Source organism: Rhizobium sp. SSA_523 (genome assembly GCF_030435705.1).
Classification (GTDB): domain Bacteria; phylum Pseudomonadota; class Alphaproteobacteria; order Rhizobiales; family Rhizobiaceae; genus Neorhizobium.
In genome coordinates this window covers 1524574-1580092 of the sequence record NZ_CP129382.1, presented here as the reverse complement: position 1 = coordinate 1580092, position 55519 = coordinate 1524574, and the positions used below count along the sequence as shown (strand labels likewise).

52 protein-coding genes and 1 pseudogene (2 of these 53 running past the window's edge) are annotated in these 55519 nt (G+C 62.7%); 19 read left to right on the top strand and 34 right to left on the bottom strand.

The window, feature by feature from the left end; translation table 11 throughout:
• Positions 1 to 33, bottom strand: partial view of a MaoC family dehydratase gene (locus tag QTJ18_RS15975; RefSeq protein ID WP_252751168.1) — the 5' portion only. 441 nt of this gene lie to the left of the window's left edge; 33 of the gene's 474 nt are visible here — the first part of the coding sequence; the start codon lies at positions 31 to 33; the stop codon falls past the left edge of the window.
• Between the two features lie 262 nt (positions 34 to 295).
• Here QTJ18_RS15975 and QTJ18_RS15970 point away from each other — a divergent pair, with 262 nt between their 5' ends.
• Positions 296 to 1390 (top strand): hypothetical protein, encoded by a 1095-nt coding sequence (locus tag QTJ18_RS15970; RefSeq protein WP_252751167.1) that lies wholly within the window; start codon positions 296 to 298, stop codon positions 1388 to 1390.
• Between the two features lie 42 nt (positions 1391 to 1432).
• Here QTJ18_RS15970 and ychF read toward each other — a convergent pair whose 3' ends face one another.
• Entirely contained in the window at positions 1433 to 2536 is a 1104-nt protein-coding gene (gene ychF / locus QTJ18_RS15965; RefSeq protein ID WP_252751166.1) for a redox-regulated ATPase YchF, read from the bottom strand.
• Positions 2537 to 2772: 236 nt separating this feature from the next.
• Here ychF and clpS point away from each other — a divergent pair, with 236 nt between their 5' ends.
• Positions 2773 to 3081 carry an ATP-dependent Clp protease adapter ClpS gene (gene clpS / locus QTJ18_RS15960; protein WP_252751165.1) on the top strand — a complete coding sequence of 103 codons (309 nt, stop codon included), beginning with the start codon at positions 2773 to 2775 and terminating at the stop codon, positions 3079 to 3081.
• A gap of 20 nt (positions 3082 to 3101) precedes the next feature.
• On the opposite strand, the pseudogene QTJ18_RS15955 reads toward clpS, so the two are convergent.
• The 5 genes and pseudogenes from QTJ18_RS15955 to QTJ18_RS15935 form a co-directional block, all read right to left on the bottom strand.
• Positions 3102 to 3221, bottom strand: a pseudogene (locus tag QTJ18_RS15955) (GNAT family N-acetyltransferase); the annotation flags it as partial.
• 35 nt (positions 3222 to 3256) lie between these two features.
• Positions 3257 to 4003, bottom strand: coding sequence for an aminoacyl-tRNA hydrolase (gene pth, locus QTJ18_RS15950; RefSeq protein WP_252751164.1), 747 nt, complete (start codon positions 4001 to 4003; stop codon positions 3257 to 3259).
• A gap of 200 nt (positions 4004 to 4203) precedes the next feature.
• The gene (locus QTJ18_RS15945) at positions 4204 to 4929 is read right to left on the bottom strand and encodes a substrate-binding periplasmic protein (protein ID WP_252751163.1); all 726 of its coding nucleotides are present in this window, start codon (positions 4927 to 4929) and stop codon (positions 4204 to 4206) included.
• A gap of 464 nt (positions 4930 to 5393) precedes the next feature.
• Positions 5394 to 7760, bottom strand: coding sequence for an EAL domain-containing protein (locus QTJ18_RS15940; RefSeq protein WP_252751162.1), 2367 nt, complete (start codon positions 7758 to 7760; stop codon positions 5394 to 5396).
• A gap of 317 nt (positions 7761 to 8077) precedes the next feature.
• Entirely contained in the window at positions 8078 to 8680 is a 603-nt protein-coding gene (locus QTJ18_RS15935) for a 50S ribosomal protein L25/general stress protein Ctc (protein ID WP_252751161.1), read from the bottom strand.
• Positions 8681 to 8941: 261 nt separating this feature from the next.
• Here QTJ18_RS15935 and QTJ18_RS15930 point away from each other — a divergent pair, with 261 nt between their 5' ends.
• Entirely contained in the window at positions 8942 to 11089 is a 2148-nt protein-coding gene (locus QTJ18_RS15930; RefSeq protein ID WP_252751160.1) for a putative bifunctional diguanylate cyclase/phosphodiesterase, read from the top strand.
• A gap of 217 nt (positions 11090 to 11306) precedes the next feature.
• On the opposite strand, the gene QTJ18_RS15925 is transcribed toward QTJ18_RS15930, so the two are convergent.
• The 7 genes from QTJ18_RS15925 to lgt all read right to left on the bottom strand — a co-directional run bounded on the left by QTJ18_RS15925 (position 11307) and on the right by lgt (position 20049).
• Entirely contained in the window at positions 11307 to 13559 is a 2253-nt protein-coding gene (locus QTJ18_RS15925) for a methyl-accepting chemotaxis protein (protein WP_252751159.1), read from the bottom strand.
• Between the two features lie 183 nt (positions 13560 to 13742).
• On the bottom strand, positions 13743 to 14675 hold the full coding sequence (locus tag QTJ18_RS15920) for a ribose-phosphate pyrophosphokinase (protein WP_252751158.1): 933 nt from the start codon (positions 14673 to 14675) through the stop codon (positions 13743 to 13745).
• Between the two features lie 166 nt (positions 14676 to 14841).
• Positions 14842 to 15681, bottom strand: coding sequence for a hypothetical protein (locus QTJ18_RS15915; protein WP_252751157.1), 840 nt, complete (start codon positions 15679 to 15681; stop codon positions 14842 to 14844).
• Between the two features lie 73 nt (positions 15682 to 15754).
• Positions 15755 to 16906: a M24 family metallopeptidase gene (locus tag QTJ18_RS15910; protein ID WP_252751156.1), complete on the bottom strand. Its 1152-nt coding sequence runs from the start codon at positions 16904 to 16906 to the stop codon at positions 15755 to 15757.
• Position 16907: 1 nt separating this feature from the next.
• On the bottom strand, positions 16908 to 17699 hold the full coding sequence (pgeF, locus tag QTJ18_RS15905; protein ID WP_252751155.1) for a peptidoglycan editing factor PgeF: 792 nt from the start codon (positions 17697 to 17699) through the stop codon (positions 16908 to 16910).
• Between the two features lie 382 nt (positions 17700 to 18081).
• Complete coding sequence (locus QTJ18_RS15900) at positions 18082 to 19185, bottom strand: class I SAM-dependent methyltransferase (RefSeq protein WP_252751154.1); 1104 nt, start codon at positions 19183 to 19185, stop codon at positions 18082 to 18084.
• Positions 19186 to 19206: 21 nt separating this feature from the next.
• Entirely contained in the window at positions 19207 to 20049 is an 843-nt protein-coding gene (lgt, locus tag QTJ18_RS15895; RefSeq protein ID WP_252751153.1) for a prolipoprotein diacylglyceryl transferase, read from the bottom strand.
• Between the two features lie 501 nt (positions 20050 to 20550).
• Between lgt and QTJ18_RS15890 the strand changes: the two genes are divergently transcribed.
• The 4 genes from QTJ18_RS15890 (at position 20551) to QTJ18_RS15875 (ending at position 22974) form a co-directional block, all read left to right on the top strand.
• Positions 20551 to 20808 (top strand): accessory factor UbiK family protein, encoded by a 258-nt coding sequence (locus QTJ18_RS15890; RefSeq protein WP_252751152.1) that lies wholly within the window; start codon positions 20551 to 20553, stop codon positions 20806 to 20808.
• 468 nt (positions 20809 to 21276) lie between these two features.
• Positions 21277 to 21777 carry a type III secretion system chaperone family protein gene (locus tag QTJ18_RS15885; RefSeq protein ID WP_252751151.1) on the top strand — a complete coding sequence of 167 codons (501 nt, stop codon included), beginning with the start codon at positions 21277 to 21279 and terminating at the stop codon, positions 21775 to 21777.
• On the top strand, positions 21777 to 22595 hold the full coding sequence (gene proC, locus QTJ18_RS15880) for a pyrroline-5-carboxylate reductase (protein WP_252751150.1): 819 nt from the start codon (positions 21777 to 21779) through the stop codon (positions 22593 to 22595). The genes QTJ18_RS15885 and proC overlap by 1 nt, the downstream gene beginning before the upstream one ends.
• Before the next feature lie 40 nt (positions 22596 to 22635).
• Positions 22636 to 22974, top strand: coding sequence for a tRNA-binding protein (locus tag QTJ18_RS15875; RefSeq protein ID WP_252751149.1), 339 nt, complete (start codon positions 22636 to 22638; stop codon positions 22972 to 22974).
• A gap of 43 nt (positions 22975 to 23017) precedes the next feature.
• Here QTJ18_RS15875 and QTJ18_RS15870 read toward each other — a convergent pair whose 3' ends face one another.
• The 3 genes from QTJ18_RS15870 to QTJ18_RS15860 all read right to left on the bottom strand — a co-directional run bounded on the left by QTJ18_RS15870 (position 23018) and on the right by QTJ18_RS15860 (position 25763).
• Entirely contained in the window at positions 23018 to 24472 is a 1455-nt protein-coding gene (locus QTJ18_RS15870; RefSeq protein WP_252751148.1) for an ATP-binding protein, read from the bottom strand.
• 117 nt (positions 24473 to 24589) lie between these two features.
• Positions 24590 to 25294: a response regulator gene (locus QTJ18_RS15865; RefSeq protein ID WP_252751147.1), complete on the bottom strand. Its 705-nt coding sequence runs from the start codon at positions 25292 to 25294 to the stop codon at positions 24590 to 24592.
• Between the two features lies 1 nt (position 25295).
• Positions 25296 to 25763 carry a MarR family winged helix-turn-helix transcriptional regulator gene (locus tag QTJ18_RS15860; protein WP_252751146.1) on the bottom strand — a complete coding sequence of 156 codons (468 nt, stop codon included), beginning with the start codon at positions 25761 to 25763 and terminating at the stop codon, positions 25296 to 25298.
• A 298-nt stretch (positions 25764 to 26061) separates the two neighbouring features.
• On the opposite strand from QTJ18_RS15860, the gene QTJ18_RS15855 reads away from it, so the two are divergent.
• Together QTJ18_RS15855 and QTJ18_RS15850 are read left to right on the top strand one after the other, a co-directional pair.
• Entirely contained in the window at positions 26062 to 26253 is a 192-nt protein-coding gene (locus QTJ18_RS15855) for a hypothetical protein (protein WP_252751145.1), read from the top strand.
• Positions 26254 to 26338: 85 nt separating this feature from the next.
• Positions 26339 to 26986, top strand: coding sequence for an MBL fold metallo-hydrolase (locus QTJ18_RS15850; protein ID WP_252751144.1), 648 nt, complete (start codon positions 26339 to 26341; stop codon positions 26984 to 26986).
• 392 nt (positions 26987 to 27378) lie between these two features.
• Here QTJ18_RS15850 and QTJ18_RS15845 read toward each other — a convergent pair whose 3' ends face one another.
• The 3 genes from QTJ18_RS15845 to QTJ18_RS15835 all read right to left on the bottom strand — a co-directional run bounded on the left by QTJ18_RS15845 (position 27379) and on the right by QTJ18_RS15835 (position 29396).
• Positions 27379 to 27594: a cold-shock protein gene (locus QTJ18_RS15845; protein WP_003494703.1), complete on the bottom strand. Its 216-nt coding sequence runs from the start codon at positions 27592 to 27594 to the stop codon at positions 27379 to 27381.
• Positions 27595 to 28051: 457 nt separating this feature from the next.
• The gene (locus QTJ18_RS15840) at positions 28052 to 28945 is read right to left on the bottom strand and encodes a DMT family transporter (protein ID WP_252751143.1); all 894 of its coding nucleotides are present in this window, start codon (positions 28943 to 28945) and stop codon (positions 28052 to 28054) included.
• 100 nt (positions 28946 to 29045) lie between these two features.
• Positions 29046 to 29396, bottom strand: coding sequence for a hypothetical protein (locus QTJ18_RS15835; protein ID WP_252751142.1), 351 nt, complete (start codon positions 29394 to 29396; stop codon positions 29046 to 29048).
• Between the two features lie 304 nt (positions 29397 to 29700).
• On the opposite strand from QTJ18_RS15835, the gene QTJ18_RS15830 reads away from it, so the two are divergent.
• The 3 genes from QTJ18_RS15830 to QTJ18_RS15820 all read left to right on the top strand — a co-directional run bounded on the left by QTJ18_RS15830 (position 29701) and on the right by QTJ18_RS15820 (position 31665).
• Positions 29701 to 30903: a pyridoxal phosphate-dependent aminotransferase gene (locus tag QTJ18_RS15830; protein ID WP_252751141.1), complete on the top strand. Its 1203-nt coding sequence runs from the start codon at positions 29701 to 29703 to the stop codon at positions 30901 to 30903.
• A gap of 100 nt (positions 30904 to 31003) precedes the next feature.
• Entirely contained in the window at positions 31004 to 31276 is a 273-nt protein-coding gene (locus tag QTJ18_RS15825) for a type II toxin-antitoxin system Phd/YefM family antitoxin (protein WP_252751140.1), read from the top strand.
• A gap of 26 nt (positions 31277 to 31302) precedes the next feature.
• Complete coding sequence (locus tag QTJ18_RS15820; protein ID WP_252751139.1) at positions 31303 to 31665, top strand: type II toxin-antitoxin system VapC family toxin; 363 nt, start codon at positions 31303 to 31305, stop codon at positions 31663 to 31665.
• Between the two features lie 32 nt (positions 31666 to 31697).
• Here the strand turns inward: QTJ18_RS15820 and QTJ18_RS15815 are convergent, their stop codons facing one another.
• Together QTJ18_RS15815 and QTJ18_RS15810 are read right to left on the bottom strand one after the other, a co-directional pair.
• On the bottom strand, positions 31698 to 32921 hold the full coding sequence (locus QTJ18_RS15815) for a PQQ-dependent sugar dehydrogenase (RefSeq protein ID WP_252751138.1): 1224 nt from the start codon (positions 32919 to 32921) through the stop codon (positions 31698 to 31700).
• 189 nt (positions 32922 to 33110) lie between these two features.
• Positions 33111 to 34286 carry a calcium:cation antiporter gene (locus QTJ18_RS15810; RefSeq protein WP_252751137.1) on the bottom strand — a complete coding sequence of 392 codons (1176 nt, stop codon included), beginning with the start codon at positions 34284 to 34286 and terminating at the stop codon, positions 33111 to 33113.
• 273 nt (positions 34287 to 34559) lie between these two features.
• Between QTJ18_RS15810 and QTJ18_RS15805 the strand changes: the two genes are divergently transcribed.
• On the top strand, positions 34560 to 34814 hold the full coding sequence (locus QTJ18_RS15805) for a DUF2188 domain-containing protein (protein ID WP_252751136.1): 255 nt from the start codon (positions 34560 to 34562) through the stop codon (positions 34812 to 34814).
• A 115-nt stretch (positions 34815 to 34929) separates the two neighbouring features.
• Here the strand turns inward: QTJ18_RS15805 and QTJ18_RS15800 are convergent, their stop codons facing one another.
• From QTJ18_RS15800 to trxB, 4 genes are all read right to left on the bottom strand, one after another.
• On the bottom strand, positions 34930 to 36051 hold the full coding sequence (locus tag QTJ18_RS15800) for an alkene reductase (RefSeq protein WP_252751135.1): 1122 nt from the start codon (positions 36049 to 36051) through the stop codon (positions 34930 to 34932).
• A 52-nt stretch (positions 36052 to 36103) separates the two neighbouring features.
• Positions 36104 to 36400 (bottom strand): ArsR/SmtB family transcription factor, encoded by a 297-nt coding sequence (locus QTJ18_RS15795; protein ID WP_252751134.1) that lies wholly within the window; start codon positions 36398 to 36400, stop codon positions 36104 to 36106.
• A gap of 455 nt (positions 36401 to 36855) precedes the next feature.
• Positions 36856 to 37758 carry a LysR family transcriptional regulator VtlR gene (locus tag QTJ18_RS15790; protein WP_252751133.1) on the bottom strand — a complete coding sequence of 301 codons (903 nt, stop codon included), beginning with the start codon at positions 37756 to 37758 and terminating at the stop codon, positions 36856 to 36858.
• 2 nt (positions 37759 to 37760) lie between these two features.
• Positions 37761 to 38738: a thioredoxin-disulfide reductase gene (gene trxB, locus QTJ18_RS15785; RefSeq protein ID WP_252751132.1), complete on the bottom strand. Its 978-nt coding sequence runs from the start codon at positions 38736 to 38738 to the stop codon at positions 37761 to 37763.
• Positions 38739 to 39034: 296 nt separating this feature from the next.
• On the opposite strand from trxB, the gene QTJ18_RS15780 reads away from it, so the two are divergent.
• Positions 39035 to 39502 (top strand): Lrp/AsnC family transcriptional regulator, encoded by a 468-nt coding sequence (locus QTJ18_RS15780; RefSeq protein ID WP_252751131.1) that lies wholly within the window; start codon positions 39035 to 39037, stop codon positions 39500 to 39502.
• Positions 39503 to 39591: 89 nt separating this feature from the next.
• Here QTJ18_RS15780 and QTJ18_RS15775 read toward each other — a convergent pair whose 3' ends face one another.
• From QTJ18_RS15775 to greA, 3 genes are read right to left on the bottom strand one after another with little or no spacing between them, the layout of a single operon-like run.
• Positions 39592 to 40452 (bottom strand): glycosyltransferase family 25 protein, encoded by an 861-nt coding sequence (locus QTJ18_RS15775; protein WP_252751130.1) that lies wholly within the window; start codon positions 40450 to 40452, stop codon positions 39592 to 39594.
• A complete protein-coding gene (locus tag QTJ18_RS15770; protein ID WP_252751129.1) occupies positions 40449 to 41516 on the bottom strand; it encodes a glycosyltransferase family 4 protein in 1068 nt (355 codons plus the stop codon). The genes QTJ18_RS15775 and QTJ18_RS15770 overlap by 4 nt, the downstream gene beginning before the upstream one ends.
• Before the next feature lie 24 nt (positions 41517 to 41540).
• Entirely contained in the window at positions 41541 to 42017 is a 477-nt protein-coding gene (gene greA, locus QTJ18_RS15765) for a transcription elongation factor GreA (protein ID WP_252751128.1), read from the bottom strand.
• Positions 42018 to 42247: 230 nt separating this feature from the next.
• Here greA and QTJ18_RS15760 point away from each other — a divergent pair, with 230 nt between their 5' ends.
• On the top strand, positions 42248 to 43483 hold the full coding sequence (locus QTJ18_RS15760; protein WP_252751127.1) for a putative DNA modification/repair radical SAM protein: 1236 nt from the start codon (positions 42248 to 42250) through the stop codon (positions 43481 to 43483).
• Positions 43483 to 44958 (top strand): UdgX family uracil-DNA binding protein, encoded by a 1476-nt coding sequence (locus QTJ18_RS15755; protein WP_252751126.1) that lies wholly within the window; start codon positions 43483 to 43485, stop codon positions 44956 to 44958. Before QTJ18_RS15760 ends, QTJ18_RS15755 begins: the two co-directional genes overlap by 1 nt.
• A 59-nt stretch (positions 44959 to 45017) precedes the next feature.
• On the opposite strand, the gene QTJ18_RS15750 is transcribed toward QTJ18_RS15755, so the two are convergent.
• The 3 genes from QTJ18_RS15750 to carB all read right to left on the bottom strand — a co-directional run bounded on the left by QTJ18_RS15750 (position 45018) and on the right by carB (position 50614).
• Positions 45018 to 45989: a hypothetical protein gene (locus tag QTJ18_RS15750; protein WP_252751125.1), complete on the bottom strand. Its 972-nt coding sequence runs from the start codon at positions 45987 to 45989 to the stop codon at positions 45018 to 45020.
• Complete coding sequence (locus QTJ18_RS15745; protein WP_252751124.1) at positions 45989 to 46900, bottom strand: hypothetical protein; 912 nt, start codon at positions 46898 to 46900, stop codon at positions 45989 to 45991. Before QTJ18_RS15745 ends, QTJ18_RS15750 begins: the two co-directional genes overlap by 1 nt.
• Positions 46901 to 47119: 219 nt before the next feature.
• Positions 47120 to 50614 (bottom strand): carbamoyl-phosphate synthase large subunit, encoded by a 3495-nt coding sequence (carB, locus tag QTJ18_RS15740; RefSeq protein WP_252751123.1) that lies wholly within the window; start codon positions 50612 to 50614, stop codon positions 47120 to 47122.
• Between the two features lie 361 nt (positions 50615 to 50975).
• On the opposite strand from carB, the gene ypfJ reads away from it, so the two are divergent.
• Positions 50976 to 51890: a KPN_02809 family neutral zinc metallopeptidase gene (ypfJ, locus tag QTJ18_RS15735; RefSeq protein ID WP_252751122.1), complete on the top strand. Its 915-nt coding sequence runs from the start codon at positions 50976 to 50978 to the stop codon at positions 51888 to 51890.
• 25 nt (positions 51891 to 51915) lie between these two features.
• Here ypfJ and QTJ18_RS15730 read toward each other — a convergent pair whose 3' ends face one another.
• Positions 51916 to 52827: a LytTR family DNA-binding domain-containing protein gene (locus tag QTJ18_RS15730; protein WP_252751121.1), complete on the bottom strand. Its 912-nt coding sequence runs from the start codon at positions 52825 to 52827 to the stop codon at positions 51916 to 51918.
• 92 nt (positions 52828 to 52919) lie between these two features.
• On the opposite strand from QTJ18_RS15730, the gene QTJ18_RS15725 reads away from it, so the two are divergent.
• Together QTJ18_RS15725 and QTJ18_RS15720 are read left to right on the top strand one after the other, a co-directional pair.
• Positions 52920 to 53429: a DUF2306 domain-containing protein gene (locus tag QTJ18_RS15725; RefSeq protein WP_252751120.1), complete on the top strand. Its 510-nt coding sequence runs from the start codon at positions 52920 to 52922 to the stop codon at positions 53427 to 53429.
• A 333-nt stretch (positions 53430 to 53762) separates the two neighbouring features.
• Positions 53763 to 55142 carry an MATE family efflux transporter gene (locus QTJ18_RS15720; RefSeq protein WP_252751119.1) on the top strand — a complete coding sequence of 460 codons (1380 nt, stop codon included), beginning with the start codon at positions 53763 to 53765 and terminating at the stop codon, positions 55140 to 55142.
• Between the two features lie 130 nt (positions 55143 to 55272).
• On the opposite strand, the gene carA is transcribed toward QTJ18_RS15720, so the two are convergent.
• Positions 55273 to 55519: the 3' portion of a glutamine-hydrolyzing carbamoyl-phosphate synthase small subunit gene (gene carA, locus QTJ18_RS15715; protein WP_252751118.1), read on the bottom strand. The gene runs 959 nt beyond the window's last position; the window shows 247 of its 1206 coding nt (coding positions 960–1206); its start codon lies off the right edge, out of view; the stop codon is at positions 55273 to 55275.

Genomic DNA, 55519 nt, shown 5'->3' with positions numbered 1-55519 from the left:
GTCTTCGAAATGGAGTTTGTCGTCTGCCTGCATTCGATCCTATTCCTTCCCCGCGGCCTGCCGTTTCCGTCTTATAGCAAAGATCGGCAATGGGAAGCCACGGCTTCCTGACACTGACGGGATTTCCGCAGCGCCTGTCCCTGAAGGGATCCGGCTGGCGGGCGCCGAAGGCGAAACAGACCGTCTCACGACCCTGGCCGGACAGGCGCGAATTCAAGTTGTGTGCATGCGCGGCTGCCCATAGTCTCGCGCCAGTCCCCGGCGGCTGGCCGGGATGGGTAGAAGAGGGACAAAGATGGCGGGTTTGCGCAGCGCATTGGACGGAGCCGTGGCCAAGGGCCTTGTCGAGGAGGGCAAGCTCGCTGCCCTGGAGGCGCATCTGCGTGCGGCACTTCCCGTTCTGTCTCAAATGCCGGGCGCCGAACCCGACGCGCCGTCGCCGGCTCCGATCGTCGAAACCGAGCGGCCGCGTTTTATCCGCGGCTTTCATGATGTGCTGATCACGCTCGGTCTGACGGTGCTGCTGGTCGGCGTCGGCGGGCTGGGGGCGATCATCGGCTTGCTGCCGGTCATCATCCTTCTGGCGGAGATCCTGGTGCGCCGGCAGCGGCTGGCCCTGCCGGCCGTGGCGCTGACCCTCGCCATGGCGATCTGGACCGCCTTCCTGTGCCGGATGATCGTCGATGCCCTCGGCGTGCCGACCGGCGGTTACCTCTCTTTCGCACTCGAATTCCTGAGTTTCCCGCTGATCATGCTGGCTTTCTACTGGCGCTATCGGATCCCGGTGGCGCTTGCCTGCGTCATCCTGTCCTTCTTCGCGGTCGTGTTCGTCCTTCTGATCGCTTTGCTGGAGGCCGGGCTGAGATCGCCGGATATCCTGATCGATCATCCGCATGCCGTCCTGCTTCTGGGGATCGGTGCGGCGCTCGGCCTCTTTGCCGTGGCCATGACCTATGATCTCTCCGACCCGGCGCGGGTGAGCCGGCGTTCCGACGTCGCCTTCTGGCTGCACCTCGCGGCGGCGCCGGCGCTGCTCTATGCGGGGCTTGCCGCCCTGTTCCTGGCGCGCTTCGGCACGCTGGGGACGCTTGACAGCCAGATGAGCGATGTCTCCACGCCGGCCGTCATCCTGCTCGTGGCCCTGCTGATGCTGATCGGCGTCGTCATCGACCGGCGCGCTTTCGTCACGTCCGGCCTGCTGACGCTGATCGTCACCGTGACGACGCTGCTGCGCAATAGCCGGATCGAGATGGACAATATCATCTTCCTGGCGCTGATCACCGTTGGCGTCATCGTGCTGACGGTCGGTATCGGCTGGCAGCCTCTGCGGCGCGTGATCGTTGGCAGTTTTCCGCAGGGCCTCAAAGCAAAACTGCCGCCCCTCCAGTGAGGGACGGCAGCCTGAAGACAGTGCAAGGATGCGTGCGGCCGCTCAGGTGTTGAAGCGGAAGTGGATCACATCGCCATCCTGGACGACATATTCCTTGCCTTCGTCGCGACCCTTGCCGGCTTCCTTTGCGCCTACCTCGCCCTTATAGGCAATGTAGTCGTCAAAGGAGATGGTGAAGGCGCGGATGAAGCCCCGTTCGAAATCGGTGTGAATGACGCCAGCGGCCTGCGGCGCCTTGGTGCCGCGCCGGATCGTCCAGGCACGCGTTTCCTTCGGTCCCACCGTGAAATAGGTGATCAGGTCCAGGAGATGGTAGCCGGCACGGATGAGGCGGTCGAGGCCGGCCTCTTCCAGACCGAGGGCGGAAAGGAATTCCTGAGCCTCGTCCTCGGGAAGCTGGGCCACTTCCGCTTCGATCGCCGCGGAAATGATAACGCATTCCGCACCCTGCGCCTCGGCCATGGCGGCGACGGCTTTGGTATGCGCATTGCCGCTCAGCGCATCGCTTTCCGCCACGTTGCAGACATAGAGGACCGGATGGGAGGTCAGCAGGTTCAGACCCTTCAGGATTTCGACCTCTTCTCCCGACAGCGACTTGAGCAGCAGGCGCGCCGGCTTGCCGTCGTTGAGGAGCTTCACCACGGATTCCATGATCGGCAGCTGGGCCAGCGAATCCTTGTCCTTGCCGGTCGCGCGCTTGCGGGTCTGCTCGACGCGGCGCTCCAGGCTTTCCAGATCGGCGAGCATCAGCTCGGTCTCGATCGTCTCGGCATCGCCGACCGGATTGATACGTCCCTCGACATGGGTGATGTCGTCATCCTCGAAGCAGCGCAGCACATGCACCACGGCATCCACTTCGCGGATATTGGCGAGGAATTTGTTGCCCAGGCCTTCGCCCTTGGACGCGCCGCGCACGAGACCGGCAATATCGACGAAGGAAATGCGCGTCGGGATGATTTCCTTGGAGCCGGCAATGGCCGCCAATTGCTGCATGCGTGGATCCGGCACCGCCACTTCACCGGTATTCGGTTCGATGGTGCAGAAGGGGTAATTGGCTGCCTGCGCTGCGGCCGTCTTGGTCAGCGCGTTGAAGAGGGTCGACTTGCCGACATTCGGCAGCCCGACGATACCGCATTTGAAGCCCATAAGGGTTCACCCGTCCTTGTGTTTTGCGTGTTGCTGTGGCTATGGGGGAAAGCTGCCAGACGGTCAAGGGTCGGATCAGGGTCCGATGCCGAATAGAGCGCCCGCGCCATTGCGGCAGCAAGGCCTGTCCCTATATTATGGGGAGACTGGCACGGTTTTTTCAAGTCGGCCCATCCGCGGCCCGCGCAGCCTCTGTCAAAGGGCGGCGCTCGTATGTCCAGGGAATCATTTGGCTCATGGCAAATCAGGTCGATCTCGCCCGCAAGACGGCGACAAAACCGAAGGTGGAGCGTCCGCGCCTTTACAAGGTCCTGCTGCACAACGACGATTATACGCCGCGCGAATTCGTCGTGCTGGTGCTGAAGGTCGTGTTCCGCATGGGGGCGGAGGCAAGCCAGAAGGTGATGATCACCGCCCATCGCATGGGATCCTGCGTGGTCGTGGTCTGTACCAAGGACGTTGCCGAGACCAAGGTCAAGGAGGCTATGGACCTTGCCAAGGAAGCGGAATTTCCGCTGATGTTCACCGCCGAGCCCGAGGAATAGGCGCGGCTGGCCATCCAGCCTCAGTCATTGCGGATCTGAAACCCGGTCTTGTTCTGTATGAAGCCGCAGCTTTCGTAAAAGCGGTGAACCTTGGCGCTGCCGCGCCCCGTCATGAGCATGACCTTGTAGCAGTCGGCGGCAGCCGGGCGTATCTCTACCTCTGTCTCCACGCCGTTCAATCCTCGCTCTTCTTCGAGAACATCCGTTTCAGCATCTCTGCCATAGGTCCGCTTTCCGGCAGCTTCTTCGGCTGGTTGACATTGCGGGCCTGGCGGATATGCGACTGGCCGGCCGGTTTCGGATCCTTCGCTGCCTTGGCTGGCTTGGCGGGTTTTGTCGCCTCGTCGTCTGCCCTGGACCCGACCGCGAGAGCCAGCTTGTTCATCAGCTGGCTGTCCTCGTTCTTCACCAGCATGTCGGCATTGTCGGCGATCGCATCCAAGAGCGGGTCCAGCCAATCGCGGTCAACCTTGGCGAAATCGCCAAGCACGTAATTGTGCACCAGTTCCTTGGCGCCCGGATGGCCGATGCCGAGCCTGAGCCGCCGATAATCCCTTCCGCAATGGGCGTCCAGCGATTTGACGCCGTTATGGCCGCCGTGGCCGCCGCCGAGCTTGATGCGCGCCTTTGCCGGTGCAAGATCCAGCTCGTCATAAATGGCGACAATGTTCTGGGCCCCAAGCTTGTAGAAGCGCATGGCCTCGCCCACCGCTTCGCCGGACAGGTTCATGAAGGTCTGCGGCTTCATCAGGAGCACTTTTTCGCCCGCGAGCTCGCCTTCGGAAATCTCCGCCTTGAACTTCTTCGACCAAGCCGAAAAGCCGGGTCGGCGCTGGATGGCATCCACCGCCATGAAACCGATATTGTGACGATTGCCGGCAAATTTGGCGCCCGGATTGCCGAGGCCCGCAATAATAAGCATCTAATCATTCCTTCTGCCGCCTGATCGCCTTCCACCGCGAAACTCCCGCAATGTCAAGCACTGCTCTGAAGGGGCCGACGCCAGATGCCGATGCCAGACGCCGATAAAGGGACCCGGGTGCGGCGGGATCGATCAGGGTTTCCAGCGCGGATGATCGAGGATGGCCGGCAGCAGAGACTTTCGAAATATTCGGTACTGGATCAGGGGAGGGGCGGGAGGCCGTATTGGCGGCGGATGCGATCCTGCTCGCCTGAAATCCTCAGGCGATCCAGCGCCGCCTGCATCTTCTCGATCATCGCCTCGGGGACCTGCCGGTTGCAGGCGATCCCCAGCTGCTGGCGGGAGAGGACGGCGATCGAGCGGATCGGCACGCCCGCCGCCATCTGCTTTTCCAGAACGGTCTGGACCATGGGCATGGCGTCGATCCGGCCACTGAGCAGCTTGCTGAGCGTGAGGTCGAAACTGGCACTCAGGTCGAGATTGCGGAAATTCTGGGCCTGCAGAAGTCCGACCGTATAATCGTCCCGCTGCGCTCCCACGGCGAGATCGCGCGCCTCTTCAAGGCTCCTGGCCGATATGTTCCGATCGGTGCGGGCGACGAGGTGATTGATGTCGACGGAGAGCGGCGTGACCCAGCGGAAACGCTGCTCGCGCTCGCTGGTGCGCGCCGCCAGGAAGGCGCAATGGTTCGGCACCTCCTCTGTCAGAGCGAGCGCCCGGGCCCAGGGAATGATCTCGATCGAATAGGACGGCGGCTGTGCCAGGCTCTCCATGATGGCGCGGACCTGTTCCACGGCCGAACCCTTGGGCTGTCCGTCGTCGCCGATAAAACCGTAGGGTGGGTAGGGTTCGGTCGCAAAGCGAAGGTCCGCTGCCTGCGCAAAGGATGCGAGGAGCACGAGACTCAAGGTCAGAACAATGCGCATGCTGTCCTCCTCCCATCTGTCTGTCGCGGTGAGGAGATCGACCTTGCGGGGACGGCCTGCCGCACCGGCTCAATGATGAATGGCCGATCCCGAAACCCCGTTCGAAGCATCGGGCTGACCGGCGGTTCGTCCCCAGCTCGTGGCACGCCGCGGCTCTCTCGACCCATGCCGGTCTGAAAGGGGCGAAGCGGCCGATCGGGCCCGAAGCTGCGCGTCACTTCGCCATGTCACGCATGGCGCCGCTCGTCGCAGTGATGGAGAGGCTTCGACTTTCGGCCCCTGCGTCCGGCTCCGCTTCGTCCGGCTTCCGGTTCTTCTGATTGCAATTCCCCCCGCCCGGCTGATTGTGCCAGTATGACGCGAGGAAAGCCTGTTTGGCAAAGGAAATATCGATGCTCCGCCGGCGTCCGATCACGAATCCTGTGATCCGCAGAGGGCGGCGGCGGATCGCGGTATGATGCGTGTCACGCGCCGACGGCCAGGGCGGTGACGGGTCCGCCGGCGATGATCTCGTGGATGGCGCGCGGCTTGGAGAAGAGGTAGCCCTGCGCGCAATCTATGCCGATATCCTTCAGGATCCTGTACTGATCTTCGGTCTCCACGCCCTCGGCCACCACGATACAGTTCATCTTGTGCGAGATGGCGCTGATGCCCTCGATGAGCATGCGGTTCTTCTGCTCGACATCCTTGGCATCCGAACCGATCCGGCGCACGAAGGACTGGTCGATCTTGACGATATCGACCGGGAAGCGGCTGAGATAGCTGAGCGAGGAATAGCCCGTTCCGAAATCGTCCAAAGCGATGCGGAAGCCGAAACCGTGCAAGGTTTCCAGAATGGTGCGGATTTCCGGATTGTCGTGCATGAGCACGGCTTCGGTGATCTCGATCACCAGGCGATGCGGCTGGATATTGTAGCGGGCGGTCAGCGCCACCAGGCGCGTCGGCAGGCCCGGTTCGAACTGCAGGGGGGAGAAGTTGACCGCGACATAGGCCTGATCCATGCCGGGCAAGGTGGAGAGCTGCGAAAGATTGGCCAGAGCATCTTCCAGGATCACGCTGCCGATCTGGCCGATCGTGCCGGTTTCCTCGGCCACATCGATGATGGCGGCCGGCGACACTAGGCCCTTGCGGGGATGGCGCATGCGCATCAGCGCCTCGAAACCGACGATCCGACGGCTTGGCGCGTCGACGATCGGCTGGAAATGCGCCTCGAACCAGTTGGCTGCCAGCGCCACCTCGATATCGCTCTCGATCTCTGCGCGCTCGCGGGCCCGCTCGGCAATCGAGGTGTCGTAGATATTAGCGCCATTCTTGCCGTCCCGCTTGCGGGCATACATGGCCATGTCGGAGCGCTGCAGAAGCTCGCTGGCGCTTTCCGCATGGCTTGGATAGAAGGCAAGGCCGATGCTGGCGCTGAGCCTGACGCTGGTGGTATCGGTCCGGAACGGCGTATCCAGAAGGTCGACAATCTTCTGGGCGAGCTCGCCGGCCCGATGCGTGGCATCGTCTTCGGTCACCAGGATCGCGAATTCATCGCCGCCAAGCCGCGCCGCCGCGTCGCTGACGCGCAATAGCGGGCGGATGCGGTCGACGAACTGGCGCAGCACGCTGTCGCCCGCCGCATGTCCAAGCGTATCGTTGATCGTCTTGAAGCGGTCGAGATCGACGAAGAGGCAGGCCACTTCGCTCTGCTTGCGGTCGGCCTCGGCGATCTTCTGGTCCAGCACGGCCTCGAAACCCTGGCGGTTGAGCAGGCCGGTCAGATGGTCGGAAATCGCCTGGCGGTGGTTGCGCATTTCCGACTGCTTGAGTTCGGTCACATCGGTCATGACGCTGAGCGAGGCGGGAAGTCCGTCGCCGGTGGATTTCAGCCCGGTCTCGAGGATCAGCACATCCATGCAATGGCCGTCGGCGCACTGGAATCGCAGCGTTACCTCGCAGACGCCGGCCTCGGTCCGGGGCTGGCGCTTGCGCTCGGCAAAGGCCTGACGGTCCTCCGGCACGACCAGATCGGCAAAGGGACGCCGCAGCACGTCGGTGCGCGCATAGCCGGTGGCAAGCAGCCAGTAATCGCTGACTGCCCAGATCAGGTCGTCGTCATCCAGCGAAAACAGCATTGCCGGGGTCAGATTGTAGATTTCCGTGGTCTGCTGGTGCGCCCGCTTCAGTTCGCGCTCCTCGCGTTCCAGCTGGATCTGCATTTCGTTGAAGCTCTGGGCGAGACGGCCCATTTCATCGGTCGAGCGCCAGTCGACATGGTGTCGGGAGCCGAGCCGTCGCGTCGCCTCGATCGCCGCCGTCAGCCGCATCAGCGGCCGGATGACCATGGTCCGGTTGCCGAGGATGGCGGCACCGACAACGGTCAGGATGGCGATCACGAAGATCGAGATGAAGGCGGTCTCCATGCTTGTCAGCGCGGAGAAGAGGCCCACTGTCTCGTAGCGGACGACCAGCGTTCCCACCGTCCTCTGCCCGTCATTGCTGCGATAGATCACCGGCCGGCTCAAGGGCTCCAGCGATGCGGAGGCGTCGCGCACGCGGCTTTCGATGACGTCCAGCTTGCCGAGGCTATCGGTGACCTGCACCACCTGAATGCCTTTTTCGTTCAGGAGCGTTCCGGTGATCTGCCGGACGCTGTCGACATCCAGCTCCCAGAGCGGCTTGGCCAGCGCCTGGGCATTGGCCGTGACCAGGATATCGACATGATCATGCAGGCTTTCGGCGGCCTGCTTCGAAGACAGGGCCAAAAACAGCGTGAAGAGGGGCGCAACTACGATGAGCAGCGCTGCTGAAATGATCGCGATGAAACGACTCTCGACCGAACGAGTCATTTAAAGCCTCTTGGACATTGTGCTCGGGAAGGGCTGGTCTCCCTCCTGTGGAACTGCCGCCATGGTTCCACTCATTGATTAAACATTGCTAAACTGCAGAAGCAACAAATGTGAGTTGTGCTAGGGAATGCTGCCGTCCGACGGGTTTTCTTCTATGCTGATCACCAAAACGTAAAACCCGCCGCGGTTGCCCGGGCGGGTTCTTCAGAACTCTGCTAACACGCGGTTCAGGTTGCGATTGCGGCTCCCCTGGCGGAAAGCCGCGCTTTGGCAACCAGCCCGCGTGGCAGGCCGTGTGGCAGGCCGTGTGGCGCGCCTTATTCGGACGCCTGTTCTTCTTCTTCGGCAATGCCTGCAGCCGGAGCAACGATCGTGGCGATCGTGAAGTCACGGTCGGTGATCGTCGGAGCAGCGCCCTTCGGCAGCTTGACGGCCGAGATGTGGATGCTGTCGCCGATCTTGAAGCCGTCGAGATCAACCGTGATGAATTCCGGAATATCATTGGCCGGGCAGGTCATTTCGACCTGGTGGCGAACGATGTTGAGCACGCCGCCGATCTTGATGCCGGACTTGTCTTCATTGATGAAGTGGACCGGGACTTCGACGGTGACCTGGCTGTCGGCGGAAACGCGCAGGAAATCGACATGCATGACGAAATCGCGCACCGGATCCAGCTGGTAGTCCTTCGGCAGGACGGAGATCTTGCCGCCGTCATAGTCGATCGTCGCAACCGTGGTCATGAAACCGCCGGCATGAATGCGCTTCGTCACCTCATTGGTGGACAGAGCGATGGAAATGGGGGCCTGCTTGTCACCATAGATGACAGCGGGAATGAAACCGTTGCGGCGAAGTTCACGGGAGGACCCCTTACCGACCCGTTCGCGCGCCTCGGCCTTGAGCTCGTAAGATGCGTGGCTCATGGCTATTCCTTTCGAGGTTATTTGGAGAATTCGCCAGAGGCCTGAGCCTCCGGGAATTGGAAGGACATCGTCCGATGCGCTTCATCCGCGTTGCCTCCAAGGGTGTCTGCGCGGACGGGGGCTCCATAGACCATATGACCCTGCCATGCAAGGCAATTGCTGGCTGTGCCGGCCGTTATCGCGGATTTACCATGTCTCCCAAGCATTCATACAGCTTTGCTCATTAAGAGGAACTGCAAAGATAAAATCCGTGGTCAGATCATGCTCTCGATTTTCACCTGCCTGTTCACCGAGCACGACCCTCTCTATGTGGGAGCGGCCGCCATCCTATGCGTGCTGGGCTCCTATCTCACCATGCGGCTGTTTGCGCGTGCCCTGCATGCCCAGGCCATGGAGAGGCTTGTCTGGACAGGCTTGGCGGGCTTTGTGGGGGGCTGTGCGATCTGGACGACGCATTTCATTGCCATGCTCGGTTATACCGGAGCGGGCGCTGCGGCCTATGAGCCCGGCCGGACCCTGCTTTCGCTGCTGATCGCGATCGGGGCATCGACCGCCGGACTGGCCATTGCCGCCGTCGCCGGCCGCAGCCTCCTTGCCGAGGCGGGCGGGGCCGTTCTGGGCCTCGGCATTTCGGCCATGCATTATACCGGCATGGCGGCCTATCGTATTTCCGGCAGTATCGTCTGGGACGAGCGCTATGTGGTCGCATCCGTCCTGCTCGGCGGTATCTTCGGCGCGATCGCGGTCAATCGCATCGTTCATCCACTGACCCGCTTCTGCAAATATGGCGGAGCGCTTGCGCTGATCTTCGGCATCGTCCTCACCCATTTCACGGGCATGACAGGGGTGCGCGCCGTGCTTTTGCCGGTGGCCGAGCCGGTGGCCGGCATGTTGTCCTCCGCTATACTTGGCCTGTCGGTCCTGACCGTCATGGTGATGCTGCTCGGCCTTGCCGCCTCGACCTATCTCCTGGATGCGAAAAACACCATGGCGGCGGTCGCGCGCTATCGCCACCTGTCGCTGCATGATGCCTTGACGGGCCTGCCCAACCGATCCGGTTTCCAGGAGGAGCTCAACAGCCTGCAGGAGCGGGCCAGCCGGCTGCCGGGCAAGATTGCGCTGCTCTCCTTCGACTTGAACCGCTTCAAGGAGATCAACGACGTCCACGGACATTCTGCCGGCGATGCCGTTCTCCAGACGCTCGGCACACGCCTGGCGGCGGTGCTGGTGAATGATGAGTTCCTGGCAAGGGTGGGGGGCGATGAGTTCGTGGCCGTCACCCGCCGCTATCACGGGCGGTTCGATGCGACAGCGCTCGCGAACCGGCTGCTGGCGGAGATCTCCCGGCCGGTCGAATGGGAAGGCCATATTTTCTGCGTGTCGTCGAGCGTCGGCATTTCCGTCCAGCGCGAGCCCGATATGCCGCTGGAGGAGGTCCTGGCGCAGGCGGATGTCGCCATGTATCGCGCCAAGGCCAGCGGGCCGAACCGCGTCTGCTTTTATGACCCCTCGATGGACCAGGCAGTGCGCGAACGCAATGCGCTGGCCATGGATCTGCGGAATGCCCTGATCCTCAAGCAGCTGGAACTGTTCTACCAGGTCCAGAACGACACCCAGTCCGGCGCCGTTGTCGGCTTTGAGGTTCTGCTGCGGTGGAACCATCCGCAGCGGGGCAGGGTGCCGCCCTCGGACTTCATTCCCATCGCGGAGCGGACCGGCCTGATCATCGAAATCGGCGAATGGGTGCTGCGCCAGGCCTGCCGGCAGGCCGCATCCTGGGCCCAGCCCTACGGCGTCGCCATCAATGTCGCGACCCAGCAACTGGCCGATCTGACCTTGCCTGCGAAGGTGCGCCAGATCCTGCAGGAGACCGGGCTTGCGGCGGATCGGCTTGAGCTGGAAATCACCGAATCCGGCATTATCGACGACCAGAACCGCGCCCTGCTGATCATCAACCAGCTCAAGGAGCTCGGTGTGAAGATCGCCATGGATGATTACGGCACCGGCTATTCCTCGCTTTCGACGCTGATGCGCTTCCCCTTCGACAAGATCAAGATCGACCGCTCCTTCATCGACAAGGTGGACCGCGACGCGCAGAGCGCGGCAATCGTCCGCTCCACGCTGATCCTGGCGCAGAGCCTCAATATTCCGGTGCTGGCGGAGGGTGTGGAGACAGAGCAGCACCTGGATTTCCTCAAGCGGGAAGGGTGCTCGCAGGTCCAGGGCTTTCTCTACGGCCGCCCCGTGCCGATCGGCGATATCATGGCGCTCGTCAACCCGGCCGAAGATCTCAATCTTGATGCTCCGCTTTTCGATGCAGACGCGCTGCCGCTCGTTTCAGACGCGCTGCCGCTCGTTTCAGACGCGCTGCCGCTCAATGCCGACGCGCAGCCGCGCCGCGTGGCCTGACAAGGCTTCCGTTCACCCCAGGAGACGCAGGCACAGGCGCCGCAGGCACAGGCGCCTGCCCTGCCGGACGATCCAGGCCCGGCCGCCCGGAATTGCGCCCGGAATTGCGCCCGGATTTGCGCCCGGCATTCGCCCTCACGTCACGCATGAAAACGCCCGCGGCGGTGAACCGACGCGGGCGTGAAAAGCTTGATCGAGCAGTCTGCCGGACGATCCGTCAGGCGGCGTGCAGGCGGCGATGGTCCGGCGACAGGGTGAAGTGCGAAATGCGCGCACCCAGCTCGTCCGTCTCATGCGAGAGCGAGAAGACGGCAGCCGTGGTCTCTTCCACCATGGCGGCGTTCTGCTGCGTCATCTGATCAAGTTCGTTCACCGAGGCGCTGATCTCGCGCAGGCGGCCGGACTGTTCGCGAGAAGAGCCGGCGATGACGCCGATCGTCTCGTTGATCGAGCTGATGCTTCTCTGGATCATCGTCAGGCTGTCGCCGGTCTTCAAGACCAGGGTCACGCCGTTCTCTACGTCGGCGGCGGAGGTGGCGATCAGCGCATTGATGTCGCGCGCGGCCCCGGCGGATTTCTGCGCCAGCTCCCGCACTTCCTGGGCAACGACCGCAAAGCCTTTGCCGGCTTCACCGGCACGCGCCGCCTCGACGCCGGCATTCAGCGCCAAGAGATTGGTCTGGAAGGCGATCTGGTCGATCACATCGATGATCTGCCGGATCTTGGCCGAGGAGTCCTCCAGCCGCTGCATCGCGACAATGGCATCCTGAACCACTGTGGTGGATGACTGGGCGCTGGTCAGGGCACTTGCAGCCACATCGACCGCCATGTCGCATTGCTGCAGCGTCTCCGTCACGGCGCCGCTCATCTCGGCAAGCGCGGCGGCGGCCTCTTCCAGCGACGCCGCCTGGCGCTCGGTGCGATGTGCCAGATTTTCCGATGCGCCGCGCAGATCGCTCGATCCGGCGCGGATCGTGTCGATGCTGGTCGTCAGGGAGCGCATGGTGGCTTCCAGCTGCTCGACGGAATCGTTGAAATCGACACGCAGCTGGTCGAGCGAGCCGGCAAAGGGTCGGTCGATCGCGATGTTCAATTCCCCGCGCGAGAGCCGCTTCAACGCGCCGGCCAGAGCGGAGATCGCCTGTTCGAGCTCCTGCGCCGTGCGCGCCTTCTCAGCTTCGCGGTCCTGCCGTTCCAGGTCGAGCTGCTCGTCGCGTTCGCGCGAGGCGACCTCCATCCGCTCCTTCTCCAGGGCATTGTTGCGGAAGGAGACGAGCGCGCGCGCCATCGTGCCGATCTCGTCCTTGCGGTTGGCGGAGGTGATCTCGATGCTCTTGTCGCCGTCGTTCAGGCGGTTCATCAGATTGGCCAGCACCGTCAGCGGACGGGTGAGGGAGGCGGAGACGAGCAGTCCGACAAGCCCCATGCCGAGCAGGATGGCGATCGTGGCAAGGGTTGCCCAGAAGGCAAGCTCGTTGGCCGGAGCCAGAACCTTCGCTTCTTCCTGGCCGATCGCCAGAAGGTTCTGCTGACCGAACAGGCTGACCGGCACATAGGAGTAGAAGAGGCGGCTGTCGCCGGAGGTTGCAAAATTGGCACCGGTCTGCGGCGCCTTGGCCAGGGCAAGCAGGTCCTGCGGCACGCCGGCCGCGGCGGTGGTGCCGGCGCGAACCGTGCCGTCGGCAGCGATGAGATAGGCGGCATCGCTATTGGCTGCGTCAGGGATGACGACCGGCGCAAGCTTGGCCGGCGCGACGCGGAAGAGGATCGCGCCCTTCACCTCGACATTGCCCCATTTGCTCACGGCAAGTGCCCGGCCCACAAAGGCGGATGTCTTGCTGTCTTCGGAGGAAAAGGACACGAAGCCGGACGAATAGGTCTTGTCGGTTGGGCCGGCCATGATCTGGTCGACCATGGTCTTCAGGCTTTCATTGCCCGGATCTGCAACATTGCTGGCAAATTCCGGACCCTTGGTGACGCTGTAGATGATGATGCCGGATTTATCGACGACATAGATGTCGCTCACACCGCTGTTGCGCCATGCGCTGGACAGCGTGCCGTGGATGCCGGCATGCTGGACGCCATACAGCAGCTTGGTGCCATTGCCGTCGAAGGCGGCGCGCTGCTCCGGCGTCTTGGCCGTGTCCTGGAAGGCGGCGAGGATCTGCGGCCGTTCGATCTTCAGATAGTTGACGACGGCGTCTGCCGCATCGCCGATGGCCGTGTTTTGCGACAATTCCGCCAGGCTCTGATCGATACGGGCGGAAAACCGTTCCAGCCCGTCCGACTGTGTAGCGGCGATCGATGCCAAACGCATCTCGCTGGCATCGATAAGACCTGCTTTGCCGATCTGATAACTGACGACGCCGACCGAAAGGCACGAAACAAGCGTTGCGCCCAAAACGAGCGCAGCCACTTTCGCCCGGACAGTCGAGACGGACCGTACCAGCCTATTTGAACTCGAAGACATTCTAATTCCCTCCAAACCTGAAGGTATTAGAATCAAATGAGACTTTAAATCTGATTAACTATCCGGACCATGGCCGCGGTTTTTCGCGTCATGGTAGTCCCGACCTTGCCCCGTGGGCAGGTTCATCGCCCAGCATCAAGCCAAGCACCAAACAAAGCACCGGGGCCCTGTGCCGCGCCAGCCTCAGTCGAAGAGGCTGGAGACGGATTCTTCCAGCGCCGTGCGGTTGATCGCCTCGCCGAGAAGGGCGGCGGTGGATACGACACGGATGTTCTGGGCCGACTGGACGGCGGTGGTCGGCTGGATGGAATCGGTGATCACCAGTTCGCGCAGCTTGGACGAGGTGATGCGCGCCACGGCGCCGCCGGAGAGAACACCGTGCGTGATATAGGCGGTGACGCTGGTTGCGCCGTTCTTCAGCAGGGCTTCGGCCGCATTGCAGAGCGTGCCGCCGGAATCGACGATATCGTCGATCAGCAGGCAATCCTTACCGGTCACGTCGCCGATGACGTTCATGACCTCGGACTCGCCGGCTCTCTCGCGGCGCTTGTCGACAATGGCGAGCTGGCAGTCGAGGCGCTTGGCGAGCGACCGGGCACGCACCACGCCGCCGACATCGGGCGAGACGACCATGACATTCTTCAGGTCGTAATGATCCTTCACGTCGCGGGCAAGGATCGGAACGGCATAGAGATTGTCGGTCGGAATATCGAAGAAGCCCTGGATCTGGCCGGCATGCAGGTCAAGCGTCAGCACGCGATCGGCGCCGGCTTCGGTGATCAGATTGGCAACCAGCTTGGCCGAAATGGGGGTGCGCGGCCCGGCCTTGCGGTCCTGGCGTGCATAGCCGAAATAGGGAAGCACCGCCGTGATGCGCCTGGCCGACGAGCGGCGGAAGGCGTCGATCATGATCAGCAGTTCCATCAGATGGTCATTGGCGGGGAAGGAGGTCGACTGCACGACGAAGACATCCTCGCCACGCACATTTTCCTGGATCTCGACGAAGATCTCCTGGTCTGCGAACCGTCTGACGCTGGCTTTTCCGACCGGAACATTAAGATAGGAACAGATCGCGTCGGCCAAATGCCGGTTCGAATTCCCTGCGAAAACCTTCATTGGGGCCCGCCTGTTTTTACGCTGGATGCGGGCCTTTTACCGAGGCTGCACCCGAATGCAAGAACTCTCGTGGGCGCCGCGACATTTTTTGTGGATGCGCAAGTGCGCCGACACCGCCCGCGCCGGCGAAACGATGCCGGCAAAGCCCGCCGGCGGAGGCAGATCATCACCTGCGCTGCGCCTGAAGCCACTCGACATAATTGCCGATGGTCTTCTGGCCGATGATCTGCATGGTGGCCGGAGGCACGGCCGCCCAGGGCTCGCCGTTGCCGGCCGGCACGCTCTCCTGGCCCTGGATGCGATGCAGGCGCCCGCCATTGGCATCCAGCACGTCCCAGACATAGACGACGGTCACCTTTCCCTCGCTGTCGAAGGCGGAGAGATAGCCTTTCAGGATGTGCTCGCTGCTGTTGTCGCTCGACGACTTGATCGTCAACCCGCTGGCGCGGGCGGAGGCGCCGAGCTGCCGCGACAGCGGCGTGACCGCCTGCACCGGCGCGCCGATGATCGGCAGGAAGCGCAGGCTGCTGGCGGACATGGCCACGGAGGCGGAACTTTCTGACTCAGGATTGGCTGACGCAGGATTGGCTGACGCAGGATTGGCTGGCGCGGGATTGTCTGGGGCAGGATTGTCTGGGGCGGAGTTGGCCGGCGCTGCGAGCGGCGCGGAGGTGATGGCCGACGGGCCTTCGGTATCGGTCGGCTCGTCGAGAGCCTTAGCTTCGCCTGCAGATGGGCCACGCGAAAAGTCTTGCGCTGCCCGGCGTTCGGGCCCCCGGGCGACCGCTCGCGGTGCCGCGGGATAGTCCGAGGATGTGACAGAGGGCATGTCCGGCCGCGCCGCAAGCCTTGCCGCCTCATCCTGCGAGACAGGCGAGGAATTGCCGGCAGAGGGAAACAGGCCGCCGCCGACATCGACCTGCGGCGTCAGCGCATCGGTCGTGTTGCAGCCGGAAAGGGCAGAAAGTATCATGCAGGTGAACAGCGCCCGTCCCGTCCAGTGCATTCGACCGTCCTTTTCCCCGCGCCCGTCCCGTCAAGATTACGGTCGGGCTTTTCCCGCTGTCAACCGGTTGCGGTCACCGTGTGATGAGTTCGAGACCATGACGCGAGAGGCTGAGCGGCGCATCCTCGGTGGTCAGGTAGGTCTGGCCGAGCGACATGGCGGCGCCGCTGTCGGAATCCATGATGATCATATGCACGAAGAGCGACATATCCGGCTCGATCTCCTGCGGATTGCCGGCATGGAACATCTGGTGCTCCATCCAGGAGGGCGAGAAACGCGCGCCCAGCGAATAGCCGCAGGCGTTCAGCCGGTGGCGGGTCAGGCCCCGCTCGTCGATGATGCGGGCATGGGTGTCGAAGACGTCGCCGAAGGTCCGGCCGGGCTTCAGGACGCCCTCGATGGCCAGAATGGTTTCGCGGCAGGCATTGTAGAGCTCGCGATGGCGCGTGGAGGCCTCGCCGATGATGATCGTGCGCATCATGGCTGCGTGGTAATGGGCGCTGACGCCTGCCCATTCGAGCGTCAGCTGATCCTGTGCGTCAAGGTTGCGTCGACCCGCTTTGTAGCGGCAGAGCAGGGCATCCGGTCCGGAGCCGATGATGAACTCGTTGGCGGGGTAATCGCCGCCGCCGGAAAAAACCGCGCCCTGCATGGCCGCGAGAATATCGGCCTCGCTGCCGCCGGCGGTGATCAGCGGCAGGGCCGCATCCAGCGCATCATCGGCCAGTTTTGCCGCCTGCGTCACATAAGCGAGCTCGGCCTTGCTCTTGCGCAGCCGCAGACGGCTGATCAGCAAAGAGGCATCCGTCGACTGGCAGAAGGAGGAAAGCTGGTCGTCCAGGAGCCGGGCCACCCGCCCGGTCATGCCATGCGTGTCGTATTCGATGCCGAGCCGCGCGCCGAGCAGGTCCATCTCGCTCAGAAGGTTCTTCAGGTCGGTGGTCGGATCGGCATTCACCCGGTCGACCCAGACGATGATCCTGTCGAGGATGGACGTGTGTCGCGCCTGGCGCAGATCGGCCGATCGCGTCAGAAGCGCCATCTCGCCATCCGCCTTGACAACGAGGCATTGGAAGAAGCAGTAGCCGAACGTGTCGTAGCCCGTCAGCCAATACATGCTCTCCTGCGCAAACAGCAGCATGGCATCGAGCTTTTCCGCGCGCATCGCCTCTTTCAGGCGCTCCAGCCGCTCGGAATATTCGCTCCTCTCGAAGTGCAGGGCCATGTTACGCCTCCATGATCGCAATGGCTGAAATCTGGCGACCGTAATCGGCTTCGCCCAGATGGGTGGTGCGGCGATAGGAAAAGAACCTGTCTCCGTCCGGATAGGTATCGATGTCCAGGTTTTCCGCGCAGATGCCGGCCGCCTTCAGCCGCATCGTCGTCAGGCCCGGCAGATCGAACAGAGCGTGCCGCTCTCTCGACGACGGGGTGAAGAAGGCGCGATAGGCCGGATCCTCAGCCAGAAAACGCTCGACGAATTCCGGACCGACCTCATAGCTCCTGCCGCTGATCGAGGGGCCGAGGCAGGCGTGGATATGCTCCCTTTCGGCGCCAAGCGCGATCATGGCCGCGATCGTATTGTCGGCAATGCCGAAGAGCGCGCCCTTCCAGCCCGCATGGGCCGCGCCGATCACCTTGTTCTTCGGATCGGCAAACAGGATCGGCCCGCAATCGGCCGCGAGGACACCGAGAACGAGGCCTGCCTGGCGCGTCACGAGGGCGTCGGCATTCGGCCGCTCGCCGGCATAGGAGCCGTCAAGCGTGACAACATCGCTGGAATGCACCTGATGAACGGTCGCCAGCCTCTCCGGCGGCTGAAGGAAATAGGCTGCGACGCGGCGGCGGTTCTCCAGCACATCCTCGCGCCGGTCATTGGAGCCAAGGCCGACATTGAGGCTGGAATAGAGGCCGGAGGAGACGCCGCCCTTGCGCGTGAAGAAGCCATGGCGGATCGAAGGGCCGCAGCTTTGCGCCAGGAGGGGGCTTTCGATCGGCGCCAGAACCGGCTCCCGCATCCCGGGATCCTGCGTCAGGGGATCCTGCGTCAGGGGTTCTGGCTTCAGGGAATCTTGCTTCAGGAAGTCTGGCATCACGGGGGCTTGGATCCTCTGTCGGCTGCCATGGCTTTGGCAAAAAGTGGACGGCGGCTGTCAGCCAATGGTTCAGCGACATATCCAATCGCCGCGGATGGGCCGAGCAAAATGGTTGCCGCGGTTCAATCGGGTCGCACTCCGCTCGGAGGACTGGCTCGCTTCGATGTCACGCTCCGCATCGCTCGATGTCAAAGACGCGCCGCCGCTTTGGCCGCAAGCCAGGCCGACGGCAGTTTCGGCTGCTTCGTTCGGCGCGAATGTGGACCGATGCCCGCTTTCCTGTCAACGCCCGATTGGACCTGGCTCAACCTCTGGGTGGGCGGAAGGGTGCAAGAGTGACGCTCGGGCTGGAGACGGCCAGGACCTTGAACAATTCGCCCATGCGGCCTTCTCCCGCCCCGGCCAGCCGGTCGACAGCGAGCGCGATGGCGCGCTGCTCGGGCTCGGCCTTGCCCTGGGCAAGCCGCTTGGCGCGTTCACCAAGGCCCAGTCCGAAGAGGAAGTCGCCCTGATGCAGACAGCCATTGATCTGCACGCCGGCAGCTCTCGCCACCCGCGCCAGATCCTCGAAATCGACATGGCTGGTCAGGTCCGCGCGGCCCGGATGGGCAAGCGGAGGGTCGTAATCATGGTTGAGGACGGCCTGCAGCGTATCGCCGTAGCCGCTGACCATATGGCCGTAGTCGAGGATCAGCGCGGTTCCGCCATGCTGCCCCAGCCTCTCGCACAGCGCATGCATCACAGCCTGGCGGGCAGGGGCGACCTCGAAGATCGTGCCTTCGGGTTCCTGGCCGCCGGTAGGCGGCAGAAGCGCCGGATCGATGGACGCCATGCCGACGCCGAAGGCGAGCTCGTCTTCGGCATCCAGCCCGACCATGCGCTCGCGAAAGCCGGTGCGGGTCTTGACGAACTGCCGGATGGGAATGGCATCGAAGAGTTCGTTGGCGGCAATCAGGGTGAATCCCTCCGGCACTTCCTCGAAGGCGGAATGCCAAGTGATGCGGGCGGAGAAGGCCTCCAGCGTCACGCGCTGCACGCCGCGCAGACGCTCGCTGGTCTCGACCAGATGAACGGAAAGCGTCTCGTGCAGCGGCGGGGCAAGTTTGGCGATGACGCGCAGCATGTCCAGCATCATCGTGCCGCGGCCGGGGCCGATCTCCACCAGCCGCACCGGCGTCGGGCTGCCATGGCTCTGCCAGGCATGCACCATGAAGATGCCGAGCATTTCGCCAAACAACTGGCTGATCTCCGGCGCCGTGACAAAATCGCCGCCTGGACCGAAGGGTTCGCGGGTCCTGTAATAGCCATGCTCCGGATCGGCCAGGCACAAAGCGAAATAATCGGTCACGCTGATGGGACCGTTCATGCGGATCAGGGACTTTATCTTGTCGGCCAGCGGTGTCGTCAAATTCAAGCCTCGTCGTCTCGATCAGTAAAGGGACGTGGCACGACGGGCGCGCCAGATCGCCCACAGGCCGATGAAGAGCATGGGGAGCGACAGGATCATGCCCATCGTAAGCCAGCCGAAGGCCAGGTAGCCGAGTTGCGGATCCGGCTCCCGGAAAAACTCCACGAAGATCCGCGACAGGGCGTAGCCGCAGACGAAAACGCCGGCGACCACGCCCGGCTGGCGCAAGGCCTTGCGGCGATGAGTGAGGTATCTGAGAACCAGAAACAGCACGATGCCTTCCAGCCCCGCCTCGTAAAGCTGGCTGGGATGGCGCGCAAAGGGACCGCCGGTCGGGAAAACCATGGCCCAGGGGACATCGGTGATGCGGCCCCAGAGTTCGCCATTGATGAAATTGGCCAGGCGGCCGAAGAACAGTCCGAAGGGCACGACGGCGGCCACGGTGTCGAACAGGCTCCAGACGGCAATATCGTTGCGCCGTGCAAACAGGATCATGGCGAGCGTGGTGCCGATCAGCCCGCCGTGGAAGGACATCCCGCCATTCCAGATTTCAAGCGCGCGCAGCGGGTTGTCCGCCACGGCCGCCAGATCGTAGAAGAGGATATAGCCGATGCGCCCGCCCAGGACGACGCCGGCGGCCACCCAGACGAGGAAATCGTCCAGCTTGTCCGGCGACATGGGCGAGATGCCGCCCGGCCAGAGATCGGCGCGCGCCACCATCTGCTTGGCGAAGTACCAGCCGAGCATGATGCCGACGACATAGGCGATGCCATACCAGTGGATGGCGACCGGGCCGATGGCGAAGGCGATCGGATCAATGTTCGGATAGGGCAGTATAGCGAGGAGACTGGGCGCTGAGTACAAGGGAAACAAACCTCGGCCGTTGGTACCGCGCTAAAGCGGAGTTCGAACTGATGGGATCCGTTCTGTTGGGCGGCATGTATCGTTGCGCTGATCTTCGGCTTTCGCCTCGATGCCAAAACTGATCCCGAGCATGTCCAACCCATTCGGCGGCAATACAAAGCCTGAATGTCAACAGACCTGGCGGACCATGGCTTTCCGCCTGCGGCCGGTCAAGCGGCAATCACCGTTCCGCCGGATCACATCGAAGAAGTTCACAGGAATCACTGAGGGGCCGGTCCGCCGACCGCCGGCATCGGGCCTCGGGGCCTGCTGGCAATGCCGGTCCACCGATCGCGATCCGTCTTCGCCCCATCGCGTCGCCCCATAACATCCGGCAGGGCTCGTGCTGTCGATTCTGCTTGCAACGTGGCGGCCCTGACCCTACCTCCTGACGAGAGAACAGAACTTCGCCGCCTGGACCCATTTGTCTTCAAGCCGGCGACAGACAAGGAGACCAAGGCCATGTCGACCGGTAGCAATCGGATGCTGGATGAATTCGCGCGGATGATGACGGATGCAGCCGGCGCCGCCCAGGGCTTCCGCCAGGAGGCGGAGACCGCCATGCGCGCGCAGATGGAGCGGTTCATCAATTCGATGGATCTCGTCAAGCGCGAGGAATTCGAAGTGGTGCGCGACATGGCGATCAAGGCGCGCGACGAGAACGAGGCGCTGAAGGCACGGATCGAGGCTCTGGAAGCCCGCCACTCCTCGGAGGCCTGAAGATCCTCCCCGGCTGACCGCCGCCGTGGATGCCATTATTTTTTAGCCTATCATCATACTCTGTGCCGGAATGAAGCGGCGCGTGCCTGCAATTTAAGCCGGGACGCGCCGTTTTGCATATTGACCATGCCGATGCGCGTCATTTTTCAAAAGTTTAATTCCGGCCTGTGGACACATCTGAAAAAGCATGTCGGCAGAGTCGCTTAATCCCGCTTGCTGAGACGATTTCGGAGGCTTTCAAATGAGTCGTCCCCGTAAAAATGCAGCCATGGGGCTGGCAGCCAGACTCATCACCGATACACTGATTTTAAATGATGATTCTAAACAGTGACCGCAAGCTCCAGGCAGGGCCTCTGTGGTGAAGTCGAGGCTGCGAAGGATCATCGAGACAGGAATTTCCGGTATAGTGTTCGCGTCGTCTGGTGTTCTCGCACGAATGTCGCTTCATCCCGGTTGAGAAGGTGCCGCATGAGCCTGATAGATATCGATATGGAACGTCACTCGAACCCGGTCGACATGATCGAGTTCGTCGCAGCCTCCAATGACTGGACGTTCGAACGTGCGGGCGAGGACGAAATCGCCATGACGGTCGCCGGACACTGGACGGACTACCACATTTCCTTTTCCTGGATGGAGGAGTTCGAAGCTCTGCATCTGGCCTGCGCTTTCGATATCCGCATCCCCGATGCGCGCGTCAACGAGGTGATCCGCCTGCTGTCGCAGATCAATGGCCAGGTGCTGATGGGGCATTTCGACCTGTGGCGACAGGAAGACGTGGTGATCTTCCGCCAGTCGCTCCTGCTGTCGGGCGGTGCGGAACCGACCAATCAGCAGGTGGAGGTTCTGCTGTCGAATGCGCTGGAAACCTGCGAAACCTATTTCCAGGCTTTTCAGTTCGTCGTCTGGTCCGGACTGGAAGCCAAGAAGGCCATGGAAGCCGTATTGTTCGAAACCGTGGGTGAGTGCTGATGCCTGTCTCAGCGTCGACGCCGCTCGTGCTTGTGGGCGCCGGCAATATGGGCGGCGCCATGCTGTCCGGCTGGTTGAAGAATGGCGTTGACGGCGCCTCGGTGCTGGTCATCGATCCCGGTCCCTCCGAGGCCATGGCCGCGCAGATGAAAGAGGCCGGTGCACGCCACGAGCGTTCGGCCCCTGAAGGGGTGACGGCCGCCATTGTGTTCATCGCCGTCAAGCCGCAGGTGATGGAGACCGTTCTGCCGCCGCTGAAAGCGCTGATCGGACCCGAGACGGTGATCGTCTCGGTGGCGGCCGGCAAGACGCTGGCCTTTCTCGCGCAGCATCTGGGCGATGCCGGCATGGTCCGTGCCATGCCCAATACGCCGGCCATGATCGGCCGTGGCGTGACCGGCGCCTATGCCAATGACCGGGTGACGGATTCCATGCGCGCGGAGGTTCATGATCTGCTGAAGGTTAGCGGTCCGGTGGAATGGGTCGAGCGGGAAGAAGATATCGACGCTGTCACGGCGGTGTCCGGCAGCGGCCCGGCCTATGTCTTCTATCTGGTCGAATGCATGGCGGAAGCGGGGCGCAAGCTGGGGCTTCCGGCGGATCTTTCCATGCGGCTGGCGCGAGAAACCGTTGCCGGTGCCGGCGAACTCCTGCATCGCTCGCCGGAGGAGGCTTCGCGCCTGCGCCAGAACGTGACCTCGCCGGGCGGAACGACCGCCGCGGCGCTTTCGGTGCTGATGGCGCCAGAGGCAATGCAGCCGCTATTCGACAAGGCCATTGCTGCGGCGCGCCTGCGCGCGGAAGAGCTCGGCCGCTGACAGAGCAGGCGGAGACATATCAGGCGAGAAGGGCAGGGGAATGGCGGAGATCAGCTATGACGACTTCGAAAAGGTGGAGATCCGCGTCGGTACCATCGTCGAGGCCGAGGAATTTCCGCAAGCCCGCAAGCCCGCTTACAAATTGAAGATCGATTTCGGTGCGGAGATCGGTGTCAGGCGCTCCTCGGCGCAGATCACCGTGCATTATACGCCGGACGGGCTGATCGGCCGTCAGGTGCTGGCGGTGGTGAATTTTCCGCCGCGCCAGATCGGCCCCTTCCGATCCGAAGTGCTGACGCTCGGTTTTGCCGATGACGCCGGCGCCATTGTCCTGGCCGGCGTGGAGCGACCTGTGCCGAACGGCCAGAGGATGATCTGACCGCTCCGGATGAGCGGAGCCACGCTTGGCCCACCCTCTTCCATCAGGCCGGAACCCTGACAACCGCGCGCAAGCCCCCTTGCGGACTGTCGGAGAGCGTCACATTGCCGCCATGGGCGCGGGCAATATCGCGGGCGATCGACAGGCCGAGCCCGGTGCCGGAGGCGTTCAGATTGCGCGCCTCGTCCAGCCGGTAGAAAGGCTTGAATACATCCTCGCGCGATGTCTCGGGAATGCCGGGACCATCGTCGTCCAGCGTCAGGGTCAGCCATTTGGCGCTGTGGCGGGCATCGATGTGAAGCGTCTTTGCGTAACGCTGGGCGTTTTGGGCGAGATTGCCGACCAGCCGGGTAAAGGCGCCGGGCCGGACCGCCAGCACGTCCTCGCCCTCGATGCTATAGGTCATGACCTTGCCGTGCAGGGTAAAATCCGCCCTGATCTTCTCCAGCAGCTCGCTCAGCTTCAGCTCGCCGAAATCCTCCTCCGCCTCGGTGCGGGCAAAGGCGAGATAGCCTTCGAGCATGCTCTGCATATCCTCCACGTCGGCGCTCATGCCGGCGAGGTCGGGATTGTTGCCCGCCAGCGCCAGCTGCAGCTTGAAGCGCGTGAGAATGGTGCGCAGGTCGTGGCTGATGCCGGCAAGCATGGCGGTGCGCTGCTCCATCTGCCGCTCGATACGCTCGCGCATCTGGATGAAGGCATAGCCGGCGCGGCGGATCTCATCGGCGCCCCGCGGCACGAAAGGCCCCGCCCGCTGCCCCTTGCCGAAGCTTTCCGCGGCGCGGGCAAGCGCCAGGATGGGGCGGATCTGGCCGCGCAGGAACAGGATGGAAATGCTGATCAGAAGCAGCGATGTGCCGAACATCCAGACCAGGAAGATATGCGTATTGGCCGCATAGGTCTGGTTGCGCACCGTATAAACCCGCAGCACCTTGTCGGCCAGCTGGATGCGGATCTCGACGAGCCGGCTGTCGCCCACGGTGTCGATCCAGAAGGGCAGGTGGATCTGCTTGTTGATCTGCTCGGCGAGAATGTCGTCCAGGATCTCGAAGAAGGGCTTGGGCCGCGGGGGCGGCAGCTGCGCGCCCGGTTCGATCGAGATGTTCATCGTCAGCTGGTCGCGGGCAATCCGCGCAATTGCGCTGTAATCGCCATCGGCAGGCGGAAAGGTGCGGATCATCTCGATGATGGCGGCGATATCGCGGGTCGTGCCCTGCGCCAGCCGTTCCGTGACATTGCGCCAGTGCCGTTCCATGAACACCGCCGAGACGACGGTCTGGGTCAGCAGCATGGGGATGACGACGATCAGCACCGTCCGCATATAGAGGCCGGTCGGCATGCGGCGTTTCAGCCAGCGGCCGATGGGTGCCCAACCGGGCGGCGACTTTATGCGCTGAACGCCAGCCCGCAGGCTCTCGGGAAGAAAGCTCAGGTCCCGGCGGAGCCGCTCGCGCAGATGCGCCGCGTTCCTCCGTGCCGTTTCAGCGACATGCTTCATGCCCGTCCTTCCGGCTGCCGCGCCGATCTGCCGCGCCCATCTGTCGGCGCTTGTCAGGGTTGGCCGTGTCTGTTCGTGATCCGCCTCGCCGTCCGCCTTACCCATGCCTGCGCATCGTCAATCGATGCTGAGACGATAGCCGACGCCGCGCACCGTCTGCAGATAGACCGGATTGGCCGGATCTTCCTCGATCTTGCGCCGCAAGCGGTTGATCTGGACGTCGATCGTGCGTTCTCCCACTTCGGCATCGTCGCCGATCAATTCGTGGCGGGGAATGGTTTCGCCCGCCCGCAGCGCGAAGAGCAGCATGATGTCCTGCTCGCGGTCCGTCAACCGGATGGTTTCGGCCGCCCGGCGCAGCTCCTTGCGGGCAATGGAGAAGGTGAAGGGGCCGAACATGATCTGGTCGATCTTCGGCGTGTCCGCCTGCATGTTGCGTCGCAGGATATTGTTGATGCGCAAAACGAGTTCGCGCGGATCGAAGGGTTTCGGCAGATAATCGTCGGCGCCCGCCTCCAGTCCCTCGATGCGCGATTGCGCCTCCGCCTTGGCGGTGAGGAGAATGATCGGGATCGGCCGCTTGTCCCGCATGGACTGGGTCAGCGCAATGCCTGTTTCGCCGGGCATCATGACATCGAGGATCATCAGGTCGAAATCGAGGCCTTCCAGCTTGCGGCGGGCTTCTGCGGCATCACCCGCCACGGTGACGCGGAAGCCCTGTTCCATCAGGTACCGGTTGAGAAGATCGCGGATGCGCGTATCGTCGTCCACCACGAGAAGATGGGCTGCATCATCCGACAGCGGCACTGGCGCATTCCCCATATCACTCCACCTCCATCTCGCGTCGGGCCAGGTTTTCGTCGCGGCCTCGCATGGCGCGCAGGAAGGCCTGCACGCCATTCCGCTGCTCCGGCGAGAGGCCCTGCATTGCATGGGATATGCGGCGGGACTGAGGCTCCGACAGCGCCAGCGCCAGTTCGCGCCCCGCAAGGGTCGGGTAAAGCCGCCGCTGGCGCCGATCCTTGGCGCCCGCCATCTGCCGGATATAGCCGCTATCGATCAGCTGTTTCAGCACCCGTGCAAGGCTTTGCTTGGTGATCTGCAGCGTGTCCAGAAGATCCGTCACCATCATGCCGGGATGCCGGCTGACGAAATAGACGACGCGGTGATGCGCGCGGCCCATCTCGATCTCCGCAAGAATGGCGTCCGGATCGGAGATGAAGTCGCGATAGGCGAAGAAGAAGAGTTCGATCGTTTCGAAGTCGATCTGGCTTTCATCGACCGCCGGCATGGGCGGCAATGCCTTCTTTGCGGCTTTGGCGGTCGATCCCGATGGCACTGCTGTTCCTTTCAAGCCCTCGCGCATTCGCGAGTGTTCAAGGCCCGACGGCAGGGCGATGATCTTGGTCTCGCGACGCAGAACCTGATTAATCGCGAAGCGCCGCAACAATCAACCCGATTATGGGCATCTGTGCAAGAAAGCCACAGTCACCGCGCCATCTCCTTCGCCGGCCATGCCACCCCTGACAAATGCGGAACCTTTTCTGTCAGAGGTCGTTGCGATGACAGACAGATCCCGGAGAGATAACATGGCTTTAGTCAGCTTCAACGAACCGGTGCCGAAGCGCATCAGCGTTCCGTCCATCGCCGCCAACCATCCCCTGCGCCCGGTGCTTTTCACGGTATTCGGCCTTAAGCTGGTCGTCGCGGTCTTCCTGATCGGCTGCGCCTCTATCGTTCCGCCGGTCTCCGCCCAGAGCGGCTATTCGTCCCTCGACTGATCGACCCGGAACGACCGGTTGATGGGTTCCGCCGGCCGTTGTTTGGAACTATACCGGATCACCGAGTTCCACGATGCGAGGTTTCATGGGCCAGCTTCAAGCGGGTGTCATTCCGGTCACACCCTTCCAGCAGAATTGCACCATCCTGTTCGATAGCGACACCAAGCAGGCGGTCGTGGTCGATCCCGGCGGTGATGTCGACAAGATCCTCGCCATCGTCGACGAACAGGGCCTGGCAGTGAAGGAGATATGGATCACCCATGGCCATATCGACCATGCCGGCGGCGCCGAGGACCTTCGCGCCGCGCTCGGCGTTCCGGTCACCGGACCGCATACGGCAGACAAACCGCTGCTCGATGCCCTGCCGACGCACGGCGCCGCGCTGGGCATCGATCTTCCCGCAAAGGCCGTGACTCCCGACCGCTGGCTGCAGGACGGCGATGTGGTCGAACTCGGCGAGCATCGCTTCGAGGTGCTGCATTGCCCTGGCCATGCGCCGGGCCACGTGATCTTCTTCAATCGCGAGATGCGCTTTTGCATCATGGGCGATGTCCTCTTCAACGGCTCGATCGGCCGGACCGATCTGCCTGGAGGCAACCATCAGCAATTGCTGGACAGTATTCGCGACAAGGTTCTGCCGCTCGGCGATGATGTGGGCTTCCTCTGCGGCCATGGACCGGCAAGCCGGATCGGCGACGAACGCCGCAACAATCCCTTTCTGCGCGGTCTTTGAGGCACGGTCCTTCTTGCGGGAAGGCCGCATCGCGACGCCGCGGCCGATGCGGAACGGTCGCGCCAAGGGGCTGAGGGGCGAAAGGCTCGAATGCGGAAAGGCTTGCATGGCTGAATGCACCGGAGGCCTGACCGACATGCCTTGGCGGCCGCGCTCAAACGCCAGCAGGGAGGCGGCTAAAACTTCGACCGCCAGCGGGATCACCTGCGGCGGATCAGGCCCGGCCAGGTGAGGCGCAATCAGGGCAGGCGCGGTTGATTGGTCACCCGCGGGCCGCTGAGGCGGCGGACGGGGACCCGCAGCCAGGTCGGGACGTGCCGGCCAGGCATCGGATATAAAAAAACCCGGCACTGCTGCCGGGCTTCAACTCGAAGAGAAAGGCTAGAAAGATGTCAGCCAGCAATCTGCAGATTGACGGCTTTCGGGCCCTTACCGCGACGATCCGGTTCCGTGTCGAAGCTTACTTTCTGATTTTCTGACAGACCGGACAGGCCAGAAGCCTGTACAGCTGAGATATGGACGAAGATATCAGCTCCGCCATTATCGGGCTTGATAAAACCGAAGCCCTTGTCGGTGTTGAAGAATTTTACAGTGCCAGTCTCGGCCATGCATCAGGTCCTTTTTCCTCTGTCCGTGTTCAGCGGCGGACAGCATCACGATATTGCCCCTTGCGGGGCTGGCGGCAGGCATTTCGAAATGGAGGAAAGGGGCCCGTCTTACCGCGTGGGATGGAAGAGAAACATCGTCAAAACTATTCTTCCCCTCTTGCCCCCGCTCGGAAGTTTTGGCGCTTCCGAAACGCTTCATTATAGGTCTTCCCATGCTCGCAAATTGCCCGAACATGCACAGAGTGCTGTGTTTATCGTGAATTGGCAAGAAAAAGTTTTGCGACTCCACTCGCAGGACAGCGAAAAAGTGTAGTTCCTTGCCGCCGATCGCCAGAAGCTTGGGCTTTGTCAAGTCCAGTCGCGGGCTCGGCCAGCATCCTTGCAACCCTGAGATGAGGTCCGTCCGCACGGCATTATCCGTTCTTCGGCCGCCCGCCGCTGCCTTTTGGATCGGCAGCTATGGATGGCGCAGGGTGCGGCGGCGCAGGATCTCGGGGATGATCTCCACCATGAGCATGGATGCGAAGATGAGCGCGCATCCAAGATAGCCGAGGGAGGGCAGGGTCTCGCCCAGAAGCAGGGCTCCGAAGAAGGCGCCGAAAAGCGCCTCCGAGGAGAGGAAGATTGCGGCCTGGGGTGCGGTGGTATGGCGCTGGCCGATGATCTGCAGGACGAAGGCCAGGCCCGAGGAGATCAGCCCGACATAGAGGATCTCGACGAGCGCACCGTTGATCGACGCCATGGAGACCTCCTCCCAGCCGATGCCGAGGGCAAGCGCGAGGAGGGCACAGACGGCAAACTGCGTGGCCGACAGCGCAAGCGGCCGCGAGGAGCGGGTGACGAAATAGCCGGCCAGCACGATCTGCAAGGCCCAGAAGGCCGCGCAGGTCACGCTCCACAGATCGCCCGCCGACATGTCGGTCACTGTGCCTCCGGCGAGCAGGAAGATGCCCGAGAGCGCAAGCAGTGCCGCCGGCCAGATGATCCAGTGCGGAGATTGGCGGAAGAGGAGGATGGAGATGACCGGCACGAAGACGACGTAGAGGCCGGTGAGAAAGCTGGAATTGGTCACCGTGGTGGTGGTGAGGCCGATCTGCTGGGTGATGGCGCCGCCGAAGAGGGCGGTGCCGACCAGGGCAAAGCCCGCCAGTTCGCGCGGGGAAGGAGAGGCGCCGCGGCGCCGGCTTTCCACAAGCGCGAAGGGCAGAACGGCAAGCGCGGCCATCAGGAAGCGCAGGCCGACGAACCAGAAAGGCCCGATTGCCTGCATGGCGGTGGATTGCGCCACGAAACCGCCGCCCCAGATAGCGGCTGCCAGAAGAAGAACGAGGTTCGCCTGCAGGCGGGTCATGGAAGGATCCTGATGGTGGGGGAGCCGAAGGGCGGCAGGCCGGTTTATCAGGAGGTATCAGATGCAGCAAGTGATGGCGGCAGGCGCCGCCGATTGCATATCAGGACCGGCTGATGCGGCCGCCATGCGAGCGGGCCCGCGTCTCATCCTTAGGCGCGCCGGACTGGCGGAAGCTCCTGTGCCAGAGGCCAGCTGCCGCCACGGAGAAGATCAGGATCAGCGCCATGCTGAGAATGCGGTGGTCCGGGGCAGGCCCGGTCTCGAGCAGCAATTGCGGCGTCACGATCTGCGACCAGTTCGAGATCTCGCTGGCCGAGGCCGTGCCGGCAAGGGCGAAGATCATCAGCGTGCAGGCCGCGAGCGCCGTCACCGCAACCCAAAGATTGATGCCCTTGCGATGCAGCCGGATCCGCGTGGTGGCTTCTTCATCATCCAGGAACATGGTGGTCATCCTCATTCTCACATCTGCACTGCAGGCAAGAAAGCGTCGGAAAGCGTCGCCACAAGGACCGATTTAAGGCAGTCGGCGGTATTTCTTGCGGCGAAAACAAGGCGCTACCGATTGTGGTTAAATTGCCACGTGATCTTGTGTTTTCGTTAAGACTTTGTTCAAATTTTATCGGATCGACGCTGCAGCGGCCGAGGCTACGGGAATCTCCCCCGCCGGCCTTGAACTCGCGGCTTTTCTTCGACATAGAAGGCGACGGCAAAACCAAGCTGGTCTGCCGTTTCAACAGCTTCAGGATCCCTTCATCATGGCCTTTCTTGCCGATGCACTTTCCCGCGTAAAGCCGTCCGCCACCATTGCCGTTTCGCAGAAGGCGCGCGAATTGAAAGCCAAAGGCCGCGACGTGATCGGTCTTGGTGCGGGAGAGCCGGATTTCGATACGCCGGACAATGTCAAGCAGGCCGCCATCGATGCCATCAACCGCGGCGAGACGAAGTATACGCCGGTTTCCGGCATTCCGCAGCTGCGTGAGGCGATCGCCAAGAAGTTCAAGCGCGAGAACGGTCTCGACTACACGCCCGCCCAGACGATCGTCGGCACGGGCGGCAAGCAGATCCTGTTCAATGCCTTCATGGCGACGCTCAATCCCGGCGATGAAGTGATCATTCCCACACCCTACTGGGTCTCCTATCCGGAGATGGTCTCCCTGTGCGGCGGCACGCCGATTTTCGTGGCGACGACCCAGGAGAACAATTTCAAGCTTGTTCCGGCCGATCTGGAAAGCGCGATCACGCCGAAGACGAAGTGGTTCGTGTTCAACTCGCCGTCCAATCCGTCGGGTGCTGCCTACAGCCATGACGAGCTGAAGGCGCTGACGGACGTGCTGGTCAAGCATCCGCATGTCTGGGTGCTGACGGACGACATGTACGAGCACCTGACATTCGGCGATTTCAAGTTCGCGACGCCCGTCGAAGTCGAGCCCAAGCTCTACGACCGCACCTTGACGATGAACGGCGTCTCCAAGGCCTATGCCATGACCGGCTGGCGCATCGGCTATGCAGCCGGTCCGCTCGAACTGATCAAGGCCATGGACATGATCCAGGGACAGCAGACCTCCGGCGCATCCTCGATCGCCCAATGGGCGGCTGTCGAGGCGCTGAACGGGCCGCAGGATTTCGTCGAGAAGAACAAGAAGATCTTCGAAGGCCGCCGCGACCTGGTGGTCTCCATGCTCAACCAGGCAACCGGAATTACCTGCCCGAACCCGGAAGGCGCTTTCTACGTCTATCCGTCCTGCAAGGGGCTGATCGGCAAGACCGCACCCTCGGGCAAGGTGATCGAAACCGACGAGGATTTCGTCACCGAACTTCTGGAAACGGAGGGCGTCGCCGTGGTGCATGGCTCCGCTTTCGGCCTCGGCCCGAACTTCCGCATTTCCTACGCGACCTCGGAAGACCTGCTGGAGGAGGCGTGCCGCCGCATCCAGCGCTTCTGCGCCGCCTGCCGGTAAGAGCATCATTGATCGTCGATTGGAAGGGGCGCGCCAGGCATGGCGCGCCCCTTCGCAGCTCTTGTTGACGGTCCGAGGGCGCAGGCGTAGACTTGCCTCCATGAAAACCGTGTCCATTGCCGAAGCTCAGGATCGTTTTGACGAACTCGCCAAGCAGGTCGAGAGCGGCGAGACCGTGACCGTTACGCGCGATGGCAGGCCGGTCTTCGATATCGTGCCACGCGACGGCGCGGTGCAGAAAAAGGGCGGGATCGATCTCGATGCACTGCATGCGCATTTGCGCTCGCTTGGGATCACAAACCCGGTTCCCTACATTGCAGATGATTTCGACGATCCTCTGCCGGAGGATTTTCTGCTGCGACCCTTGCCTTGAGTGGGTGCTATCTTCTCGACACGCACATGATCCTCGCAATCCTGCGGGCGGATGTGCATCGCCGTTTTCCCTGGCTGGCGCGGTTGGTCTCGGCCTTAGATTTCGCCGGCTTCGTCAGCGTGGCCAGCCTCTGGGAAATAGCGATCAAGACCCGCATTGGGAAACTGGATCCGGGTGTTCCGCTGGAGCGTATGCAGTCCAGCCTCCACGATGCGGGCCTGACGATCCTGCCGATCGAAATCCGGCACGTCCTGACGGCCGCCGCTCCGGAGCCGCCGACGCGTGATCCCTTCGACCGGCTTCTGTTGGCGCAGTGCCAGGTCGAAGGGCTGCACCTCGTCACCATCGACCGGGCGCTGGTCGATCATCCGCTTGCCTTCCGGTTCTGACCCGTTTGGGGGCCAGAACCGCTGCCAAGCAATCAGGCCTTCGTCAGCTTCACGATGGTCGATGCGCCGCCGCCACGCTGCTCGGTGACGGCATAGACAGCGCCATCCGGCCCGACCTTCACATCGCGGATGCGGGCCTCCAGCGGCACGCGTTCCTCATGGGCCACGCGGTCATCCTGCATGTGCAGGACAACGACGCCCTGGCTCACCAGGCCGCCGACGAGGAAGGCACCCTTCCACTCCGGAATGGCATCGGCATCGTAATAGGCCATGCCGGAGGGGGCGATGACCGGATCCCAGTAATAAACCGGCTGCTCCGTATCGGCCATCTTGGTAATGCCCTTGCCCACGGGGTCGCCGCTATATTCAATACCGTAGGTGACTTCCGGCCAGCCGTAATTCTTGCCGGCCTGCGGCAGGTTCAACTCGTCGCCGCCGCGCGGGCCGTGCTCGATGGTCCACAGCCGTCCTTCTCCATCAACGGTGGCGGATTGCAGGTTTCGGTGTCCCAGCGACCAGATTTCAGGCAGGGCATTGTCCTGGCCGATGAACGGATTTCCCTCCATGGCCTTGCCGTCCTGGGTAATGCGGAAGATCTTGCCGAGGCCGCTGTTGAGATCCTGTGCCTGGACGCGGGGCTCTGCGTCGGAGCGCTCGCCCACCGTCACATAGAGTTCGCCCTGCGGACCAAAGGCCAGGCGCGAGCCGAAATGCTTGTTGCCGTCATAGCTCGGCATCTGGCGGAAGATGACCGTCATGTCCTCGAGTTTGCCGCCACCCTGTTCGTCGCGAACAAGCTTGGCGGAGCCGACGGATGTGCCATTGCCATCCTCACGCTCTTCGGAAAAGGAGAAGAAGATGCGGCCGGACTGCTCGAAATCCGGCGCGAGCGCCACATCCAGCAGACCGCCCTGACCTGCAGCATAGACTTTCGGGAGACCTTCGAGGGCGGGTCCGGCCTTGCCGTCTTTGGAGACGATGTGCATGTCGCCCTTCTTGGCGGTCACCAGCATGGCGCCGTCCGGCAGAAACTCCATCGCCCAGAGATGCGGAAGGCCTTCCGCCACAGTCTCCGTCTTGATCTTGACGACATCCTGCGGCTGCGAGGCCCGCGTCTGCCCGGCGAAAGCCGGCTCCTGGTTCTGCGCATTCGGCGGCTTGCTTTCCACCGGCTGGCCGGATTGCTGGGCGCTCGCGGGCAAAACGAAGGCGGCGGACAGAATGGTGCTGGCAAGGATCAGCGGTAAGCGGTTCATGATTTTCTCCCGGTCAATCAGTGGCGCAGCCCGCTTGTTGGGCCTGCCTCCCTGGAGAAGGTAGGCGCGTTTGGCGATCCTGCAGCACCTTGCGTCTTCAAGTTTGCTTTATCGGCAGGTGATGCAGTGCATCAGGGGCTTGCCAGACTGAGTCCGGCGATGCGTCGAAGCCGCTGTTTTCATTGCGCTTTAGAGACCGATCATGGTCAGCATCAGGAACGTGGCGAAGAGTACGAAATGGGTCATGCCTTCGATGGCATTGGTTTCGCCGTCATTGAGGTTGATGGCCGCGGCAATCAGGGTGATCGTCACCATCACCGTCTGCACCGGTGTCATCGCCATGACGAAAGGCTGTCCCGTGTAGAGCGCGATCGCCTCCATGACAGGCACGGTCAGGATCACGGTGGACAAAGACGCGCCCATGGCGATGTTGACGACGGCCTGCATGCGGTTGCGCAGCGCTGCCCGCAAGGCGGTGAGGATTTCCGGCGCGGCGGAAATGGCGGCAACGATCACCGCCATCAGGGCCGGCGGGGCGCCGCTTCCCTCAAGCCCGGTATTGATGAAGGCGGACATGAATTCGGCCAAGAGGCCGATCAGCACGACGCCAAGCAGGATGATGGTGATGGAAACCGCAGTCGATTGGCGGTCCGGCTTCGCGCGCTGAGGACCGGCTGCCGCCTGATTGCCCCCTGACGGGCTGCCCGATGTCTGGCTGCGCGATGTCTGGTTGCCAGATGGCTGGCTGCCCGACGGGGGTGGGGGCTGCTGCCGGGGATAGCTGTAGGAAAAGAAATAGCTATGCGCGCCGACCTGCATGCGCAGGAAGAGGGCGTAGAGCGCAAGCATGGCGGCAATGGTGAAGGCGGAGTAATAATGCCAGCGATCCTTCGGGATGAATTCCGGCACCACCATGGATATGCCCATGGCCGTCAGGATCATCACGCCATAGGTCTTGCCGGAATTGTCATTATAGGGCTGCTCGCCGTGGCGTAGGCCGCCCAGCAGCGCGGCCAGGCCGAGAATGCCGTTGATGTCCAGCATGACCGCCGAATAGATCGTGTCTCGTACGAGTGTCGGTGAACTGCTGCTGTTCATCAGGATCGCCAGAATGAGCACTTCCACGGCAACGGCAGACAGCGTCAGGATCATCGTGCCATAGGGATCGCCCACTTTATGAGCGAGGATTTCCGCATGATGAGCGACGCGGGTCGATGTGAGCACGATGACGAGGATCAGCACCGTTGCGGCTATCAGCGCCACGGCCTTGCCGGCTTCCAGGAGGCTGTGTTCGGTGAAGAAGGCGAGGATCGCCACCAGCGCTGCCAGCAGCAGGAAGCTTTCGCGTCTGATCAAGCCTGGCATGCTTTCACCTGTGTTACCTGTGCTACCTGATGTTCAACCGGGGCATCCGGTTTGCATCGTCGAGGCAGCGATCCGGCCGCGAAGGGAGCCAGATGCCGCAAGATCCTGAAACTGGTATAAGGCGCAAACCGGATCTATCAAGTTGTGCTACCCTGCCTTGCCGTCTCAAATCGTCAAGGGATTGCCGACGCAGGAGACGGAACCGAAGCGGAGCTTCGCGAATTGCGTCGGTGGCTGACAAGCCTTCAGCAGGCAATGAAACAGGAGAAACCGATGACCAAGGTGATCTACAAGGTGGTGCAGCACGATGGCGGCTGGGCCTATCGGCAGGGTGACGTCTTTTCCGAGACTTTTGCCTCGCATGACGATGCGCTGGCGGCGGCCCGCATCGCGGCGGCCGAACAGCAGGTCGGCGGTGAACCGGAAGAGATCAGCTGGCAGGATGCCAGCGGCAAATGGCATGTCGAACACAGCGATGGCGGAGACCGGCCCGAAGCGGAAGTCGAGGACGTTCGCGACGCGCGTTGAAGGCTGCCGGCCTTTTGTGGGTCTCAGGATCAGTGTCGCCAGGTGCGACTGAAGGCGGCCCATTCCGGGCCGCCTTTAAAAAATCGTCGCTGTTACGAAAAGGCTCGATTGTGGCTTATTCCGCGGCAGCGAGGGTCGGATAGTCCGTATAGCCTTCCGCGCCGCCGCCATAGAGCGTCTTCGGATTGACCTCGTTCCAGGCGGCGCCATCGCGGATTCGGCGCACCAGATCCGGATTGGCGATGAAGGGCTTGCCGAAGGAAACCAGGTCCGCCTTGCCGCTCTCGATAGCTGCTTTCGCCGTCTCCGCCGTGTAGCCGTTATTGACCATCCAGGCGCCCTTGCCGCCGGCTGCGACATAGGCCTGATGGAAAGCGGCGTAATCGAAGCTGGTGCCCTCATACTGGTGGTCGCGCGGACCGCCCGTTGCGCCCTCGATCACGTGGATGAAAGCAAGGTTGCGGCTGGCGAGCTGCTCCGCCACGGCATTGAAGACCGCCTGCGGGTTGCTGTCGCGAATATCGTTGGCCGGCGTCGTCGGCGACAGCCGAATCCCCGTCCGTCCGGCGCCGATTTCCGCGGCCACGGCATCGACCACTTCGAGCGTCAGTCGGATGCGGTTCTCGATCGATCCGCCATAGGCGTCGTCGCGATGATTGGCGCCGTCCTTCATGAACTGATCGAGCAGATAGCCGTTGGCGCCATGGATTTCGACGCCGTCGAAGCCGGCATCGACGGCGCCACGCGCAGCCTTGCGGAAATCATCGACAATGCCTGGCAGTTCCGCCAGTTGCAGGGCGCGCGGCGTGGAGGTTTCGGCAAAGCTGCCGGTGCCATCCTCATTCAGGATGTAGGTCTTGGATTTGGCGGCGATCGCCGAGGGGGCGACGGGCGCCTGGCCATCCGGCTGCAGCGACACATGCGAGATGCGGCCGACATGCCAGAGCTGGGCAACGATCTTGCCGCCCCGCGCATGAACGGCATCCGTCACCTTCTTCCAGCCGGCCAGTGCCTCCGGCGAATAGAGGCCGGGAACATCGGCATAGCCCTGGCCCTGATGGGTCACGGCGGTTCCTTCGGACACGATCAGGCCGGCAGTGGCGCGCTGTTCGTAATAGACCACGTTGAGATCGTTCGGAATGTTCTTCGGCGAACGATTGCGCGTCAGGGGCGCCATGACGATGCGGTTTTGCAGCGACAGATCGCCGAAGGTCACGGGGTCGAACAGGGTCGGCATGGGAAAACCTCTTGGTTGGTTTCAGATTCGGTTGGGGAGGATCAGGATGTGCTTACAGCGTGTCCTGGAGTGTCACGAGGAAGGCGCGGATGGCGTCCTCATTGCGATGGTAAAAGGTCCACTGGCCGACCCTGGTGGTCGTCACCAGACCGGCCTTTTCCAGCGTGGCAAGATGGGCCGAGACGGTGGATTGCGAGAGGCCGCAGCGCTTCTCGAACTGGTTCGCGCAGATCCCCATGTCGAGAGGATGCGCCTGCGACGAGAAGTTCGCCTGCGGCTCGCGCATCCATTCCAAAAATTCGACGCGCACCGGATGCGACAGAGCTTTGAATATGTCGATCTTGTCCATGGGTCGGGCCACTCTTTCCGCCACGCTTCCGGCGCGACGGTGCGTAAATCGTCTACAACCGATATATAGATCGGGAATTCCCGATTTAAAGAGGGGAGGGAAGAGGGATCGGTCGGCGGCTGCGGGGCCGGGCGGGGTGCTGATCAACGGCGTGGAAGAGAAAGGGCAAAAAAAGAGGGCCGCCGGATTGCTCCAGGGCCCTTGTAAGTGTGAAGGTCAAAAACCTCCAGAGGGGAACAGCTGCTGCGGTGGAACTGGGAGGAAAAGCCACCATGTGCATCAGCTATGTGCGATATGGTTCTTTATTGGGCACCGAACAATGCCGCTTAACGCATCCCAGCCATGCGCCAGGCGCACGGCTTACGGTCGGGGAACGTCAAAGAGGCTTCGCATAACCCGCAAGTCACTGACGGTCCTAGGTAAAACGACACCTGCTCAGATGCTTGCACAAGCTGTCAGAAATTCCAGTTGCGCGCCTTCGCCACGATAAAATCACGAAAAACTTTCAACTTTGCCGCGTTCTTCATCTCGTCAGGGTAGCAGAAATAGGTGTCGAACGAAGGAATATCGGCATTGATCGCAAGCTGGATAAGGCCTGGATCGCGCCCGACGATGTAATCGGGCAGGACGGCTATGCCGATTCCCAGCAGGCAGGCCCGCTTGATCGAGGTCTGGCTGTTGATCTGCAGGTGCGGCGATCGGGTATTGTCCGAATTGCGCCCGGCATATTCAAGCCAGTTCACATCGAGGAGGTAATTGGGCGCCGGCTCGCCGAAGGTGATGATGCGGTGATGATCCAGGTCCTCCACCGTCTGCGGCTCGCCAAAGCGGTTGATATAGGAAGGAGCGGCATAGACATGCATATGGACGGTGAAGAGCTTGCGCTGGATCAGGTCCGATTGCTGCGGCTGCCGCAGGCGGATCGCGCAGTCCGCGTGACGCATGTTCACGTCCAGCTCCTCATTGTCGAGGATCAGCTGGATCGACATTTCCGGGTAAAGCTGCAGGAACTCCTGCACCTTGTCGGTGAGCCAGCCCTGGCCGAGCCCGACAGTCGTCGTCACCCGCAGCTTGCCGCTTGGCTTCTCGGTGGTCTCGGTCAGCTGAACCTTGACGGTTTCCAGCTTCAGCAGAACGTCATGGGCCGTGCGGTAGAGCAGTTCGCCCTGTTCGGTCAGGATCAGGCCGCGCGCATGCCGGTGAAAGAGCTTGACGCCCACATCCTGTTCCAGCGCGCTGACCTGGCGGCTGATCGCCGACTGGGACAGGTGCAGCTTGTCGGCGGCATGCGTGAAGGATCCAGCCTCGGCTGCCGCGTGGAAAATCCGCAGTTTGTCCCAGTCAAGTGGTACGCCCATTATCACTCCGCCGCTTGTGCGATGACGGGCTGGATACCCGCGAGATAGCGTTCGGCCTCAAGTGCGGCCATGCAGCCCATGCCGGCGGCGGTGATCGCCTGGCGGAAGGTGTCGTCGGTCACATCGCCGGCGGCAAAGACGCCGGGTATGCTGGTCGCCGTCGAATCCGGCGCCGTCCACATATAGCCGTTATCCTTCAGCTTCACCTGATCCTTGAACAGCTCGGTGGCCGGGGCGTGACCGATGGCCACGAAGACGCCATCGATCGGCATGTCGCTGATGTCGCCTGTCACGGTATTGCGCAGGCGCGCGCCGGTCACCGAGGGCGGCATCGGCGGCTTGGCGAGCTCGCCGGTGATCTCGGCGATCTCGGTATTCCACATGACCTTTACATTGGGGCGCTGGAACAGGCGTTCCTGGAGGATCTTCTCCGAGCGGAAGCTGTCGCGGCGATGCACGACGGTGACCGACCGGGCAATGTTGGAGAGATACAGCGCCTCTTCGACTGCGGAATTGCCGCCGCCCACCACGATCACATCCTTGTTGCGGTAGAAGAAGCCATCGCAGGTGGCGCAGGCGGAAACGCCAAAGCCCTGGAAATGCTGCTCGCTTGCAATGCCGAGCCATTTCGCCTTGGCACCGGTGGCGATGATCAGCGTATCGGCCGTCCAGACCTGGCCCGAATCGGTGCGGACCAGGAACGGGCGCTGGTTGAGTTCGACGGAGGTCACCAGGTCATTGACGATTTCGGACCCCACATGCTTGGCCTGCTGCAGCATCTGCTCCATCAGCCAGGGGCCCTGGATCGGATCGGCGAAGCCCGGATAATTTTCGACATCGGTGGTGATCATCAGCTGACCACCCTGTTCCATACCGGCGATCAGCACCGGTTGAAGCATGGCGCGGGCCGCATAGATGGCGGCAGTATAGCCGGCAGGGCCTGAACCGATGATAAGAACGTGCGCGTGGCGGGCAGACATGGGAGCGATCCTTTCCGGGCGCAGCTCGGTCGATACAGGGTTGCGTCACCCCTTATCGTCCAGGCGCCATTTTACCCTCATTTATGAACGTTCCCTCCCGCAATTCAAGGTCGCAGCCCCTCACTTGCTGCGGAGCACCGAGTTACGCACAATAATGGTGCGTCATCGCGACATAATCTTGCGCGTTTTCCTTGCGTTCGGAATGACATTGGCTATTAGAGCGAAAGTCGGCCCGAATGGATCCAGTTCGGGCGGCCTCCGCTCGGGCGGGGCGGACAACCCTATAGGAGCCCACCGTGCTCAAAGCCGAACTCGACGCCATCGACATCAAGATTCTGCGCGAATTGCAGCGCGACGGCCGCATGACCAATGTCGAACTTGCCGACCGAGTCGGCATTTCCGCTCCTCCATGCCTGCGCCGGGTGCGAAAGCTGGAAGAGGCGGGCGTGATCGAAGGCTATGCCGCCATCCTCAACGGACCGAAGCTGGGCTATGATCTCGTGGCCTTCTGCCTCGTGGGCCTGAAGCATCAGTCCGAAGCCAATCTGAAGGAATTTGCGGCACTGGCCCAGAGCTGGCCGATCGTACGCGAAGCCTGGATGGTCTCGGGCGACAGCGATTTCCTGCTGCGCTGCACGGCGGAAAACCTGACTGCTTTTCAGGATTTCGTCATCGAAGTGCTGGCCGCCAACGAGCATGTCGACACTGTGCGCACCATGCTGACCATCCGCCAGGTGAAGAAGCTGGGCCTCGTCGAGGTATGACGGCCCGGTAAAGCTCCCGTACCATCGCTGCAAAGCGGCGCGTGCCTTGGCTGGCGCTGACGCTGCTCCTGCCGCGGAGCGACCCCTCGTCAGGGCTTTTCGATGCTTTCAGAGGGAACAGGTGGCGAGGCAAAAGGTGGCGAGGTGACAGGTGCCAGTGCGACGCGCAGTGTCCTGCGATCGCTGGAGGGATTGAGCGGCGAGCCGCTCCAGTAAAACTCTGCCTGCTGCCGCAAGCGCATGATCTCGCGCGTCAGTTTTTGCGCGACCGACCGTTTCGCCTTGTTGATGGCCCAGGCGCGTTCGATTTCGCCGTCCAGCCCCAGTCGCGTTTCCTTCGGCATGAATTGATCCTGCATGCACAGAGCCGGGATCATCTGGGCGATTACCAGCCTTTCGAAGAGCGGCGAGGCGGGATCGAAGATCAGGTGATCGAGCGCCCGGTCGCAGCACTCCGTTGCGTCGAGGAGGCGGCGCGCCGCCGCGGGCGTCGCGATATAGCCGGCGGTGCCGAGATGGGCGCTGTGCAGCCGCGCCACCCACAGACCTGCGGCGATCGCCTGCCGCGCGCGGTCGAGTTGCACCGGTTTGCCGGTGGTTTCGATCTTGACCAGATCCGTGCCGGCCGGCAGCCAGTCGCTGGTCGCGAAAAGCTCGGCGGCCGGCAATGCCAGATGAATGTCATCCTCCACGACGATACCGGGCGTGCCGCTTGCGGCGATGCGCCGCCACGCCTCGCGGTGGCTGAGCAGGCAGCCGATCTCGCCGGCCGAGAGGATGCGACGGCCCTCCGCATTGCGGGTGGACCAGCGGTCCAGTTCGGCCTCCGGCAATTGCCGGCCGTCGATTCCCGCCACGCGCTCGAACACGAGGCCGAGACCATTCAGCACCAAGCGCATGCGCTCCATGCGGTCGGTCTTGCGGTCCAGGTTGATGACGTGGACGATCACGGTACCGGCCGCTCCCCCAGCAGATCGGCATAGACGCGGCCGATCGCCACGGCCTCATGCTCTATGGAGAAGTTCTTTTGCATATGGGCAAGCGCTGCGGCGCCCTCTGTCTCGCAAAGCAGGGGAGTGTCGAGATAGGGCCTGATGCCGGCCGTGAAGCTATCAAGCGAGCCGCACTCGACCATGCGCCCGGTGCGGCCATCCTCGATCAGTTCGGCAAAGGCTCCCACATCGGCGGCAACCACCGGCACGGCGCTCGCCATGGCCTCCAGCGGGGTCAGGCCGAAACCCTCCCAGCGCTGCGGCGCCACGAACAGGTCGAGAGCCCGATACCAGGCATCGATATTGGTATGCTCGCCGACAAACAGGATGCGGTCGCCAAGGCCGGCCGCCTTGACACGGGCCTTCAGCTCCTCTTCGAAAGCGATGTGCTTGGCGGTGGCGCGGCCCGCGATCACGGCCTTCCAGTCCGGCCGATCGGGCAGGAGCCGGAGCATGGCGTCGACGAAGAGATCCGTTCCTTTCTGATGGCGCACGCGGCCAAAGCAGCCGACATAGCGGAAGGCCGGATCAAGACCGACGTCCCGCTTGGCCTGCGCCTTGTCCGAAGCCGGCAAAAAGCGAAACAGATCGATGCCGTGCAGGATCACGGTGCTGTCGCGCTCCAGATAGGAGGCGGTCTTGCCGCATACCGCGATCACATGATCCATTCTGGAGATCAGCCATTTTGTCCAGCCGCTGTGGTGTCGCTGCGAGGCCGACGTAAAGACGAGCTTCAACGGCATGCGCAGCAGGTCGCGCAGCACGATTCCCGGCAGCATTTCGATATTGCGGCGGGCATGCCAGACGCGGCAGGAACGGCCCGGCGGCGGGCGCCAGAAATGCAAGAGATCGCTCCCCTGTAAAGCCGGCAGCGTGTCGGGCAGGCCCGGACCAAGGGTAGCCACCCTCTGGCCCAGCCGGTTCTGGATCGGTACCAGCTGGATGACGGTCGAGGTCACGCCGGAAAGGCGCCGCTTGAAATGCGGCGCGATCACGTCAACCTGTCGCGGATCGATGGTCAAGGGAGATGCCCAGGCTTGAGGATATCAGCCCCAGCTGACCTGCAGCACCTCATAGGCCTTCGAGCCGCCCGGCGCGTTGACCTCGATGCTGTCGCCGACTTCCTTGCCGATCAGGGCGCGGGCAATCGGCGAGGAAATGGAAATCCGGCCTTCCTTCACATCGGCTTCCTGGTCGCCGACGATCTGATAGACCTTTTCCTCGTCGGTATCCTCGTCCACCAGCTTCACAGTGGCGCCGAACTTGATCTTGGAGCCGGACATCTTCGTCAGGTCGATCACCTCGGCACGGGCCGTCAGGTCTTCGAGCTCGGTGATGCGGCCTTCGTTATGGCTCTGGGCCTCCTTGGCAGCATGATATTCGGCGTTTTCCGAAAGATCTCCATGCGCACGGGCCTCCGCAATGGCTTCGATAATCCGGGGACGCTCCTCCTGCTGGCGCCAGCGCAGTTCCTCCTGCAGCTTGGTAAATCCGGACGGCGTCATCGGTACCTTGTCAACCATTTTGTCTTTCCTCAGTCTCATGGCCGCAACAGGCAGCCACAAAAAGAAACAGGTCCCGGAGCGATACTCCGGAACCATGCGAAATCCTCAATTTTGCGAATCATAGCAGAAACGCGGATCGAATTTCCAGAAGATTCGAAATAGTGCGGCCGCGCCCGGCTGCAAGGTGGTCCGATATCCTTGGCGCCGCGTATTGACTTCGAGGGCCGGAACAGATAGAGAACACACTAATGAAGAAGTCGCTAAAAGAACGCCTCGCGATCCTGTCGGATGCCGCCAAATATGATGCGTCCTGCGCATCCAGCGGCACGTCCAAGCGCAATTCGTCCGGCGCCGGCGGCGGATTGGGCTCCACGGAAGGGTCCGGCATCTGCCATGCCTATGCTCCCGACGGCCGATGCATCTCGCTTCTGAAGATCCTGCTCACCAATTTCTGCATCTATGATTGCGCCTATTGCATCAACCGATCGTCGAGCAATGTCGAGCGCGCCCGGTTCACGCCGGAGGAAGTGATCTGGCTGACGCTGGAATTTTATCGCCGCAACTATATCGAAGGCCTGTTCCTCTCCTCGGGGATCATCCGCTCCTCGGATCACACGATGGAGGAGATGGTCCGCATCGCCCGCGAATTGCGAACCACGCATAACTTCCGCGGCTATATTCATTTGAAAACCATACCCGAAGCCTCGCCGGGACTGATCGAAGAGGCGGGGCTCTATGCCGACCGCCTGTCGATCAATATCGAGCTCCCGACCGATAGCGGCATCGGCCGCTTCGCGCCGGAGAAGAAGCCCGACAATATCCGCCGCGCCATGGGTGAGCTCCGGCTGAAGATCGAGGATGCGTCCGAGCCGACGCTGCGCACGAAGAAGCGCAAGCATTTCGTCCCGGCAGGCCAGAGCACGCAGATGATCGTTGGCGCGGACGGTGCAAGCGATGCAACGATCCTCGGCACCAGCGCAAGGCTCTATGGCAGCTATGGCCTGAAGCGGGTCTATTATTCCGCCTTCAGCCCCATTCCCGATGCCTCCTCCAAACTGCCGCTGGTCAAGCCGCCGCTGATGCGGGAGCACAGGCTCTACCAGGCCGACTGGCTGTACCGGTTCTATGGCTTCGATATTGGCGAAATCACCTCGGTCACCGCCGATGGCAATCTGGACCTCGATCTGGATCCGAAACTGTCCTGGGCGCTGGCGCACCGCGATCGCTTTCCGGTGGATGTCAATCGCGCGGCGAAGGAGATCCTGCTGCGCGTGCCCGGCTTCGGCACCAAGACGGTCAAATCCATCCTGTCCTCGCGCCGCTTCCGCCGCATTCGCCTGGAGGATCTCGGCCGGCTGGGCGTCTCGCTGCGCAAGGTCCAGCCTTTCATCGTCGCGGAAGGATGGACGCCGCACAGGGTGCTCGAGCGGTCGGATCTGCGCGCGATGTTCGCGCCGAAGCCGGAACAGCTGACGCTGTTCTGATGCAGACGCTCCGTCTCAAAGGTCGCGGCGATTTCGACGAATGGCGCAATGCCGCGCGCCCGCTTCTGCTTGCCGGCGTGCCGCCGACGGAGATCGACTGGCGGTTGGAGGATGAGGCGGACGATCTTTCGGCCTTCGCCGTCGTCCCTCTTCCCGTGCCGGCTGTCGGCGAACCTCCTGCCGCAAGGCCTCCTGTGTCCGTGCCGCCGGCTTTCATCGAGCTGGCCCAAAGCGTCATCTGCCATTCCGATCCCGGCCGGTTCGCCCTGCTTTACCGGCTGCTCTGGCGTATCGGCCGCGACCGATCCCTCCTGCAGGTGGTATCCGACGAGGATGTCATCCTGGCGCGCCGGCTGGACAAGGCCGTGCGGCGCGACAGTCACAAGATGAAGGCCTTCGTCCGCTTCAAGGAGGTGCCGTCGGCACAGACCGACGGCGCCCGGCGCGCCTTCGTGGCGTGGTTCGAGCCGGATCATTTCATCGTCGCCCGCATGGCGCCGTTCTTCAAGCGGCGCTTCTTCGACATGGACTGGGTCATCGCCACGCCGAAGGGTTCGGCCACCTGGAATGGCGAGGCGCTGACCCTTACCGACGCACCGGCGCAAAAGCCGGATATCGAGGATGGCGCCGATGATCTGTGGCGGATCTACTACGCCAATATCTTCAATCCGGCACGGCTGAAGGTAAAGGCGATGACCGCCGAAATGCCGAAGAAATACTGGAAGAACCTGCCGGAAGCGGCGCTCATTCCCGATCTGATCGCCAATGCCGAGGCGAAAGTGCGGGACATGGCGGAAAAGGCGGCGTCGCAGCCGCCGGCCTTCCATGCCAGGCTGCAGGAGCGCATGGCGCAGGACGCGGCCGAGGAGCTTCGCCAGGAGCCCGCCGGAAGCCTCGAGGCCATGCGGGCGGCGGCGCGCGGCTGCACGCTCTGTCCCCTGCATTGCCAGGCAACCCAGACGGTTTTCGGCGAGGGCGCACAGGACGCCGCGGCAATGATCGTCGGCGAACAGCCGGGCGACCAGGAAGATCTCGCGGGGCGGCCGTTCATCGGTCCCGCGGGCAAGATCTTCGATGGCGTTCTTTCCGATGTGGGCCTGCCGCGCGCGCGTCTTTACGTCACCAATGCCGTGAAGCACTTCAAATACGAACCGCGCGGCAAGCGGCGCATCCATCAGAGACCCAACCAGGCGGAGGTGGAGCAATGCCGCTTCTGGCTGAAGCAGGAGGTGGATCTGGTCCAGCCCAAACTGCTGGTGGCCATGGGCGCCACCGCCTATTTCGCTCTGACGGGCGAGAAGGACCGGCTTTCCGATGTCCGCGGCAAGGTCATCGCGATGACGGAGGGCCGCAAGCTCTTCGTGACGGTGCACCCGTCCTACCTGCTGCGCATTCCCGACATGGATCGGAAGATGCATGAGACGGCGCTGTTCAAGGAGGATATGCGCTCGGTCAAGCAGTTGATGGATCACTAGGTCGGCGATTGAGGGGGGGTGTGCCGCGATGAGACGAGCGGGCAGGGGTGACGCGCTTCTCAGCCGCGCGACAGCCCGCGCAAGATGGAGAGGCGTTCGCGCATGAGCGCGCGCTCGCGATTGGGAAGAAAATGCGAATAGTCATAATCGAAGCGGGCCGGCCGCACATGGCCCTCTTCGTCAAGAACAAGCGCGCGCCGCAACCAGTCATCCGCTTCCCCCACCCGGTTCTGGCAGAAGAGGTTGGCGGCAATGAAGAAGGCAAGACCGGCGAGCGGCGCGGCGGCATGCACCGCCATCGCCAGATCGCAGGCTCGTGCGTGTTCGCGGCGACAAAAGGCCTCATGCGCCGATGCGCCCTGTCGCAACAGCTCCAGCGAAATCCGGCCAGTGGTCCGGGTGGTGAGATGACTCGCCAGATCCGTCCGGTCGATGCTGCTTCCCAGCAGGCCCGGCCAATCGATCGACTGGCCGCCGGAATGAAACTGCCGCATGAAGTGATAGGCGAGGCCCGCTTGCTCTGCCATTCCGGCATGCAGCCAGTCGCCGAGATCATAGGCCGGGAATGTCATCTGCAGGCGGGGTCCGAGCGCCAGGGCATGCGGCACGAGATCCTGATGCTCTGCAACGAACCGCCTGTCTCTATTGTGGTAATGGCTGCGGTGACAGGGGAGGCCGATCTGCAGTTCCGGCCCGACCGCCACGACGCAATCGGCATTCAGAAGCGCACCGAACAGGATGGCCGCAGAGGCGCCCATGCTCATTCCGACGCAGCGTATATGGCTTGCGGAGAGCCTTTGCGCGCTGGCCTTCAGCACCTGGACCGTTTCCTCGACGCTCGTGCCGAGGGTCGGGACGCCATGCTGGTAGAAATCATTATCGACAGTGTTCAGGAACAGCGTGGGATGCGGGTAGTCCTTCAGCGTGCGTTCGATGGCGAACTGGCCGGGTGCCACGAAACACTGGCTGAAGACCAGGGTCAGTTCCCTGCTGCGGCCGGGGACGAATTTGAAGAAGGAGGGCGCCGCCATCAAAGCGACCTCTGATGCAGCAGGTGCGCCGCCTTTTGCGCCGCTTTGGAGAGGTGCGGGCTCGCCTGGTCGCCAATGCCCGGTACGAAGCCTCGCTCGAACCACTCCTCGACCGCACCGGGAGCGGCAGGTTCGGCGCTGAAGAGAGGCAGGAGGTCCGGATGATGACGGGCCACATGCTCGAGGTCCCGCGCCCGCCTTGTTTCCATGCGTGGGCGGAAGGCATAAAGCGATAAGGCGCTGCGGGCATGATCCGCATCGATCAGATGCACGCTGATGGGAGCCCGCTTCGGCGTCTCGACGCCCGCGGCAATGACATAGTGCAGGAATTGTGCGGGGCTGAACCGCAGGCCGGCACGGCTCTCGCAATAGCTTTCGATAAGATCATAGGCCGTCTCGAAATGCCGCATGGCCTGTGGCACGCCGAAGAACAGGTGGTCGTGATAGCCCGCGAGCGACGGATCGGCCGGGCTGAGCAGGCGGCCGGGCGGCTGCCAGGCATCGCGTGCGTCCTGCATTAGATAGGCAAAGGAGATGGCGGAGGTCTCCGTCTGGCGAAGCGCCGCATTCAGCCGCGTCAGCGGAATGATGTCGGGGCGAAGCCGCACGATAAGGTCATAGCCTTCGTTCGGTACAAGCCGGATCGCTTCGCCAATGCCCCAATACATGGCGATCCGGCCGAGACAGCCGTACTGGCCGAAGCTTTGGATGACCAGGCGTTCCTTTTCCCGCAGATCGGCGGGCACTGCGCAGGAAAGCGCCCGCGGCCGATAGAGCGGCAGATGGTGGCTGTCCTGAGGCCAGGCATGGATGAAGTAATCAACCGTGTGGCCACGGAAGAAGCGATCGAGATAGGGCTTGCAATAGGCAGCCGTTCTGCTTTGGCCGGACAGGCATGCCGCAATCCGCATCGTCCACACACTCCTGACCCTGTGCACCGCAAGCAGGATCGAGGACGAAACCGTAAAAACGGGGTGTCCGGCATCCTACTCTTAAAAACGCGATAGAGTTTCAGAAACCAGTTAGAGCGGGAAGCTTGGCCAGAGCTTGCGAAAACTTGCGCAAACTGTGTGGCTCCGGCGCCAATGCACCGAAGCATGGATCTAGCCGTCAGGCGATAGGCAAGCCCCTCAGAAATAGCTCTGCAGCGGCTGAACCTCCAGCTGGCCCTTCTTCAGGGCTTCGATCGCCTGGGCGGCGGCCATGGCGCCGGCCATGGTCGTGTAATAAGGCACTTTCTGCATGAGCGCGGCGCGCCGCAGCGATTTCGAATCCGAGATCGCCTTGTTGCTGTCGGTGGTGTTGATCACCAGCTGGACCTGCCGGTTGCGGATGGCATCCTCGATATGCGGACGGCCCTCCAGAACCTTGTTGACCTTCACCGCCTCGATGCCGTTTTCGGCGAGGAAGCGCTGGGTCCCGCCGGTTGCGAGAACCTTGAAGCCGATCTGGACGAGGAGCTGGATGGCCGGCAGGACGCGGCTCTTGTCCTCGTCGCGCACCGAGACGAAGACCGAGCCGTCGCGCGGCAGTTCGACACCGGCGCCCAGCTGGCTCTTGGCGAAGGCCAGAGCGAAATCGCGGTCCAGGCCGATGACTTCGCCGGTGGAGCGCATTTCCGGGCCCAGCAGCGTATCGACGCCCGGGAAGCGGGCAAAGGGGAAGACGGCTTCCTTCACCGCAATATGCTTGAGATTGCGCGGATCCGGCTTTTCGCCATAGGCGGCGATCGCCGCGTCCAGTTTCTCGCCGGCCATGATCCGTGCGGCAATCTTGGCAATCGGCGCGCCGATGGTCTTGGCCACGAAGGGCACGGTGCGCGAGGCGCGCGGATTGACTTCGAGGACGTAGATCGTACCGTCCTTGATGGCATACTGGACATTCATGAGGCCGCCGACATTCAGCGCCTTGGCAAGTGCAGTCGTCTGGCGTTCCAGTTCATCGACGGTCTCCTTCGACAGCGACCGCACGGGCAGGGAGCAGGCGCTGTCGCCGGAATGGATGCCGGCTTCCTCGATATGTTCCATGATGCCGGAAACGAAGACGCTCTCGCCGTCGCACAGCGCGTCCACATCCACCTCGATGGCATTGGTGAGGTAGCTGTCGAAGAGCAGCGGGTTCTTGCCGAGCAGCGTGTTGATCTGGCCCGTCTTGTCGTTCGGATAGCGCTGCTTGATGTCTTCCGGAACCAGTTCCGGCACGGTGTCGAGCAGGTAGGATTGCAGCATGGTCTCGTTGTGGATGATCTGCATGGCGCGGCCACCCAGAACATAAGAGGGGCGAACGACCAGCGGGAAACCGATCTCGGATGCGACAAGCCGCGCCTGTTCGACGGAATAGGCAATGCCGTTGTTCGGCTGGGTCAGGTCCAGCTTCATCAGGAGCTTTTGGAAGCGGTCGCGATCTTCGGCGAGATCGATCGCATCCGGAGCGGTGCCGAGGATCGGGATGCCGTTCTTCTCCAGCGCTTCGGCGAGCTTCAGCGGCGTCTGCCCGCCAAACTGCACGATGACGCCCACCACTTCACCCTTTTCCTGCTCGGCGCGCAGGATCTCGATGACGTCCTCGGCGGTCAGCGGCTCGAAATACAGGCGGTCGGAGGTGTCGTAATCGGTCGATACGGTTTCCGGGTTGCAATTGATCATGATCGCTTCGAAGCCGGCATCCTTCAGGGCGAAGGCGGCGTGGCAGCAGCAATAGTCGAATTCGATGCCCTGGCCGATCCGGTTCGGGCCGCCGCCGAGGATGACGACCTTCTTGCGGTCCGAAACATCCGCTTCCGAGCGCGCCGCGCCGACGAAGGGGGTCTCGTAGGTGGAATACATATAGGCGGTGGGGGAGGCGAATTCCGCGGCACAGGTGTCGATCCGCTTGAAGACCGGGCGCACGCCGAGCGCATTGCGCTGCATGGCAACATCCTTCGGCTTGCCATTGGTCAGCGAAGCCAGGCGGGCATCGGAAAAGCCCATGGCCTTCAGCATGCGCAGGTTTTCCGCATCGGCCGGCAGGCCGTGCTGGCGGATGCGCGCCTCCATGTCGACGATCGCCTTCAACTGGGCAATGAACCAGGGATCGATCTTGCAGCCTTCATGCACTTCGGCTTCCGACATTCCAAGCCGCAGAGCCTGGGCCACCATGCGCAGCCGGTCCGGCGTCGGCGTGCCGATGGCGGCACGAATGGCATTCTTGTCGTCGGCATTGTCGCCATTGGCGCCGAGGCCGGGAATCTCGATCTCGTCCAGCCCCGTCAGGCCGGTTTCGAGCCCGCGCAGGGCCTTCTGCAGCGATTCGGCAAAGGTGCGGCCGATCGCCATGACTTCGCCGACCGATTTCATGGCCGTGGTCAGGACCGGGCTTGCGCCGGGGAATTTCTCGAAGGCGAAGCGCGGGATCTTGGTCACCACGTAATCGATCGAAGGCTCGAAAGAGGCCGGCGTCGCGCCGCCGGTAATGTCGTTTTCCAATTCGTCCAGCGTATAGCCGATGGCCAGCTTGGCGGCGACTTTGGCAATCGGGAAGCCCGTGGCCTTCGAAGCCAGTGCGGAGGAGCGCGAGACGCGCGGGTTCATTTCGATGACTACCAGGCGGCCATCCTTCGGATTGACGGCAAACTGGACGTTCGAGCCGCCGGTTTCCACGCCGATCTCGCGCAAGACCGCGATCGATGCATTGCGCATGATCTGGTATTCCTTGTCCGTCAGGGTCAAGGCGGGGGCAACCGTGATGGAATCGCCGGTATGGACGCCCATCGGATCGATGTTTTCGATGGAGCAGATGATGATGCAGTTATCCGCACGGTCGCGGATGACCTCCATCTCATATTCCTTCCAGCCAAGCACCGATTCCTCGATCAGCACTTCGGTGGTGGGGGAGGCATCAAGACCGCCATTGACGATATCGAAGAATTCCGAGCGGTTATAGGCAATGCCGCCGCCGGTGCCGCCCAGCGTGAAGGAGGGGCGGATGATGGCGGGCAGGCCGACATGGTCGAGCGCCTGGGCGGCAATGGCCATGGCATGCGCCATATAGCGCTGCTTGCGATCCGTCTCGCCGAGGTTCCACTGGTTCTCAAGCTCGTCGAGCGCCTTGTCCAGGGCATCGCCGGAGAGCGTCTCGCGCAGCTTGGCGCGCTCAGCCTCGTGCTTCTTGCGGTCGGCATCCTTGATTTCGGTGGCATTGGCCAGCATGGAGCGGGGCGTTTCCAGCCCGATCGTCGCCATGGCCTCGCGAAAGAGCGCGCGGTCTTCCGCCTTGTCGATGGCCTCCGGCTTGGCGCCGATCATTTCGACATTGTAGCGGTCGAGCACGCCCATGCGCTTCAGGGACAGCGCCGTATTGAGCGCCGTCTGTCCGCCCATGGTCGGCAGGAGCGCGTCGGGACGTTCCTTGGCGATGATCTTGGCGACGACTTCGGGCGTGATCGGCTCGACATAGGTGGCGTCGGCAAGCCCCGGATCGGTCATGATGGTCGCCGGATTGGAATTGACCAGGATGACCCGATAGCCTTCCTCCCGCAAAGCCTTGCAGGCCTGGGTGCCGGAATAGTCGAACTCGCAGGCCTGGCCGATGACGATCGGACCCGCGCCAATGATGAGGATGGACTTGATATCTTGGCGCTTCGGCATGTCGTCTTTCCGCTTTTTCATTCCTGCACCGAAAACCGGCCGGGTGAGGGGTATCACCGGTCGGGCGCAAGATGTGGGTTCTTTCAGGCTAGAAGCGGCTTATAGGGAAATGTGGCTTCGAACGGAACCCTCAAAATGAAGTTTCCTCAGGCAAGCGGAAAAAGTCGATCTCCCTGTTCTGCGCCTCTGCCTTTCGGCGGCCCTGGCGCTCGAGATCGAGGGGACGAAGTGGACGTCGCCGGGGCCTGCGTGATAGCCAATCGTCCGCGGCGATGCGCTCACGGCCCGGCTTCGTCGTCCTGCCGGAACGCAATCACCGGTCCTGTCGTTTAGCGGTAATCATCAGACAAGGAAATCTGCCATGGAATGGCGCGGACGCAGACAGTCGGGCAATGTCGAGGACCGGCGGGGACAATCGGGTGGAATGCGATCCGGGCCGGGGTTCCGCATCCCGATCGGCGGCGGTGGAAGACGCGGCGGCGGGATAGGCATTGGTGGATTGATCCTGATCCTGATCGTCTGCGCCGTTCTCGGCATCAATCCGCTGACGCTTCTATCGGGCGGCGATGTCGGGCTGGACGAGGGTGCGGGCGGCTATCAGCAGCAGCAGGCGCCGCGCAGCGCCGCCGACGAGGATATGACGGCCTTCGTCAAAACAGTGCTGGCCGAGACCGAAGATACCTGGAACCGCGTCTTCTCGCAAAGCGGCGGCCGCTACGAGGAGCCGCGGCTGGTGCTGTTTTCCGGGCAGACGCAGTCGCAATGCGGTTTTGCTTCCGCCGCCACCGGCCCCTTCTACTGCCCCGGTGACAGCAAGGTCTATCTGGATACGGAATTCTTCCGGCAATTGTCGCAGAAATTCGGCGCCTCGGGCGATTTCGCCCAGGCCTATGTCATAGCCCATGAAGTGGGCCACCATGTTCAGAACCTCATCGGCGTTCTGCCGAAGTTCAACGAAATGCGCCGCACCATGAGCGAGGCCGATGCGAACCGCATGTCGGTGCGGGTGGAATTGCAGGCGGATTGCTTTGCCGGTGTCTGGGGAAAATCCACCGAGCAGCGCGGTCTTCTGGAACAGGGCGATCTGGACGAGGCGCTGAATGCGGCCAGGCAGATCGGCGACGACACCCTGCAGAAGCGCGCGCAGGGCTATGTTGTGCCGGAAAGCTTCAACCACGGCACATCGGCGCAGCGCATGCGCTGGTTCCGCGCCGGCTTCACCAGCGGCGACATCCAGGCCTGCGACACGTTCTCGCCCCGGTTCGAGCAGCTTTAGGTCTGGGCCTCACGCTCTCACGCCATCAAGGCCGCTCCTTGCCGGCGGTTGCCGCCATGGGTCTGCCGAAGCGGGCCCGGATCGCCGCCTCATAGGGCCGGCTGACAGGCAGCCGAGCGCCGTCCATGGTTTCGACGATCAGCCTGCCGCCCTCGCGGGCGAGGCCTTTCACCTGATCCTCCGCCACCCAATGCGAGCGGTGGATGCGCTGGCCGGCAATCGCTCCCGTTTCGTTCAGCGCGTCGGCGAAACGCAGCAGGATAAGCTGGCTGCCGCGGGAGGTGACGACCTGCGTATAATGATCCTGCACCGAGAGGCGGTGCAGGCGGCCGCGGCTTTCGGGCTTCAGCCGCAGAAGGAGGGGCGGAGCGCCCGATGACCCCTCAGGACAGGGCGGTTCCTGCCGGATCGGCGCGAAATCTGCCTCTGGCTTTGGGTCTGCCTCTGACTCTGCCTCTCGCTCCGGCTGTAACTTTGCCCCTGGCTCGGATTTCAACGCCTGTTGCGGCTCGCCGCTGGTCAGATAGGTCAGCAGACACAGAAGCAGGCAGAGCGGCAGGGAGATGCGGACCTGCTCGGCAAACTCGCTCACCGTCACGGCCGAGCCGAAGAAGCCTGCCTGCAGCAGGACAATGGCAAAGCCGATGGGAACTGCGGCAAGCGATGAGCCAAGCATCATTCGGGCAAGGCGCGAGCGGATCTTCGCCTGCAGGATGACGTCGACCAGGCTCGCCATCAACAATGCGGTGGTGAAGGCCATGAGGTGCAGCAGCGCCCAGAAGGACAGGCGCTGCAGAACCGGCATCCTGTCGCCGGTCCCGAAGGGGCCGGTCACGGTGAAGACGAGAATCACCAGGGCAATGGTGGCCCAGTAGCGCCAGGAGCTCAGGAAATCTTGCAATTCGCGAAGCGCGGCTTGCAGTTTTGCGGGGCTCACGAATGTCTTCTCCCGATTCACGTCATTGCGGTTTGCCGGTACGCAGTCTTGCCGGAGAAGGAGCGGGATTTCAAACGGGTCTTGATCCTGCCATGACACTTGAACCGCTTTTCACCGCCCCGCTTGCCGTGCAGATCCACGTCGCGACGGTTCTGCCGGCCGCAGCCATCGGCGCCTTCCTCCTCATCTGGCGAGGCCGGGGAACCCCACTTCACCGCCTGCTCGGGCGGGTGTGGATCGGTCTGATGATCTCGACCGCGCTGTCCTCGTTTTTCATTCACGAGCTGAATGTCTGGCGGGGCTTCAGCCCGATCCACATCCTGTCGCTCACGACGATCGCCGGTTGCCTGCGGGCCGTTCAGCTGGCCAGAACAGGCCGCATCGCCGCCCATAAACGCATGGTTGCGACGATCTATCTGGGGGGCATTGTCATCGCGGGCGGCTTCACGCTTCTGCCCTACCGCCTCATGCATCAGGTGGTCTTCGAGGGGGCTTTGCCGATGAGCCCCCTTCTTCTGCTTGTCGCGCTGATCCTGCCATGCCTGCTGTTTTACCTAATCCGGAAACAGGTCTCCGACCCCGGTTCGCCCCGTCGACCATGAATGCGCAGGATGCCAGGCGATCGGCTCTCGACGGCATCCATCATCTTTTGTGAAGGGTGCCAGCAATAGTTCTGCTGGATTGCGCATTCGGCTTGTCTGTCGAAACAGCTTTGACTAGAGAATGGGACGAGCCGTCTGCCCCTTTTTCGGGCAACGGCTTTTTCATTTTGCAAATCTGGAGCGAAGACCGATCCGAACGCATGCAGCTGCAGCCATGACCTCTCCTGCCTCGGCCATCCGGTGATCCCTGTCCGGCGGCGGGCAGGGCAGCCGGTCTGCCGGAACCATGCGCAGGGGATCAGGTCCTGCTCCACCGCTGTTCGGAGTGCACCCATGGCTAAGCTCGACGCTGCCCGCCTCGCATCGGCCAATAATGGCTGGGGCGCCCATATTCGCGGCACGCTCCTGCTCGGCCTGCCCTTTGTCGGCGCGCAGCTGGCGCAGATGGCGATCAATACCACGGATGTCATCATGGTCGGCTGGCTGGGAACGACGCAGCTGGCGGCAGTGGTGCTGGCCACGCAGATGTTCTTTGTCGTCCTCATCTTCGGCACCGGCTTTTCCAATGCGGTGGTGCCGCTGGTGGCTCAGGCGATCGGCCGGGGGGATGCCGTGCAGGCCCGTCGGTCGGTGCGGATGGGCATGTGGGTGGTGATCGCTTATGGCGTGCTGACGGCGCCGCTGCTCTGGTTCTCCAAACCGATTCTCCTATCCCTCGGCCAGGATCCGGAGGTCTCCAGCCTGGCGGAGGGCTATCTGCGCATCCTGCAATGGGGCATGTTCCCGGCGCTTCTGCTGATGGTGCTGCGGGCCTTTGTCAGCGCGCTGGAGCGCGGCGGCATCGTGCTCTACGTCACCATCGGCATGTTCCTCTTGAACGCGGTTCTGGATTACGGGCTGATCTTCGGCCATTTCGGCTTGCCGCAATGGGGCCTCCAGGGCGCGGCGATCGCCTCGCTCGGCTCGAACCTCCTCGGTTTGGCGCTGATCGTCCTCTACATCGAAAGCCGGGAGGATATGCGCGGCTACGAGCTTTTCGTCCGCTTCTGGCGGCCGGACTGGGTGGCGTTTCGCGAGATCCTGAGCGTCGGCCTGCCGATCAGCTTCACCATCCTGGCCGAAGCGGGCCTGTTTTCCGCCGCCTCGCTGCTGATGGGCCTGCTCGGTACGCAGGAACTGGCCGCGCACGGCATTGCCCTGCAGCTGGCGTCGATCGCCTTCATGATCCCGCTCGGCCTTGCCCAGGTGGCCTCGGTCAGGGTCGGCATCGCCCATGGTCGCGGCGATCCGCTGGGGGTGCGGCGGGCGGCGATCGCGGTTCTGGTGATCGGCATGTGCATTGCGGCAATGGGCAGCGCCCTGTTCGCGCTTATCCCTGGAGCCCTCGGCCGGCTGTTCCTCGATACCACGCAGCCGGATGCGCAGGAGGTGCTGCTCCTGTCCATCCCGCTGATCGTCGCGGCAGGGGCCTTTCAGATGTTCGATGGTCTGCAGGCGGTGGCTGCCGGCCTGCTGCGCGGCCTGAAGGACACCAAGATCCCAATGATCCTGGCTCTGATCGCCTATTGGCCGATCGGCTTCTTCTGCGCCTGGCTGTTCGGCTTTGCTCTGGATCTGCGCGGCCCGGGCATCTGGATCGGCTTCGTCACCGGCCTGATGGCGGCGGCCATCATGCTGTCGCTGCGCTTCTGGTTCCTGGTGCGCCGCGCCTGAGTGACGGCCGGGCCGGAAACCGCCGGCCAAACGAAAACGGCCCGCGTCAAAGCGGGCCGTTTCTTTTTCAATGCAAGCGAGCCTGGACCTGCCAGCGACAAGGCGCGGCCTTCAGCCGATCGAGCCTCGATCAGCGTTCGGCAAGAGCCGGCTCGCCCTTCTTCTCGCGGACCATGTTGATGAAGCGGCGGAAGAGGTAATGGCTGTCCTGCGGGCCCGGCGAGGCTTCCGGATGATGCTGGACGGAAAAGACCGGCTTGCCGGATAGCCGCAGGCCGCAATTGGAGCCGTCGAACAGGGAGATATGCGTCTCTTCCACGCCCTCCGGCAGGGAGGACGACGCCACGGCGAAGCCATGGTTCATCGAGACGATCTCC

What these genes read in the sequence shown, in the direction of transcription:
- QTJ18_RS15970 (WP_252751167.1), top strand. Translation starts at nt 296, where the DNA reads ATGGCGGGTTTGCGCAGCGCATTGGACGGAGCCGTGGCCAAGGGCCTT.
- ychF (WP_252751166.1), bottom strand. Translation starts at nt 2,536, where the DNA reads ATGGGCTTCAAATGCGGTATCGTCGGGCTGCCGAATGTCGGCAAGTCG.
- clpS (WP_252751165.1), top strand. Translation starts at nt 2,773, where the DNA reads ATGGCAAATCAGGTCGATCTCGCCCGCAAGACGGCGACAAAACCGAAG.
- pth (WP_252751164.1), bottom strand. Translation starts at nt 4,003, where the DNA reads ATGCTTATTATTGCGGGCCTCGGCAATCCGGGCGCCAAATTTGCCGGC.
- QTJ18_RS15945 (WP_252751163.1), bottom strand. Translation starts at nt 4,929, where the DNA reads ATGCGCATTGTTCTGACCTTGAGTCTCGTGCTCCTCGCATCCTTTGCG.
- QTJ18_RS15940 (WP_252751162.1), bottom strand. Translation starts at nt 7,760, where the DNA reads ATGACTCGTTCGGTCGAGAGTCGTTTCATCGCGATCATTTCAGCAGCG.
- QTJ18_RS15935 (WP_252751161.1), bottom strand. Translation starts at nt 8,680, where the DNA reads ATGAGCCACGCATCTTACGAGCTCAAGGCCGAGGCGCGCGAACGGGTC.
- QTJ18_RS15930 (WP_252751160.1), top strand. Translation starts at nt 8,942, where the DNA reads ATGCTCTCGATTTTCACCTGCCTGTTCACCGAGCACGACCCTCTCTAT.
- QTJ18_RS15925 (WP_252751159.1), bottom strand. Translation starts at nt 13,559, where the DNA reads ATGTCTTCGAGTTCAAATAGGCTGGTACGGTCCGTCTCGACTGTCCGG.
- QTJ18_RS15920 (WP_252751158.1), bottom strand. Translation starts at nt 14,675, where the DNA reads ATGAAGGTTTTCGCAGGGAATTCGAACCGGCATTTGGCCGACGCGATC.
- QTJ18_RS15915 (WP_252751157.1), bottom strand. Translation starts at nt 15,681, where the DNA reads ATGCACTGGACGGGACGGGCGCTGTTCACCTGCATGATACTTTCTGCC.
- QTJ18_RS15910 (WP_252751156.1), bottom strand. Translation starts at nt 16,906, where the DNA reads ATGGCCCTGCACTTCGAGAGGAGCGAATATTCCGAGCGGCTGGAGCGC.
- pgeF (WP_252751155.1), bottom strand. Translation starts at nt 17,699, where the DNA reads ATGCGGGAGCCGGTTCTGGCGCCGATCGAAAGCCCCCTCCTGGCGCAA.
- QTJ18_RS15890 (WP_252751152.1), top strand. Translation starts at nt 20,551, where the DNA reads ATGTCGACCGGTAGCAATCGGATGCTGGATGAATTCGCGCGGATGATG.
- QTJ18_RS15885 (WP_252751151.1), top strand. Translation starts at nt 21,277, where the DNA reads ATGAGCCTGATAGATATCGATATGGAACGTCACTCGAACCCGGTCGAC.
- proC (WP_252751150.1), top strand. Translation starts at nt 21,777, where the DNA reads ATGCCTGTCTCAGCGTCGACGCCGCTCGTGCTTGTGGGCGCCGGCAAT.
- QTJ18_RS15875 (WP_252751149.1), top strand. Translation starts at nt 22,636, where the DNA reads ATGGCGGAGATCAGCTATGACGACTTCGAAAAGGTGGAGATCCGCGTC.
- QTJ18_RS15870 (WP_252751148.1), bottom strand. Translation starts at nt 24,472, where the DNA reads ATGAAGCATGTCGCTGAAACGGCACGGAGGAACGCGGCGCATCTGCGC.
- QTJ18_RS15865 (WP_252751147.1), bottom strand. Translation starts at nt 25,294, where the DNA reads ATGGGGAATGCGCCAGTGCCGCTGTCGGATGATGCAGCCCATCTTCTC.
- QTJ18_RS15860 (WP_252751146.1), bottom strand. Translation starts at nt 25,763, where the DNA reads ATGCCGGCGGTCGATGAAAGCCAGATCGACTTCGAAACGATCGAACTC.
- QTJ18_RS15855 (WP_252751145.1), top strand. Translation starts at nt 26,062, where the DNA reads ATGGCTTTAGTCAGCTTCAACGAACCGGTGCCGAAGCGCATCAGCGTT.
- QTJ18_RS15850 (WP_252751144.1), top strand. Translation starts at nt 26,339, where the DNA reads ATGGGCCAGCTTCAAGCGGGTGTCATTCCGGTCACACCCTTCCAGCAG.
- QTJ18_RS15845 (WP_003494703.1), bottom strand. Translation starts at nt 27,594, where the DNA reads ATGGCCGAGACTGGCACTGTAAAATTCTTCAACACCGACAAGGGCTTC.
- QTJ18_RS15840 (WP_252751143.1), bottom strand. Translation starts at nt 28,945, where the DNA reads ATGACCCGCCTGCAGGCGAACCTCGTTCTTCTTCTGGCAGCCGCTATC.
- QTJ18_RS15835 (WP_252751142.1), bottom strand. Translation starts at nt 29,396, where the DNA reads ATGACCACCATGTTCCTGGATGATGAAGAAGCCACCACGCGGATCCGG.
- QTJ18_RS15830 (WP_252751141.1), top strand. Translation starts at nt 29,701, where the DNA reads ATGGCCTTTCTTGCCGATGCACTTTCCCGCGTAAAGCCGTCCGCCACC.
- QTJ18_RS15825 (WP_252751140.1), top strand. Translation starts at nt 31,004, where the DNA reads ATGAAAACCGTGTCCATTGCCGAAGCTCAGGATCGTTTTGACGAACTC.
- QTJ18_RS15820 (WP_252751139.1), top strand. Translation starts at nt 31,303, where the DNA reads ATGATCCTCGCAATCCTGCGGGCGGATGTGCATCGCCGTTTTCCCTGG.
- QTJ18_RS15815 (WP_252751138.1), bottom strand. Translation starts at nt 32,921, where the DNA reads ATGAACCGCTTACCGCTGATCCTTGCCAGCACCATTCTGTCCGCCGCC.
- QTJ18_RS15810 (WP_252751137.1), bottom strand. Translation starts at nt 34,286, where the DNA reads ATGCCAGGCTTGATCAGACGCGAAAGCTTCCTGCTGCTGGCAGCGCTG.
- QTJ18_RS15805 (WP_252751136.1), top strand. Translation starts at nt 34,560, where the DNA reads ATGACCAAGGTGATCTACAAGGTGGTGCAGCACGATGGCGGCTGGGCC.
- QTJ18_RS15800 (WP_252751135.1), bottom strand. Translation starts at nt 36,051, where the DNA reads ATGCCGACCCTGTTCGACCCCGTGACCTTCGGCGATCTGTCGCTGCAA.
- QTJ18_RS15795 (WP_252751134.1), bottom strand. Translation starts at nt 36,400, where the DNA reads ATGGACAAGATCGACATATTCAAAGCTCTGTCGCATCCGGTGCGCGTC.
- QTJ18_RS15790 (WP_252751133.1), bottom strand. Translation starts at nt 37,758, where the DNA reads ATGGGCGTACCACTTGACTGGGACAAACTGCGGATTTTCCACGCGGCA.
- trxB (WP_252751132.1), bottom strand. Translation starts at nt 38,738, where the DNA reads ATGTCTGCCCGCCACGCGCACGTTCTTATCATCGGTTCAGGCCCTGCC.
- greA (WP_252751128.1), bottom strand. Translation starts at nt 42,017, where the DNA reads ATGGTTGACAAGGTACCGATGACGCCGTCCGGATTTACCAAGCTGCAG.
- QTJ18_RS15760 (WP_252751127.1), top strand. Translation starts at nt 42,248, where the DNA reads ATGAAGAAGTCGCTAAAAGAACGCCTCGCGATCCTGTCGGATGCCGCC.
- QTJ18_RS15755 (WP_252751126.1), top strand. Translation starts at nt 43,483, where the DNA reads ATGCAGACGCTCCGTCTCAAAGGTCGCGGCGATTTCGACGAATGGCGC.
- QTJ18_RS15750 (WP_252751125.1), bottom strand. Translation starts at nt 45,989, where the DNA reads ATGGCGGCGCCCTCCTTCTTCAAATTCGTCCCCGGCCGCAGCAGGGAA.
- QTJ18_RS15745 (WP_252751124.1), bottom strand. Translation starts at nt 46,900, where the DNA reads ATGCGGATTGCGGCATGCCTGTCCGGCCAAAGCAGAACGGCTGCCTAT.
- carB (WP_252751123.1), bottom strand. Translation starts at nt 50,614, where the DNA reads ATGCCGAAGCGCCAAGATATCAAGTCCATCCTCATCATTGGCGCGGGT.
- ypfJ (WP_252751122.1), top strand. Translation starts at nt 50,976, where the DNA reads ATGGAATGGCGCGGACGCAGACAGTCGGGCAATGTCGAGGACCGGCGG.
- QTJ18_RS15725 (WP_252751120.1), top strand. Translation starts at nt 52,920, where the DNA reads ATGACACTTGAACCGCTTTTCACCGCCCCGCTTGCCGTGCAGATCCAC.
- QTJ18_RS15720 (WP_252751119.1), top strand. Translation starts at nt 53,763, where the DNA reads ATGGCTAAGCTCGACGCTGCCCGCCTCGCATCGGCCAATAATGGCTGG.